Genomic DNA, 54582 nt, shown 5'->3' with positions numbered 1-54582 from the left:
AAGGCCGCCGCGCGCATCGGCGACGTGGTCGAGCTGATCAATACGATCGCAGGCCAGACCAACCTGTTGGCGCTGAACGCGACCATTGAGGCGGCCCGTGCCGGCGACGCCGGACGCGGCTTCGCGGTCGTCGCGTCCGAGGTGAAGGCGCTGGCGGAGCAGACCGCCAAGGCCACGGACGAAATCGGCCAGCAGGTGTCCGGCATCCAGGCCGCGACGCAGGAATCGGTCGGCGCGATCAAGGCGATCTCGACGACGATCGAAAAGCTGTCCGAGATCTCGTCGGCGATCGCCGCCGCGGTGGAAGAGCAGGGCGCCGCCACCCAGGAGATCTCGCGCAACGTCCAGCAGGCGTCACAGGGCACCCAGCAGGTGTCGTCGAACGTGGTCGACGTGCAGCGCGGCGCCACCGAGACGGGAACGGCGTCGTCGCATGTGCTGTCCGCAGCGCAATCGCTGGCCTCCGACAGTGACCGCTTGAAGCGGGAGGTCGCCTCATTCTTGCAATCAGTCCGCGTAGCCTGATCTGCTGCGGGGTTCGGCGCTGCCGAGACCGTATTAGTACGAAGTTCAGCATTAACGGAACTTTGCGGACAAGGCGGCAGGCTGACGTTCGGCAGCTGCCGACCTTTTTCGTTTCGCTGCGGCGCACCGGCGCCGTAACAATGCTGTCGGCCGTGAAGATGCGACCGGTTGTGCGAGACATTTTTTCTCGGAGGATCAACGGACGTGTCCAAGCTTTCCATTCGCATCAAGATCATCAGCGTCATCGCCTTCATGCTGGTGGTGATGGCCGGGCTGGGCTTGCTTTCGCTGCGCAGCATGCGCGACATCAACGCGCGAACGGTCGACATTTCCACCAACTGGCTGCCGAGCGTGCGGGTGCTTGGCAACCTGCGCGCCGACATCAACGTCTACCGGCTCACGCTTCGCGCCCATGTGATGGCGCTGACCCCGGAGGCGAAAGCCAACAACGACAAGCGCATGGCCGATGTGTTCGACAAGGTGAAGAAGGACATCAAGGCCTATCAGCCGCTGATCTCGACGCCCGAGGAGCGCAGCATCTACGAGTCCTGGACGCGCGCCTGGGACAAATACACCGCCGAGGCCGAGAAGGTGCTGGAGGTCTCGCGCAAGAGCATCGGCAAGCTGCCCGACGACGTCGATGCCCTGTTCAAGCCTGCAAGCGCCGCAGCCTCCGCGCAGGAAGAGATTCTCAACAAGGCGATCGACTACAACGACAAGGGCGCGGAGAGCGCTACGCGCGATGCGGCCGACGGCTACAACAGCACCTTCTGGATCGTGACGACGATTATTCTCGGCGCCGTCGCTGCCGGCGTCGGCGTCGGCTTCTATCTCGTGCACGACGTCTCCTCCGGGATCGCCTCGATCATCAAGCCGATGCAGGCGCTCGGCGAGGGCGATCTCTCGGCCGAGGTGCCGCACCGCGGCGAGCCGACCGAGATGGGCGCGATGGCCGATACGCTGCAGGTGTTCAAGGAGGCACTGATCGCGAAGCGAGAGGCCGACGCGCTCGCCGCCCGCGATGCCGAGGCCAAGATCGAGCGCGGCCGTCGCGTCGACAACATCACCCGCCAGTTCGAGAATACGATCGGTGAGATCGTGCAGACAGTGTCCTCGGCGTCCACCGAGCTCGAGCATTCCGCCGGCGCGCTGTCGTCGACGGCGACACGCTCGCAGCAGATCTCGACCCAGGTCGCGGCTGCCTCGGAGGAAGCCTCGACCAATGTGCAGTCGGTCGCCTCGGCCACCGAGGAGCTGTCTTCATCGATCACCGAGATCAGCCGCAGGAATCGGCGCGCATGGCGTAGGAGGCCGTCTCGCAGGCACGCCAGACCAACGATCGCGTCGGCGAACTGTCGAAGGCCGCAGCCCGCATCGGCGATGTCGTCGAGCTGATCAACTCCATCGCCGGGCAGACCAACCTGCTGGCGCTGAACGCCACGATCGAGGCGGCACGCGCCGGCGAGGCCGGCCGCGGCTTCGCGGTGGTTGCCTCCGAAGTGAAGGCGCTGGCCGAGCAGACCGCGAAGGCGACCGACGAGATCGGCCAGCAGATTGGCAGCATCCAGGCGGCGACGCAGGAATCCGTCGGCGCCATCCGCGACATCTCCGGCACCATCGAGCGCCTGTCGGAAATCTCCTCGGCGATCGCCGCTGCCGTGGAAGAGCAGGGCGCGGCGACGCAGGAGATCGCGCGCAACGTCCAGCAGGCCTCGCACGGCACCCAGCAGGTGTCGTCCAACGTGGTCGACGTGCAGCGCGGCGCGGCGGAGACCGGCCAGGCGTCGACGCATGTGCTCGATGCCGCGAAGTCGCTGGCCTCCGACAGCGATCGTCTGAAGCGTGAGGTGGCGAGCTTCCTGGAGTCGGTGCGGGCAGCCTGATGTCTACGCCACCGGCGCAGCAGGCGGAGCCTGCTGCTGCCGGCGGAACAGCACCTTCTGGTACAGCCAGCCGATGGCGACCAGCACGAGGCCGAGGCCGATGAAGGACAGCGCGCGCCAGACCCCGGTGAGCGCTGACATGTCGACCAGGAAGGCCTTCAGGATCGTCAGCGCGATCACGATCGCGGACGCGAGGCGGGCGCGCTGCGACTGCACGATGACGCCGATCCCGAGCAGCGCCACGCCGAGGATGAGCCAGGCGATCGAGTAGGTGTACTGCTCGGCCGCGCTGGTCGGGCCGCTGGTCAGGTCGGGACCGTGATAGATCCGGCGGATCTCGAGGCTCACATAGGACAGCGCCAGGATCAGCGCGCCGGCTGCGAGCGTATTGCCGTAGGCCGGGGGGCGGCGCCCCGCCACCGCATAGGACAGCAGCAGCATCAGCACCGCCGGGAATGCATAGGCCAGGATCAGGATGTTGAGCAGGCCGCCTTTGATCGTGACGTCCGAGATCATTGGATTCTCGAGCAGCAACAATCCGAGGAGGGTGGCGCCGCCGGCAAAGCCGGTCAGGATCACGGCGCTGACATTGTGAACCACGCTGCCGCTGCGCGCGCGCAGCCGCTCCAGTCCGATCGCCAGCGCCAGCGCGACGCAGACATCCAGCCCGATCTCGGCGAGCGAGGGCACCGCCAGCATGTCGCCGTCATTGACCGCGTGGCGGATTTCCAGGAAGGCGAGCAGGGTGGTGAACAGGATCGCGGCGGCCTCGACGGCGCGCAGCGGCGCATCGTCGCCATGGCGGCGCATCAGATAGCTCGCGCCCCAGAACGACGCCGCTGGCACGCCATAGCCCCAGAGCAGCCAGTTCAGGATCGGCGTGGTGCCGACATCGGCGCCGACGATCCGCGGGTCGTAGCCGATGCGGAGCACCACGAGCCCGGCAAAGGCCGCAGCCAGGATGCGCAGGAACGGGATCGGCCGGTGTTCGAAGATCCAGGCGGTGCCGAGCGACATCAGGGCGAGCGCGATCGTCAGCCAGCCCTTCTCCAGCGCAAAGGTCAGCGCCAGCGCCAGTGCGCCGAGCGTGCCGGTCGCGAACAAGGCGATCGAGAAACTGAGGCCGGGCCGCTCCTCCCGCCGGGTCAGCGTCTCGGTCGCCACGGCCAGAGTTGCCGCGAGCACCACCGCCAGAATCGCGAACGGAATGGAGCGATCGAGATGGGCAATGCGCGCGTACAGGGCGACCAGCAGCGCGAGCGGCGTGAACACGCCGGCCGCCGACCACACCACCGGCACCACGGCATTCTCCGAGCGTCCCTGCGCCAGGAAGCCGGCGGCGCCGAAGCCGATCGCGAAGATCGCTGCCGTGACCAGATGCCACGACACCGAGGCGCCGAGCGGGTTCGGTCCCATCGAGGGCAGCGCGCCGCCGGGCAGCACCAGAAGGTCGGGATTGTCGCGCAGCGCCCATTCGGCGAACACCAGGAACACCGTGGCGGCCGCCGCGCCGACCGCGCCGCTCGCGCTCGGTGCGCGCCAGGCCACGGCGAGCGTCGCCGCCACAACAGCCGTGAAGCCGATCAGCGCCAGGCCATCATGGAAGCTCGCCAGCACGACCAGCATCGCGCCGAGCAGGTAGACGGCCAGCGCGGCTGATGAAATCGGCTCGGCGTCGTCGCTCTCGGCGGCCGGTCCGAACACGAAGCCGCAGACGACGATCAGCGCCGCCAGCGCAAAGCCGGCGATGACGTGGAACACGTGCGGCGCGACGGTCTCGATGCCCATGTCGAGCCCGGGCAGCGTCCACAGGAACGACAGCCCGATGGTGGTCATCGCGAGCCAGCGCCACAGCCGCACGCGGGCCAGCGCGAAGGCGGCGGCCGTGACGATGGCGAGATAGATATACAGCGCCCAATAGTTCGGCTCGCCGGTCGACACCAGCACCGGTGTCGTGAACGCCGCGACGAGGCCGAGCCCGGCCAGTGCCGGACCGTGCAGGAGCCCGGCCGCCAGCGTGCCCAGCGCCACCAGGCCGAGCAGCACGAAGGCGAAGGCGGGCGGCAGGAACCCGTACAGCGCATAGGCGGCGTAGACGGTGGCGAAGGCCACCGCGGTGCCGGCGGCGGTCAGGATCGCCGGAATATTGGCGATCGGCAGCGCGGCGATCTGCGAGATGCTTTCCTTGCGCCTGGTCCACTCGCCGGCGGCGAGCAGCGCGGCGGCGAACAGCGCGCCCAACGCGACGCGCACTTCGGGGCCGACCAGGCCGGCCTCGATCGAATAGCGCACCATGAAGAAGCCGCCGAGCGCGAGCGTCAGCCCGCCGATCCACACCACCCAGCGGGTGCCGATGCGCTCCTCGAAGCCGGCCACCGGCTGAGGCAGCGGCGGCACGGCCGGGGAGCCCGGATCGGCCGTTTGGTCCGCCGTGACGGCTGCGGGCTGCAAAGCGGGCTCCGTCACCTCCGGCAGTGGCGGCGGCACCGCCGGGGCTGTGGTGGGCTCCTGCAGCGGGCTCAGCGGCGGTGCGCCGGGGACCGCCGGTGCGACCGCAATCGGGCGCGCAGCCTCCAGCTTGGCCAGCCGGGCCTGCACCTCGGCCAAGCGATCGGAGGTCTTGCGGGCGAAGGCGAGCGCCGCGAACGCGACCAGCAGTGCAATCCAGTCCAGGGGCCAATCGAACATCACGCCGAGGAGTCCTTATGATCAGTGGCGCCCGCCGGCGTCGTGGAGAGGCAACAGGGCCAGGTCGGCCCGTGATTGCGCAGCTGGTCGCCAGGCGGCACGCGCGTGCCGCCACGATGGCTGCAGTTCCTTGAGTGTCAAACCGCGGAGCTGAAGTTCAAGCGAGGTGGCAGGCTACCCGGTACGCCGTCGCGACTGGCTCACTCCAGATCGATCCGAAACGGCACGCTGTCGACCATCATGGCGCCGGGGCCGATCGCATCCAGCGCCCGGACCATGCGGCCGTCGCGGCCCAGCGCCTTGTCGGCCAGGCTGACGATCAGGCGATTGGGCGAGGCGATCGGGGAGGCGGCCCGGATCGCCTGGGCGATCTGCAGTTCGTCGCGATGCGGATTGAGCGCGCAGGCGGCCGCGAAGGCGCTCGCGGTGGAGCGGCTGATGCCGGCATAGCAGTGGATGACCAGCGGCGCGGCCCGGTCCCAGCCGCGGACGAAATCCAGCACCTGCGTGACATGCTCGTCGCTAGGCGCCACGAAGCCCGCGAGATGCTCGGTAATGTCGTCGACCGAAACCCTGAGGTGGTTCTCGGGCCGGACCGTCTCCGGCCGTTGCACCTGCTCGACATTGGCCATGATCGTCAGCACATGGCTGGCGCCGGTGAGGCGCACCGTTTCGGGCAAAGCGGCAAGCGAGCAGACGTGGATCATATCGGGCCTTTGAAAACCCGATTATACGATCGCGGGCCCGCACACAAAAGCGGCTTTCGGGGGTCTGCGGCGTCGATCGTGCCAAGCGCGGGTTGGACCGCGGCCGGCACTTCGGAGGTGCAGAGATGGCGGCTCAGCGGGTGTTCTTGAACTGCCGCAGCTCCTGGCGGGCGAGGTGGGCCTTGCCTTCGATCTCGGCATTGATCCGGTCGAGCCGGTCCACCAGACTGTCGCGCAGACCGTCGCGACGGGACGGCGGCGGCACCGGACGCTCGACGGCCGGCTCCGACCAGGGGCGACGCAGGACAATCGCGTAGAGCCACACCATCGCGGCCACCGCGAGCGGCATGCTCAGAGCATAGATCTGACCGGTCGTCATCGGAGCCCTCCAAGGACCCATTGTCCTCCCAAATGTAGGAGCAAACCGGCACCGAAGCAAATCGGGGCGGACACATAGACCAGGGTCGGATCGGTATTTTGCGGCAGGAAGCCGTAGACTTCCTGCCCGATCGGCACGAAAACGCCGACCGAGACGATCGCGGTCGCGAGCGTATTGGCCCAGTTGGCCAGCAGTTTCAGCCGCTCGTTGTGGCGCTCATCCGGCGTCAACGGCATGGCTCAATTCCCCGAATGGGTTGCGTCCCCGAGCACCAGGTTGAAGCGGGTCAGGAACCGCTTCTCGGCCTTGGCCGCGCTCCACGGCGTCAGATAGTCCGTGACCGTGGCGTCGGAGAGGCCGGGATCGCGGCCGAACAGCTTCTTGGCCTCGGTCTCGGCGAAACCGGCGAGCCTCGTCGCCTCCAGGAAGGCTGCGCCGCGATCGGCGGCCTTGATCTGGCGCTCGATCTCGGGCGCGAGCTCCGGCGGCAGGCCGAAGCGGATGTGGATCGCGCCGAGCAGCCGCTTCTCGACGCTCTTGTAGCCGTCGCCCAGCACCGCCTTGAACGGCGAGATCATGTCGCCGATGACGTATTCCGGCGCGTCGTGCAGCAGCGCCGCGAGCCGCAGCCTCGCATCGATGTTGGGTTTTCGCGCGCGCATCACCGTCTCGACCAGCAGCGTGTGCTGCGCGACCGAGAAGATGTGCGCGCCCGAGGTCTGGCCGTTCCAGCGCGCCACGCGCGCCAGCCCATGGGCGATGTCGGTGATCTCGACGTCGAGGGGCGAGGGATCGATGAGGTTGAGCCGCCGGCCGGACAGCATGCGCTGCCAGACGCGGTCCTGCCCGTTCGGGGCGGTCTTGGTGGTCATTTGATCTTGAGGCGCGGGGCGCGGCGCTTGCCGCTGCAGGTCTCGTGGCAGAAGCAGGTGACGAGATGGTCGTTGACCATGCCGGTCGCCTGCATGAAGGCATAGACGATCGTGGGTCCGACGAATTTGAAGCCGCGCGAGGCGAGCTCCTTCGACATCTTGACCGACAGCGGCGTGGAGGCCGGCACGCTCGCGGTGGTCTTGAACGCATTGACCTTCGGCGCGCCGTCCATGAAGTCCCACAGGAACTTCGAGAAGCCGTCGCTCTCCTCCTGGATCTTCAGCCAGGATTTCGCGCTGAGAATGGCGCCCTCGATCTTGGCGCGATTGCGCACGATGCCGGCATCGTTCATCAGCGCGTGGATCTTCTTGTCGGAATAGCGCGCGATCTTCTCCGGCTGGAAGTCGTCGAACGCGCGGCGGAAATTGTCGCGCTTGCGCAGGATCGTGATCCACGACAGCCCGGCCTGGAAGCCGTCGAGGATCAGCTTCTCATACAGCGCGCGGTCGTCATATTCCGGCACGCCCCACTCCGTATCGTGATAGGCGACATAGAGCGGATCGCTGCCCGGCCAGGGGCAGCGCGTCAGACCATCCGGATGGACGACAGCGGCGCGACCCATCTCGCTACGCTCAGGCGACCGTCTGCTTGGGCGCGCCCTGCAGGGCCTCGAGATCCGCAACGCGCAAGGTGAGCCCGCCCGCCGTCAGCGGCGTGCCGGCCTCCATCGCCTCGGTGGCGCGGTCGATGCGCAGCAGCGCCATGCCTTTTTGCGCGGCGGCCGAGCCCATGGTGCCGACACTCTTCTCGCCGGCGGTGATCGGCGTGCCCGGCTCGGGGCTCGGGCCGTCGAGCAGCACTTGCGCGGTCCGCGTGCGGGTCGTGCCGCGATGATGCATCCGGCTCACGACCTCCTGGCCGACATAGCAGCCCTTGCCGATGTCGACGCCGTGCAGCCGGTCCATGTTGGTCTCATGCGGGAAGGCATCGCCATACATGAAGTCGAGCCCGCCGCGCGGCACCGCGCAGTCGATGCGATGCGCCTCGTAGGCGTCGGCATCGACGATCTCGGCGCCAAGCTTTGCCGCGATCTCCGCGAGCCTGTCCTGCGACGCGATGACGCGCAGGCCGAGGCTGTCGTGACGCGGATCAGTGAAGCCCAGCTCCGGCACCGTGCCGCTGGTACCGTCCCAGACCGCGATCACGCCGGCCTTGTCGGACAGGTTGCTGACCGCGACCTTGGCCCTGAGCTTGTAGACATTGAGCTTGTCGGTCAGCGCCTGCGCCAGCGCGCGCGGGCAGTCGAGCAGAAAGCGCTCGCCGCCGTCGTTCGCCGGCACCTGCGTGACCAGGAAATCGACGATGATCTTGCCCTGCGGCGTCAGCAGCGCGCCGAATCGGGCCTCGCCCGGATGCAGCTTGCCGACGTCGGTGGTGAAGAGCCCGTTGAGGAACCTGCGTGCATCGTCGCCGCTGACCTGGACTACGCCCCGGTCGTCGAGAAACGTCGCTTTCATTCGAAAAACCTCTTGCGACAGGCCGCACTGAAACGTAAGCCGCCCTGGCATAAACCACAAGGCTGAAACGCCCCCTGCGCGGTGGCTTCATTCTAAAGATCGAGACTTGCGTGCCGCCGGAGGCCAGCAAATGGGCAGGCGTGCAGCATGATCGATCTGCCTTGGGAGTGTGAGGAGAATGAAATCCTATGAGGGCTTCATGAGCGCGCGCTTCGACGTCATTCTGAAATCCGGCACCGTAGTCAATCAGGACGGCGAGGGCGTCCGCGACATCGGCATTTCAGGCGGACGTATTGTCGAGATCGGCGATCTCGGTGCCGCCTCGGCCGCCGAGATCATCGACTGCAAAGGCCTGCACGTGCTGCCCGGTGTGATCGACACCCAGGTGCATTTCCGCGAGCCTGGCCTCACCCACAAGGAGGATCTCGAGACCGGCTCGCGCAGCGCCGTCATGGGCGGCGTCACTGCCGTGTTCGAGATGCCCAACACCAATCCGCTGACGGTGACCGAGGAGGCGTTCACGGCCAAGGTCGAAGCGGGCCGGCATCGCATGCATTGCGACTTCGCCTTCTTCATCGGCGGCACCCGCGAGAACGTCGACCAGCTTCCCGTGCTCGAGCGCGCCGAAGGCTGCGCCGGCGTCAAGGTGTTCGTCGGCTCGTCCACCGGCTCGCTGCTGGTCGAGGACGACGATTCGCTCCGCCGCATCTTCCAGGTGATCCGCCGCCGCGCCGCGTTCCATGCCGAGGACGAATACCGCCTCAACGAGCGCAAGGGTTTGCGCGTCGAGAACGATCCGCGCTCGCACCCGGTGTGGCGTGACGAGGAGGCGGCGCTGCGCGCCACGCAGCGCCTCGTCAATCTCGCGCACGAGACCGGCAAGCGCATCCACGTGCTGCATATCTCGACCAAGGAAGAGATCGTGTATTTGCGCGACCACAAGGACGTCGCCACCGTCGAGGCGACGCCGCATCACCTCACCTTGGCGGCGCCCGAGTGCTACGAGCGGCTCGGCACCTATGCGCAGATGAATCCGCCGGTGCGCTCGGCCGATCATCGCGACGTGATCTGGTGGGGCGTGCATCAAGGCATCGTCGACATCCTGGGCTCCGACCACGCCCCGCACACGGCCGAGGAAAAGGACAAGACCTATCCCGCTTCGCCGTCCGGCATGACCGGCGTGCAGACGCTGGTGCCGATCATGCTCGACCACGTCAACGCCGGCCGGCTGTCGCTGCAGCGCTTCGTCGACCTCACCAGCGCCGGCCCGGCCCGCATCTACAACATCGCCCGCAAGGGCCGCATCGCCGCTGGCTATGACGCCGATCTGACGATCGTCGATCTCAAGCGCAGCGAAACCATCACCAACAAGTGGGTCGCCTCGAAAGCCGGCTGGACGCCCTATGACGGCGTGCGCGTGACGGGCTGGCCGGTCGGCACGTTCGTGCGCGGCCAGCGCGTGATGTGGCAGGGCGAGCTGCTGACGCCGGCGACGGGCGAACCGGTGCGGTTCATGGAGACGTTGCGGCCGTAACAGCGCTGCATATTCGTTTGCTCCGTCATTGCGAGCGCAGCGAAGCAATCCAGGGTGATGTGCGGGACTCTGGATTGCTTCGCTGCGCTCGTAATGACGCAGAGCGGGCATCACGCTTCGCGATTATCAGCTCGTAGTCCGGATGAGCGATAGCGACATCCGGGTTCACTGATACAGAACGTGAAACTGCGTCCGTAACGGAGCTGCGTGTTAGTTTGCTCGGCGTCATTGCGAGCGCAATGACGTGGAGCAGACATCAAGCTTCGTCACTATCACCGTCTGATTGTTGGCCGCGATGTCCGAGACCGTTCACGCGAACAGCTTGTCGATATCGTCCTGCGAAATCGCCACGCCCACGCGCTTCGGGCCCTCCAGCAAATCCGGCTCGGTGCTTGGGGCAGCGACCTCGGCGGCCAGCCGTGCCAGCTCCTCTTTTCCCCACATGCGGACCAGCCGGTTGATGTGGTCCTCCATGAACTGCAGCGACTTGACCACGCGCGTGATCCGCTGCCCTGTGAGGTCCTGGAACGCGCAGGCCTCGAACACCTTGTTCGAGCTATCGAGGATCTCGTCGGATACCGCCGCGGCCGTCGGGTCTTTGACGCTCTGCAACTTCGCGACGCTGGTGCCGATCGCCTCCATGCTTTCGAGGATCGCGTTCCCGGCTGTCTCCGTATTCTCGACGATCGCATCGAGGGTGTCGGCCATCGTCGCGAAATTGTTCTTGCTGTCGCCTTGAAGAGCGGCGAATTCCCGTCGCATGCTGCTGATGTGGCCGAACATCTCGACCAAGAGCGTTTTCAGCATCCTCTCTTCTTCTGGCGCGATCATCAGCAATCCTCAGCTTTTCTTTAACGTTTTCCTTACCAGATTCTTCACGCGACGGTTCCCAAACCCCGGCCTGCTCGTCTGCGATGGCAGTTCGGATTTCGGTTCGGCGGTGACCAGGTCGCGACACGGCTATCGAGATTTCGCGTCAGCTCGAAACGGTACTGTGGTCAGGTAGGTGAAGACTAGCTACCTATTTTTCCCTGTTTTCGTTAAGGGCGCATGTTCATTCCCGTCAAAAACCTCAAATTGTGAAGGGTTTCGGACGCGAAAGGTCCACCGCTCGGCAGCCGGCGGACGCCGCGTGACGGGCTGGCCGGCCGGAACCTTCGTTCGCGGCCAGCGCGTGATGTGGCAGGACGAGCGGCTGATCTCAACTTCATCGCGCCTGCTGCGTAACCTGCGCCCAAGATTCCGATTTTGCCTTTTCAGAATTCGCGCCGTTTCTCCCGCATCCCGCCCCAACGAGAGGGGCATTCGCGTGGTCGTCACGAGACGCGCGGCGGGGAGGCGGTGGACGTGTTGGGGTACAGCGCGGCTTTGCCGGCGCGGACGAACAACATCGATGCGGACGCGAAGTCGTGTGGTCCTGGCCTCCTGATGCCGGGGTCAAGCCTGCGGTTGACGCGAGAGCGCCGGCGCGGGCGACGGGGGCAAGACAGCCGGTCCCCGGAGAGCAAGCCCAGCCTTTCCTGCACCCTCGATTGTCGAGAGGGGAACGTCAGCCCATCGCTCGGACGCGAAACGCGCCGCGAGGACGATGAGGCGTGTCTATCGTTCTTTGACAGGTGTAGATGGACGCTGGGCTCGCAAGATAAAGCCCCGCGTTGACCAGCAATGGTCCGGTGTCCCGCGGGACTTTCTGCATCCACAACTGTCATCCCCGCGAAAGCGGGGATCCAGTACGCCGCGGCGTATCGAGGAAACACTGGCGTCTCTGGAATACTGGGTCGTCCGGTCAAGCCGGACGACGACAGCCGGTGTGCAACTACTGCGTCGCGCGTGACAGCGAGAATTCGCCGTTGCGGACGCGCTCCGGCATGCCTTCGACGAAGGTCGCGACGGCGTCCTCGCCATAGGTGCTGACGAGCTCGGCGAGCGCGGCAAACAGGCTGGCCTGCGCCAGGCAGTCGCCATCGACGCCGTCATGGCGCGCTTCCGCCCAGGCTTCGTTGAGGTAGCTGAGCGCGGCCTGCTTCTGCTCATGGTCGGGCAAGGCGGCGGGAAGGACGCTGAAGGTGACGGGATAGCTCATTGAATTCAGTCTGGCGGGGCCGCAAGGCGCGTGGAATTCCGAACGCGGGCGCGCCGGACGAATGAGGTTTACCACGCAGGGCGCGGACGCCTAGGCCAGTTCTTTAGGAAAGGTTAACAAGGTTAACACAATCGTGGATAACGCGATCGGCTCAGTTGGCGTAGCGCGCCGTGAGATCGCGCGAAATCTTCGAGCCTTCGTCGATATAGCGCCGGATCGCGACCATCGCCGCCGGCGTGCAGGTCCGGTAGGTCTGCTGGAAGCCGTTATAGCCGCGGTTGAAGCCGGCGATCATGCGGGCGCGGCGGTCCCCCGCCGGCGTCTCCGCGTCGATCAGAGCCTGCATCTGGTTGCGCCATTTGGCGCCTTCATTGCTGCCGCAGATGCCACGAAGGTAATGCAAGGTGCCGAGGATCTCGGCCAGGCGTTGCAGATCGCCATCGAACGGCGCAGCCGCGTCCTGCGCCCGCGCCGGGACGGCGGCGCAAGCTGCGGCGAGCATCAGAAGGGCGAACAGGCGCTTGGCGAAGATCGGGAACACCGGGGTGATATGCCTTTGTGCGGTGGCGGACGCAAGGCGGGCCTGGAGCATGATCCGGAAAAGTGGAAACCGGTTTCCCGAAAGGATCATGCTCAAACAAAGAGGAAAGATCATGATGCGTTTCCGTGGAAACGCATCATGATCTAGAGCAGCACCCGGGCGGCGGCAATGATCTCGGGCAGCCCGTCGGTGAGCTGCAGGCCGTCCAGCGCCGTGGGAACGCGCCACTGGGCGTCGTCCAGCTCATGGTTGAGCCGGGGCTCGCCTTCCTCCCAGTGCGCGGCGAATGGCAGGATGACGTAGTGGCCGCCGCTCCCCGCAGGGGGCAGCACCTCGCGCCAGCCGGCAAGGCCGATGACGGCGATCCTGAGCCCTGTCTCCTCCAGGACCTCGCGTGCGACAGCCTCGTGCAGGCTTTCGCCAAATTCCACCCGGCCCCCCGGCAAGGTATAGACGCCCCGGGCGGGGGACCGCGCCCGGCGCACCAGCAGGATCTTGCCCTCTCGAAAGATTGCGGCGCTGACGGCGAGCTGGGGATGGCGCGGAGGTGCTGGGTCGTTCATCGCAAGGTGGCTCCAGGAGGGGGCACCGTAACGCGAAGACCGTCACTCCGCAGCTCCGTTCTGCGGATCAGAAGCTCGCCATGATGGCGTCCACGGCATCGACCTCATCGACTTCCGCCACCGGTTCCGGATCGAACTCGATGTCGCCATTGATGATGCCGCCGGCCTGCGACACCAGCGGCTTGACCCAGCCTGCAGCCTGCTCGGCGAGCTTGGCCTTGGTGGCGTCCTGCTTGGCCTCGCGCATCGCGCTGCCCACCGCCAGCAGGATGTCGGTCATGGTCTTCGTGATATGGTCGAATTTGTCGCGAATTGACGGATCGGCCTGCTCATAGGCCTCGATGACGAGATCTCGGGCCTTGAAATTGGTGTGCGTGAAGTGTTCTGGATAGGTCAGCGGCGACCACGCCAGAAAATCCTCGGCGCATTCCGGAATATCGGGAATCATTTCGAGCAGCATCACGGCTTCGTTGAAATGATTCAGATAGTCGGTGGCGAGGCCGGTGCGTGGATTAATGTTGGCTGCGCGCAGGATCGCGGCGCGCGCCGGATCAATGGCGCTGCCCGCCGGTCGTTGGGTCGTGCGATCGGAAGGCACGGATTGGGTCGCCGCTGCAGTCATCGGCTGCAGTGTTCGCAACCGGAGTTAAAAGGTACTGAACACACGACGATTTGAGTGAGATTATGTGTGGACGTTTCGTGATCACTTCACCTCCGGCAGCGCTCCGGCAAATCTTCGGCTACGAGGAGCAACCGAACTTTCCGCCGCGCCACAATATCGCGCCCACGCAGCCGATTCCCGTAGTTTTGCTGGATCAGGACATCAGGCATTTTCGCCTGATGCGCTGGGGCTTCATGCCGGCGTGGGTCAAGGATCCCCGTAGTTTCACGCTCCTGATCAATGCGCGTTCGGAGACCGTACGCGAGAAGCCCGCGTTCAAGAACGCGATTCGGCGGCGGCGCGTTCTTGTGCCCGCTGATGGATATTACGAATGGCAACTGATCGACGGTCGCAAGCGGCCGTTCTTCATCCATCGTCGTGATCGCGCGCCGCTGGGCTTTGCGGCGCTCGCGGAAACCTGGATGGGACCCAATGGCGAGGAGGTCGATACGGTCGCGATCGTCACCGCGGCGGCGAGTTCCGATCTCGCGGCCTTGCACCACCGTGTTCCCGTGACGATCAGGCCGAACGATTTCTCGCTCTGGCTCGATTGCCGCGCGGATGATGCCGACGACGTGATGCATCTGATGGTCGCGCCGGAAGTGGGCGAGTTTGCGTGGTATGAGGTGTCGACGCGCGTCAACGCGGTCGCCAATGATGACGAGCAATTGTTGCTGCCGATGACCGACGAGATGCGCGGCGCTGAAGACGCGCAGCGCAAGCCGGCAAAGAGAGTTGCGTCTAAAAAAAATACAACCGCTATTGCCGATGATGGGCAGGGGAGCCTGTTTTGAGACAGGATGCACCGTGGAAGACTGGGCCCTTTGCCTTCGCGAAAAGAGCACAGCAGAGACCGTCACGTTCAGGTCGGATGCGGCCTATTTGAAAATCCTCAGCGCCGCGTGCTGCAGCAGCATGATGGTTTTGGCGTCCTGGATGCGGCCATCGCTGATCATCGCCAGCGCTTCATCGAGGGCAAGCTCGAGCACCTCGATCTCCTCGCCCTCATGCGCCAGCCCGCCGCCGGCGCTCACGCGCATCTGCGGCTCGTAGGCGGCGACGAAGAAGTGGATCTTCTCGGTGACGACGCCCGGACTCATGAACGCCTCGAACACGAAATGCACGTCGTGCAGCCGGAACCCGGTTTCCTCCTCGGCCTCGAGGCGGATGCGCTCCTCCGGCGCGGCGTCATCGAGCAGCCCCGCGGCGGCCTCGATGAGGAGATCGTCGTAGCCGTTGACGAAGGCCGGGTAGCGGAACTGCTTGACCAGGATCACGCTGCGCTGGGCGAGGTTGTAGGGCAGGATCGCCGCCGCGTTGCCGCGGTCGAACACGTCGCGGCTCTGCATCTGCCAGCTGCCGTCGTCGCGCCGCCACTCGAACCGGGTCGACGTCAGCGTGCCGTAATGGTCTGAGAGCACGCGCCGCTCATGCACGCGAATGCGGTCGGAGATGCTCATGCTGGGCCTCTATTTCATTCCGGGCGTCGGCGGGCGGCCGTCGAGCCATTTCGAGAACACCACGCTGTCCTGCACCGCATAATCGAGCGTCTGGTAGAACGCCTGCACTTTGGTGTTGTCGCCGCGCACCATCAGCATCAGCTTGGCGATGCCGCGGGCACGCAGCCAGTCCTCCGCGGCTTCCATGATGGAGCGGCCAAGATTGCGGCCGCGATGATCGGGATCGACGCTGACGTAATAGACCCAGCCGCGATGGCCGTCATGGCCGACCATCGCGGACGCCGCGATGGTGCCGCCGACGCGGCCGACCAGGACGGTGGCATTGTCGCCGCGGCGGGCGAGCGCGATGTCGGCAGCCGGATCGTTCCACGGCCGCGTCAGCTCGCAGCGCTGCCACAGCGCGATGATCGCGGGCACGTCGGTATCGGTGATGTCGGAGATCGCGAGAGCAGGGAGCGTATCCATAAGTGCACTGAGACCCTAGAGAACCTTGCCGGGGTTCATGATCCCCAGCGGATCGAACTGCGCCTTGATGGCGCGCATCAGCGCGATCGCAGTTGGATCCTTCACGTCCGGCAACTCGTCGCGCTTGAGCACGCCGATGCCGTGCTCGGCGGAGATCGAGCCGCCCATCCGCAGCACGATCTCGAACACGACCGCATTCACCTCGTGCCACCGCGCGAGATAATCGGCGGTGTCGGCTCCGATCGGCTGGCTGACATTGTAGTGGATGTTGCCGTCGCCGAGATGGCCGAACGGCACCGGGCGCGCGCCGGGCACCTTCTTGACGACGGCCTCATTGGCCTCGGCGATGAAGGCCGGCACCGCCGCGACGGGGACCGAGATGTCGTGCTTGATCGAGCCGCCCTCCGGCTTCTGCGCCCACGAGATGTCCTCGCGCAGCTTCCAGAACGCCATGCGCTGGGCGAGGTTGTCGGCGATGACGGCGTCGTCGACGATGCCGGATTCGAAGCCCTGCTCGAGGATGCTCTCGAGCGTCGCCCTGGCATCGTCACGCGACGACGACAGTTCCATCAGGACGAACCATGGATGCGGACCGGACAGCGGCGCGCGGTTGCCCGCGACATGGCGGATCGAAAAGTCGAGCGCGATATGCGCGATCAGCTCGAAGCTGGTCAGGCTGCCCGCGGCCTCGGCTTGCGCGATCGCGAGCAGCTTGAGCGCATCCTCCGGCGACTTCAGCCCGACGAACGCGGTCTCGATCGCGCGCGGCTTCGGAAACAGCTTCAGGCTCGCCGCGGTGATGATGCCGAGCGTGCCCTCGGCGCCGATGAAGAGGTTGCGCAGGTCGTAGCCGGTGTTGTCCTTCTTGAGCTTGGAGAGCGCGTTGAGCACGCGCCCGTCCGCCAGCACGACCTCCAGTCCGAGCGCCATCTCGCGCGCCACGCCATAGGCAAGCGCGGCGGTGCCGCCGGCATTGGTGGAGAGATTGCCGCCGATGGTGCAGCTGCCCTCGGCGCCGAGCGAGAGCGGGAACAGGCGATCGACCTCGGCGGCCTTCTGCTGCGCCACCTGCAGCACGACGCCGGCCTCGGCGATCATCGTGTTGGAGGCGGTATCGACGTCGCGGATCTTGTCCATGCGCTTCAAGGACACCACGACCTCGCCATTGTGCGGCGTCTGGCCGCCGACGAGGCCGGTGTTGCCGCCCTGCGGCACCAGCGCGATGCGATGCGCACTCGCGAGCTTGCAGATCTCCACGACCTCGGCGGTCGAGCCGGGGCGCAGCACCAGCGGCGAGCGGCCGTGGAACAGGTTGCGCTCCTCGGTCACGTAAGGCGCGACGTCGGTCTCCGCGGTCAGCGCCTGGCGCTCGCCGACGATGGCGGCGAATTGCGCGATCAGTTCGGGGGACAGCGGCGGCAAAGCAGGCTGGCTGATGTTCATCGTGGGTCGTTTCCAGTGTTATCGCGGCGCGGCAGCGCGGCGCAGCCGGTCGTTGATGGCCTCGCCCAGCCCGTCATCCGGGATCGGCATCACGGCGATGCTGCGCGCGCCCCTGGCGTCGAGGCTGCGAAGATAGCCGAAAAGATGCGTCGCCGCCTCCGCCGGATCGCCGGACGGCGACAGGTTCAGCATGGCCGCGGCGTTGGCCGCGCCGGGGATCGCCACCGGGCCGAAGGCGAGCAGCGCTTCGCCCGGCGCAACCTCGGTCGCGGCGAGGCGCACCGCGGCGCGCGGGGCGTAATGCGAGGCGAGCATGCCCGGCGCCAGCGGCTGCTCGGAGGCGGGCGTCTCCGCGGCGGCAGCCCGGGCCAAAGGGCGCCCGAGCACGGCCTCGATCGCCTCGCGCGGGACGCCGCCCGGGCGCAGCAGGACGGGTTCGTCAAAGCAGCCGATGATGGTCGATTCGACGCCGACCTCGACCGCGCCGCCGTCCAGGATCAGGTCGATCCGGCCGTCCAGGTCCGCCGCGACATGCGCCGCCGTGGTCGGCGAGACGTGGCCGGAGATGTTGGCCGAGGGCGCCACCACGGCGCCGCCGAAGGCCGCGAGCAGCGCGCGCGCAACCGGATGCGCGGGTACACGAATCGCAACCGTATCGAGCCCGGCCGTGGCGAGATCGGCCACCTTGCACCCCTCCGCCTGCGGCAGCACCAGGGTCAGCGGTCCGGGCCAGAACGCCTGGGCGAGGCGTTCCGCGACGGCATCGAAGCGGCCGATCCGGCGCGCCGCGGCGCTGTCGGCCACGTGGGCGATCAGGGGATTGAAGGCCGGCCGGCCCTTGGCCTGGTAGAGCCGGGCGATCGCCGCGGCATTGCTCGCATCGGCGCCGAGCCCATAGACGGTCTCGGTCGGGAACGCCACCAGCCCGCCGTGCGCGAACACCGCCGCGGCGGCGGCGATCCCGGTCGTGTCGGCGGGCAGGATCTTGGTGTCGATCGCGATGGTCTCGGGCGCGGGCATCAATGGTGCGGGATGATGGTGGTTGTCCTGTCCGGCTATAGCCGTCGGAGCGGTTCGAATGAAGCGCGCAAATGCGGCGCTGGGCTGCGCCCGCGCCATGTCCTTCCCTCAAAGTCTCGATGCCTCAAGCAGTTAACCGATCGTCCTGACATCGGCAATTTCGATGCGATTTCCTGCCTCGTGTGCCTTGCGGAGATGGAAACCCGACGCTATAAGCCGGCTTCCCAAGTCGGAGCGTGGCTCAGCCCGGTAGAGCACTGCGTTCGGGACGCAGGGGTCGCAGGTTCGAATCCTGCCGCTCCGACCATTGGTCTCATTGGCTTTTCCAGCCTCTATGAGATTTCCCGAAAATCACCCGGATGACAGGTTCGATCACAGATGGTCGCGTGTGCCGTCGTCCGTCGTTTCGACACGCCTTCCACTGCACTGGTCAGACATAATTTCGGATGTTGCCGATGCGTTGCGCGACCGTGTTGGTGCAGTCACGTCGCAGCTGGAACGTCGAGCGGGGGATCAGACGCGTGGAGCGGAGCCGAATACGATTCCAGCACCGGCAGCTGGCGGAGCATGAGATAATCGGCGTTGAAGCCCGCCAGCCGCACGAGGCCCGGCCAGTCGGTCACCGCGATCGTGCGTGAATGCCAATGCAGCAGCTCTCGGCGCCGGAGCTCCTGAATGGTGCGATTGGCATGAACCGGTGAGATGCCGCAGATCGCGGCCAGATCGGGTTGGGTGAAGGGAGATGGAAAGCGCAGATCGCGGCCGAGGCCGACGGCGCGCAGCCGCACTGTGATCTCGCAGACCAGATGGGCGACGCGGCTAAGGGAATCCCGACTCCCGAGATTGGTGAGCCATGTCCGCAGCGATCCGGTCTCCGCAAGCGTCATCAGCGTCAGGGCATGGGCGAGGCGCGCCGACTGTGCTGTGGCCAAGCGAAAGAACGCATGCGGCACGAACGCGGCCACGACAGGGCTCAGCGTGCAGAGCGTGCCAGTCACCGCAGGCGAGACCATGGTGTAGAGGTCCGGCACGTCACCGGCAACGTAGATGGCGGTAATCTGGCCGGCGTCGGTGTCCTTCCAGCACAAATAGCCCTGCAGGAGAACACAGCAGACGGAGGGTTCTTCGTTCTTGCGCCAAATGACCTGATGCGAGGCGAAGCTCCGGATCGAGCTGGGCATTCGCGCCAGCAATTCCAGATCGTCGCTCGACAGTTCCATCAGGCTCGTCAGCCGGTCGGCCAGCTTGGTAAACGCAAAACCTGCCTGCATCCCCCGCCCATCCTCAGCCCATCGGTTGCGGTGAATCTTGCGCCCGGAATTGATCTCAACATTCGCAAGTTCATATTGTTCCTCTTCGCGGGACGGGCAGGACGTTCCTTCACAGGAAACCTTCGCGCGGCCGCGCTTGCGTCGGACGCTGCTGTATTTCAGGCCCGGCGAGATCAAGCCGGATCAGGTTCACGCCCCATCATGGGATGGCGGCCGCTGCGTCTGTGGAAGCATTGGGGTGTTGTGACGAGTGCCATGTCAGGTCCCATCCAAGGCAGCTCGTGACCCAGCTTGCCGAGCGCTGCCGCCACCGCGAGGCCGCCGAGGAGGACATGTGCCGGGCCGGCGGACCGCGTTGCCGAGCGGTCTTCAGCTTGCTAACGTCATCTGGTTTGGGCCGAATGAGAGGCGCTGGTGACGGAGACGGAGAAGGCCGAGCAGGTCGTGGCGGCGCTGAGGTCGGCGCAGGCTGCGGCCCCGGATGCCGCATTGCAGATGTTGAATGGGTTGATGGGGCTGGTCCGGAGCCCGGGCGACGAGCAGCCGTTCGAGACCGAAGAGGCCCGCTCCTCGGCATTCCTGTCGATCTGCGAGGTCGGCAAGGCGCTGCACCGAGGATTGCCGACCGATGCGCTTTGGCCGGCGGCGATGTCGGCCAGCGAGCGATGGCTGGCGCTCGCCAGATGAGCGGACCTCAAGCCGGCGTGGCTGGTTCGAACTGGCGTGCCATGACGGTCGACGACCTCGCCAGCGTCGATGTGATCGCAGCCCGTGTGCACCCCTCTTATCCCGAAGATCAGGCCGTGTTCGCTGAGCGTCTGCGTCTGCATGCTGCGGGATGCCGCGTGCTGATGACGGGGGCCGGCGAGATCGCCGGCTATGTGATCAGCCATCCCTGGCATCTGGGCGAGCCGCCGGCGTTGAACGTCCTGCTCGGCGGCCTCCCCGAAGCCGCTGCGACCTATTACATCCACGATCTGGCGCTGCTGCCGGATGCCCGCGGCAGCGGTGCCGCGTCCTGGATCGTTGCGCAACTGGTCCGGCATGCGCGCGATCTCAACCTGCCGTCGCTCGCGCTGGTCGCGGTCAACGGCTCGACGCCGTTCTGGACGAAGCAGGGGTTTGCGGTGACGGCAGCCGAGAGCCGCGACAGCAAGCTCGCGAGCTATGGCGCGGATGCGCATCTGATGCGGCGTCTGCTGAGTTGAGCAGCGCAGGCCTTCCCGGACGCTTCAGGCCATGCGATCCAGTGGTCGTCTGAGGAGCGGCGACCACGCCGCCGCATCCATTCCTATCAATCGTGTCCTACAAGCGGTGCCGGAGGCGGGACGCGACCCGCGTTCAATAGCGAGGATAGTAGCCGCCACGCTGGCGGGCGTAGGCATAGGCCGGATTGATCCCGCAGCCGGCACTGGTGCCGGACGCGGCAGCCTGGCACTGCTGATAGGTGGCGAACTGACAATTGCCGGGATAACCCCAGCTTCGGCCCTGCAGACAATAGCGGTCCTGTGCGGCGGACGCGGGCGAGATCGCGGCGAACCCCGCCAGGACGGCGGCGGCGGACAGCGAAGCAAATAGCAGGCGGCGCATCGATTTATCCTTGCGTTGAAAGGTGCAGCTGCAACGCGGGGCCGTGCAAGCGCGTTCCTCACGCGCAACATTAACTGTTCTCTCCAGGTCACGTCCACACCTAAGGCCAATAAGCGCGCCTGCGCTCTGGCTCCGCTCCGGAACATTCGCGGACTCCCTCGGTTGCTCCACCCGGCAACAGCGGATGCTCCCATGTTCGGTCGATCGAAGAAGTCCCCGAAAGCACATCAGGAGACGCCGAGTGTGTTCGGCATGCGCGGACCGAGCACCGGAGGAATGCTTGCGCTGCTCGGCCTGGCGTTTCTGATCCAGTATTTCGAGCAGCGTTCCGAACAGATCAGGGACCAGAGATCGAGCACCGCATCGGAGGACGGCCGAGGCCGGCTGGCCGAAGCGCTGTCCGAGATCCCGGCGCGGGGGTGGAAGGACGTGCTGTATCGGGTCTATCAGAACATCACCGCGCACAGGATCGTGGCGCTGGCGGCGGGGATGACGTTCTACACGCTGCTCGCCATCTTTCCGGCGCTGGCGGCGCTGGTCGCGATCTATGGCCTGTTTTCCGATCCGGCAAGAATCACCGGACATCTGGAGCAGTTGCAGGGTCTGCTGCCGGGCGGCGCCATCGATATTGCGCGTGATCAGCTCACGCGGGTTTCCGCAAAAGGCAGCCAGGCCCTCGGTCTGACATTCGGGGTCAGCCTGGCGATTTCATTGTGGAGCGCGAATGCCGCCATGAAGTCGCTGTTCGACACGCTCAACGTGGTCTATCGCGAGCCGGAGACGCGCGGCTTCATCAAGCTCAACGCGATCTCGCTGCTGTTCACCGGCGGTGCGATCCTGTTCGCGCTGGCGGCGATCGGCGCGATCGTCGTAGTCCCGGTCGCGCTGCAATATGTCGGCCTGTCGGAGGCGGCCGGTCTGCTGCTGCGCATCGGCCGCTGGCCCGTGATCTTCGTCTGCGTGTCGCTCGGGCTGGCCCTGATCTACCGCTACGGGCCGGATCGCGAGGAGCCGAAATGGCGCTGGATCAGCTGGGGCAGCGCGCTGGCGGCGGCGCTCTGGCTCGGCGGATCGGCGCTGTTCTCCTGGTATGCGGCGCATTTCGGCAGCTTCAACGCCACCTACGGCTCGCTCGGCGCGGCGATCGGCTTCATGACCTGGATCTGGATCTCGGCCATCGTGATCCTGATCGGCGGCGAGCTCGACGCCGAGCTGGAGCATCAGACCCTGCGCGATACCACCACGGGCCTGGAGAAGCCGCTCGGCGCACGCGGCGCCACCATGGCCGATACGGTCGGTCACTCCACCTGAGCCAAGCCCGCGTACGAGCCGGCCGACCCCCGCCAAGTGTCAGGGATGCGCGACCGTCATGGCGGTGCAACGCGGTTCCTCCGGAACCTGAAACGGATCGGCCGTGTTCCTTGTGCGGGGAGCGCGGGGGCGTCGCGCGAAGCGATCTCCGCGGTGGCGACCGATGGCGCGTCTCGTGCTGACGACGGAGTGTTCGAATGACCGAGGAGCTGAGAGGCAGCCAACACGGCGGTGAGGCCAGGATGAGCGCACGCGTCTCCACCGGCAGTGAGGGTCTGGACGACATCCTCGGCGGCGGCTTGGACGCCAATCGGCTCTATCTCTACGAGGGACGGCCGGGCACCGGCAAGACCACCATCGCGCTGCAGTTCCTGCTCAAGGGCAAGAGCCTCGGCGAACGCGTGCTGTACATTACCCTGTCCGAGACCAAGCGTGAGCTGGAGGTCGTGGCCCAGCGTCACGGCTGGTCGCTCGACGGCGTCGACATGTTCGAGCTGGTGCCGCCGGAGACCACGCTCGATCCGGAGCGGGAGCTCACCGTGTTCCATCCCGCCGAGGTCGAGCTCAGCGAGACCACCGGCCTGATGTTCAGGGAGGTCGAGCGCATCAACCCGGCCCGCATCGTGATCGACAGCCTGTCCGAGCTCCGCCTGCTGGCGCAGAGCCCGCTGCGCTATCGTCGCCAGGTGCTGGCGCTGAAACATTTCTTCGCCAAGCGCAACTGCACGGTCATACTGCTCGACGACCTGTCGTCGTCGCAGGACGATCTGCAGCTGCATTCGGTGGCGCATGGCGTCGTTATCCTGGAGCAGCTTGCGATCGAATATGGCGCCGAACGCCGTCGCCTGCGCGTGATCAAGATGCGCGGCATCTCGTTCCGCGGCGGCTTCCACGATTTCACGATCAGCGAAGGCGGCCTGCGGATCTTTCCCCGCTTCGTCGCCTCGGAGCATCACCGCTCGTTCCAGGGCGAATTCACCTCCAGCGGCAATGCAGAGCTCGATCAGCTGCTGGGCGGGGGGCTGGAGCGCGGCACCAATGCGTTGCTGATCGGCGCGGCCGGTGTCGGCAAATCGTCGGTCGCGCTGAGCTACGCGATCGCGGCGGCCGAGCGTGGCGAGCACGCGGTGTTCTTCGCGTTCGACGAGGGCCGCGGCACCGTGGAAGCGCGCGCACGCACGCTCGGCCTGCCGCTGCAGCGGCACCTGGATTCGGGGCTGATCCGTTTCCAGCAGGTCGATCCGGCCGAGCTGTCACCGGGCGAGTTCGGCGCGATCGTCCGGCGCAGCGTCGAGCACGACAATGCGCGTATCATCATCATCGACAGCCTCAACGGCTATCTCAATGCGATGCCGGATGAGCGCTTCCTGATCCTGCAGATGCACGAGCTGCTGAGCTATCTTGCCCAGCAGGGCGTGTTGACCATCCTCGTGCTCGCGCAACACGGCCTGGTCGGGCCGATGGATACGCCGCTGGACATCAGCTATCTCAGCGACGCCGTGCTGATGTTGCGCTATTTCGAGGTGGCGGGGACCGTCCGCCGCGCGCTGTCCGTGGTCAAGAAACGGAGCGGGCATCACGAACATACGATCCGCGAGTTCCGGTTGAGCGGCGCGGGCCTCTCGCTTGGGCCGCCGCTCACCGAGTTCAGCGGGATCTTCACGGGCAACCCGCATTATGCGGGCAGCGTCCTCCCTGAGCGGGGCACGCGAGATGAGCATTGAGCGGGATCAGCGTGTGCTCGTCTTCGCTCCGATCGGGCGCGACGGTCCGGCGTCCGCGGAGCTGCTGCGGAGTACGAAGCTCGCAACCCGGGTCTGCGCCTCGCTCGCCGAGATGGTCGATGAATTGAGCGCCGGGGTCGGTGCGGTCGTGGTGGCGGAAGAGGGGCTGTTTGCCAAGGACACGGCCGGGCTCACGCAATGGGTCGCGCGGCAGGCCGCCTGGTCCGACCTGCCCTTCATCGTCCTGACGAGCCACCGCGAGCAGCCGGCGGTGGTCGCGTGGCGGCGCAGCCTCGTCGCCGAGCTGCGCAACGTTTCGCTGCTCGAACGGCCGATCCAGCCGATCACGCTGATGAGCGCCGTGCAGTCCGCTTTGCGGGCGCGGCGCCGCCAATACGAGATCCGCACGCTGATCGAGGCGCGCGAGCAGACGGCGCAGCAGCTCGAACGGCTGGTGGTGGAGCGGACGCGCGCGCTGGCCGAATCCAACGAGCAGCTCCGCGTCGAGATGGCGGAGCGGGCGCGCGTCGAGGAGACGCTGCGCCAGGCGCAGAAGATCGAGGCGATCGGCCGGCTGACGGGCGGCGTCGCGCATGATTTCAACAATCTCCTGATGGTGATCTCCGGCGGCCTCGACATGCTCGACCGCCAGGCCGATCCCGCGCGGCGGCGGCGTCTCATGGACGGCATGATCCAGGCGGCGCAGCGCGGCGCCAGCCTGACCCGGCAATTGCTCGCCTTCTCGCGCCGGCAGGAGCTGCGGCCCGAACCGGTCGACATCGCCCGCCAGATCGGCGGCATGCGCGAGCTGCTCGATCGCAGCCTGCGCGGCGACGTCCATGTGATGTTCGATTTTCCCGACACGCTCTGGCCGGTCGAGGTCGATCCCGGCGAGCTCGAACTCGTCGTGCTCAATCTCGCCGTCAACGCGCGCGATGCGATGCCGACCGGCGGCACCATCGTGGTCCGCGGCGAGAACCTGCCGAATTGGAAGGATGACGAGGTCGCGGGCGACTATGTCCGCCTGTCGGTGGTCGACACCGGCACCGGCATGACCGACGACGTCCGCCTTCGCGTCTTCGAGCCGTTCTTCACGACCAAGGATATTGGCAAAGGCAGCGGGCTCGGGCTGGCCCAGGTCTATGGCTTTGCCAAGCAGTCGCGCGGCTCGGTGTGCATCGACTCGGAGGTCGGTCGGGGGACCGCGATCGCCCTGTATCTCCCGCGCTCGGAGCACGCCGCATCCGGCCGTCAGCACCATCTCGTCGACCTGCGCCGGCCGAGACTCCGGCATCGCGACGAGGGCCGGATCCTGCTGGTCGAGGACGATGACGAGGTGGCTGCGCTGGTCAGCGAGATGCTGCGCCAGCTGGGCTATGAGGTGACCCGCGCATCCAGCGCTGCCGCCGCGCTCGCCGACGGACGCGCGGTCGACCTGGTGTTCTCCGACGTCATGATGCCCGGCGGCATGAACGGCGTCGAGCTCGCCCGCGAGATCCAGAAGCGGCGCGGTGACGTGCCGATTCTGCTGACCAGCGGTTATTCGGGCGCCGCAGTGCACGCCGCCAAGGAGGCGGGCGTCAGGATCCTGTCGAAGCCCTACCGGATCGACGAGCTGGCTGCGGCCCTCGATGCCGCCAAGGCCGAGACCGTCTGGTCTGGCACGGGCAGCTGAGCCTGCGGCTCACGACGACAGCAGGGGTGGGGCCTCGGCGGCGGCGTGTTCGACCGCGGTGGCGGCATCCAGCACGAGGTCCTCGCGGAAGCGCGGACCGACGATCTGGACGCCGATCGGAATGCCCTCATGCACGCCGGTCGGCACGCTGATCGAGGGCAGCCCGAGATAGGCGGTCGCGAACAGGAACACATGCGAGCGATACAGCCGGTCGACGCTGGCCTCGCTCTCGACGTCGACGCCATAGGGCAGGGCGGTCTCCATCGCCACCGGACACAGCAGCAGCGGATGTTCCTGCATGAACGACTGCCAGCGCCGCAGATAGGTCGCCCGCGCCGCCGACAACTGCATCAGCGAGGGGACGTCGAGCTCCGGCGTGCGATTCATCATCAACGCGAAGGCGCGCCGCGCCAGCGCGTCGCCATGCTGCTCGATCTGCGCCGACAGCGTCAGGCGCGCCTCGCCTTGCGCGAAATCATTCCACGCCTTGGCGGCCGCGGCGACGTCCGGCGGATCGCGCCAGCTCACCTCGTAACCGGCGCGATGCAGGATCGCCGCCGCCTTGCGCACGGCGGCCTCGACCTCCGGCGCGATGCCGACCCCGGCGGGATCGAGACAGACGGCGACCCCGGGATGATCGCGGCGCGGCCCGTCCAGCGGCATCGCCACGTGCCAGGGATCGCGCGGATCGGGTGCGGCCATCGCCGCGAGCGCGAGCCGCGCGTCGGCGACATTGCGCGTGATCGCGCCCTGCACCGAGATCAGCTGCAGCGACAATTGCCGCTCGCTCGGCGCGGTGCCGTTGAAGGCGGGGACGCGGCCGAAGGACGGGCGCAGGCCGACGGTGCCGGTGCAGTAGGCCGGATAGCGGATCGAGCCGCCGCCGTCATTGCCATGGGCGATGGCGCACATGCCGGTGGCCGCGGCCACCGCCGCGCCGCCGCTCGAGCCGCCCGGCGTGCGGTCGGGCCGCCATGGATTGAGCGTGCGCCCATGCAGCTCGTTGTCGGTGAACCAGCGCATCGAGAACGCCGGCGTGTTGGTGCGCCCGATGATGACCGCGCCGGCGCGGCGGAGATTGGCCACCACGGGCGCGTCGTCCTTGGCGATGTTGTCCTTGAACGCGACGACGCCATTGGTGGTCGGCAGCCCCGCCTGGTCGACATTGATCTTGGTCGTCACCGGCAGGCCGTGCAGCGGGCCGAGCGTGGTACCCGCCGCCACCATGCGGTCGGCGAGGTCGGCGGCCGCGAGCGCATCCTCGGCCTGCACCGACACCACGGCATTCAGCTCGGGATTGATCGATGCGATCCGGTCGAGACAGGCCGTCACCGCCTCGCGGCTCGTGATCTCCTTGTTACGGATGGCGGAAGCGAGTTGCGTGGCCGACCAGCGCCACAGCGGCATATCCATGTGAAAACGAACCTCTGCAATCAGACGAAGCGATGCCCCGCGGCATCAGCCGCGGAGCGTCTCACACTAAGTCCGAGTCGTCGTCATGGATAGCGAATCCGCTGGCCACGGCAGCCTGTCGCTGACCGCTGGGGTCTGCTTTGCAGCTGCTCCAACGCTCGCCTTGCGCGCTGCAAATCAGTTCTGCAAGAAACGCGGATCGATTTTGATATGCCGCAACAACAGCGGCTCTCCGTTCTGGAACATTGCCGTCATCAGAAAGGAGATGAGTCATGTGGCTCACCAAGGACGACTTCCGTATCAAGGCGGATAATTTTGATTTAACGAATGGCATGAACATTCTTCGCATCATTTGCGGGCTGTTTTTGTTTCCGCATGTTGCCGGAAAATTCGCCGGCGGTGCGGTGTCGGCGGCGACCGCCGGCTTCTTTGCCAAGGCTGGCTTTCATCCGCCGGAAGTCTGGGTGGTGCTCGCCGCAGCCTCTGAATGCGCCGCGGGGGTGGCATTGGTGCTCGGGATCTGCACGCGCTTTGCTGCGCTGGGGGCCACTGTGCTGCTGTTGTTCGCTGTCTATGCGTTGCAGGTGGTCAAGGGCTTCGGCTGGACCTGGAACACCGGCGGCTACGAATATCCCGTGTTCTGGGCGATCACCTCGTTCGTGGTCGCGATCGAAGCCTGGAAGGTGCATCTGGCACAGGCCAAGCCCCGTGTGCCCGCACTCCAGGCCAGCGCTGCGGCGTGACGGTGCGCTTTGCGATGACGAACTGACGCGGACAACATCTGCGCTGGACAGAACGGCCGCCTCATGGGCGGCCGTTTTGTTTGTCATCGCCGCTTGCTGCATGGCCCGAGCAGGCCGATCGGCGATAAGACCCAAACGCGCGAAATCCGAGGCGCCAACCGGATCGAGATCGCGTTGTCGACCCTCGAAATCGCCGGTTTGCCGCCGCTGTCCATCGAGCGGCACGCGATCATCTCGGAGCGCCGCACCGGCAACAGCAGCGGTGGCGATGGTCCGCGAGCGCGTGGTCCGGAATAATTGACAGCTTGAACTCGGGCCCACTTGCTCGCATTGTCTCCGCCGTCATGGCGGAGGCAACCCGCATGGAACGCTATATTCGCGACGAGAACATTCGTCGTTTCCGTGAGCTGCTCGAGGCTGAAACGGACCAGCAGAAGCGCAGGATCCTACAAGGGTTGCTTGCGGCCGAGGAGGACCGGCAGGTTCCCTCGGTTCCAGGCGGTCCGACCACCTGAGACGATCAGCGACCGGGTGGCAGCCAGTTGAGAGTTCCGCACGCGGAACATTTGAACATGCGCTCCGCCTCCCCGGTGCGGGGATTGAGGATGCTGCGGATGGAGCCCGCAGGACGACCGCAACTGCGGCAAGGCGGCAGATCGGTCTGATTGCCGCGTGAAGCGCTCTGGTTGGTGTTCGACACGTCTGACATCACGATCCCAAAACTGTCGAGATCAATCGACGGATCAGTCCGACAATACAATTCGGGACAATACGGAGCTCATTCGGCCAAACCGTGCCGACACGGCGGCGGTCCTTGGCTTCGTCATTCTTGGCCTCGTCATTGGTATCGCTGCCAGACAAAGCTATCATGGCGACATCCATTGCAGCGATGGTCGGGGGGACATGACAAGCTGTCGTATTCACATCACGGGCGCGTCGGGCTCGGGCACGACCACCCTCGGCCGGGCCGTGGCCTCGGCGCTGGCCGTCCCGCATCACGACACGGACGACTACATCTGGAGGCCGACCGAACCGCCTTATGCCGAATTGCGTCCCGCCGCCGAGCGGCTGCGTCTGATGACGGAGATGTTCCTGCCGCGGGCGCGCTGGGTGCTGAGCGGATCCTTGCAGGGCTGGGGCGATCCGCTGATCGCGCAGTTCGATCTCGTCGTTTTCATCACCATCGCGAAAGAGCTTCGGCTGCAGCGTTTGCGGGTCCGCGAGGTCACCCGCTACGGCGCGGAGGCGGTGGCGCCGGGCGGCGCGCGGCATCGTGAAACCGAAGACTTCGTCGCCTGGGCAGCAGCCTATGACGAGGGCGACACCGCCACCAGCCGCACCCTGGCGAAACATGAGGCGTGGCTGAGCGATCTTCCCTGTCCTGTGCTGCGTCTGGACGGAGCCAGGCCGCTGGACGAGCTGATCGCGCGGGTCTTGTCCTTCTCATCATCTCGCGTCTAGCGGCGTTGCCGCGGACGACATCGGCTGCTGCGGACAGTTCGCCAGCCGAGCCGGCGCGCCCACCGCGGTGCAGCCGGCCGGAACATCGGCGGTGACGAGGGCGCCAGCCCCGATCTTGGCGAAGTCACCGATCGTGACGTTCTGCAGGATGGTCACGTCATCGCCGATGGCGGCGAAGGCGCCGATGACGATGCCGGTGGCATGATCGAGAAACACCGACGTTCCGATCGTCGCCGAGGGATGGATGCTCACCTGCAGCGACGTCGAGGACTCGGCCTGAAGCAGCAGCGCGAGGTCGAACCGTTCGTTGCGCCAGAGCCAGTGTGCGACACGAAACGCCTGCAGCGCGACGTAGCCCTTGTAGTTCAGCAGCGGCGGCAGCAGCGCCGTGGTCGCCGGATCATGGGCCGCGATCGCGCCCAGATCACGGCTCGCGGCCTCGACGAGCGCTGGCGCCGCGGCATGGGCCTCGCGTGCGACCGACGCAAACCGGGCGCGCTCGGCTGCCGTCTTGCCGAGGCGGGTTCCGATCTGATGCGCCACCACGCTGCCGAGATCGGGATGATCGAGGATCGCAGCCGCCAAGGCCTGGCCAAAGGCGGGATCGCGCGCCGCCACCAGCTGCGCCTCGCGCCGGAGCGACGGCCAGAGTTCGGTGGGGATTGCGCGCGTGTTGGCCATGGTCCTGGTGCCCTCGTTGCGGAGCAAGCCGGCAGCATAGCAGATCGGGCCGCGGTTCTGAACCGGAAGTCTCCTGCGCGCTTCAAACCGGCCGCGGGCATGTTCGCCGTTCGCCCGTCATCCCTTGCGTGTCGCCCGATGCGCAGCTTTACTACGATGTGTTGGCAAGCTCGGCAAAGCAGGCAGGCGATGGAGCAGCGCTTCACCTTCGATCAGGTCGCCGATCTCTACACTCGGTCGCGTCCGCATTATCCCGCGGCTCTGGTCGACGACGTCATTGCGCTCGCGGGCGTGAAGCCCGGCGATCCCGTTCTCGAGGTCGGCTGCGGCACTGGCCAGGCAACCCGGAGTTTCGCGGCGCGGGGCCTGCGGATCACGGCGATCGATCCCGGGCCGGACATGATTCGCGCCGCCCGTGAGACACTGGCTGATCTCGACAATGTCGAACTGAGGGAGTCGACGTTCGAGGCCTGGCCGGAGGATGGCGCAAGGATGCGCCTGATCATCGCGGCGCAATCCTGGCACTGGGTGGCGCCGGAGGTGCGCTTCGCGAAGGCGGCACGGATGCTGTCACCGGACGGCTCACTCGCGGTCTTCGGGCATGTTCCGGTCGGACTTCCCGCGCCTTTGCTGGGCAGTTTTCGAGCGATCTCGCTCAGCCATACCGGCCGCTGGGGGCCTCCGCCGGAAGCCTGGTACCTGCCGAGCGGACCGTTCAAGGGCTGGTTCGCCAATTCCGGGCTGTTCGGTCCGGTCGTCCACCGCTGCTACCCCTGGAGGCAGCCGCACTCCGCGGCGAGCTATGTCAGCGTCCTGTCGACCCGCTCAGATATCCGCATGCTGCCCGCCGCGGTTCGCGATGCGTTGCTGGCCGACATCACGGCGGCGATCGTGGACTTCGGAGGCGAATTCGTGATGGATCATGAAACCCATCTCTACCTGGCCCACCAAGTTCAGCGGACCAGCCCGCTTGCTGCCGATCGTGCCGGGGGATTGCGGTGACGGCAAATTCCGGGTGACCGTGCACTCAACTTTGCTGGACAGCAGCCATTGCTCAGTTCTGCGCCGTCCGCGTCGCCACGGCGACGCCTGCGCCGATCAGGAGCGTGCCGCCCGCCTTGTTGAAGATGCTGATGGCCGTCGCGCTCTGCACGAGCGCTCGAGCCCGCGATGCGATCAGCGCGTATCCGATCGCGTTCGCGAAGGCGAGCACCACAAAGGTCGTCTCGAACACGATCAATTGTGGAAGCAGATCACCGACGGGGCTCAGAAACTGCGGCAGGAACGCCACGAAGAATGTGATGCTCTTCGGGTTGAGCGCCGTGACGAGCCAGGCATGACCGAACATCTTGAGCGCGGAGGCCCGATCGGTGCGAGGTGCCGCGTTCAATGTCCCGCCGGCCTGCCAGAGCTTAATGCCGAGCCAAACGAGATAGGCTGCCCCGATCCATTTGAGCGCGGTGAACAGTATCGCCGAGGTTGCCAATAGCGCGCCAACACCGAGCATTGACAGCGTCATGGCCGTGAAGTCACCGAGTGCGACGCCTATCGCGGTCGGCAACGCCGTTCGCCATCCCTGGCCGAGCGCATAGGAGACCACGAGCAGAACGGTTGGTCCTGGGATCACCAGGAGGACGACGGACGTTCCAGTAAATGCGAACCATGTTTCGATCATCCTGCTGACCTTCTCGTCCGCACCGAAGCCCGCTTAACGTCTGCCGTCAGTGCCAAACAGGCCTGCGACAGCAGCGCCAGCGTCTGAAGATCAGACATCCATCTTCCCCTGCGATGCAGCCCATGCGACACCTTGGTCGACTATTAGCATTCTTCACCGACGTCCGCACGCCCCGGGCCTTTCAGTGCGTTCATGAGTTGTGGCGATGGGTGTGAATGGAGATGCCTGGTTGTATGATCTTCATCCAACGACGGAGCGCCGATTCATGGGCCATCGTATCGAGATCGTGAGCGGCGAGCAGGGCAAGCCGCGCGCGCGCCAACTGCTGGACATCGTCTGGTCTGCGGACGTCCTGGCTGCCCTGCCGTGGAAGGAGGTGGTCTGGGCCAAGGCGCATAGCCGCATCCTCGTGTTCGACGGCCGTGACGACATCATCGCCCATGCCGCACTCCATCTGCGCGATGCAACGCTCGACACCAGCCCCGTCAGGATCTGCGGCGTCGGCGACGTGGCGACACGTCCGGACTGCCGGGGGCAGGGCCTCGCCGGTGACATGATGCGCCGTGCCGTGACCGAGATGCGGGACACGCATGGCGTCGATTTCGGCCTGCTGTTCTGCGAGCCACGCCATGCGGCGCTCTACGAAAAGCTCGGCTGGCGGGCGTTTCACGGCGAGGTGCATGCCGAGCAGCCGCGGCAGGGACGCATCCGGTTCAGCGTCATCGACCCCTTCGTGTTCGACCTCACGCTGGCGCCGCGCGCCGGCCTGCTCGATCTGTGCGGCCTGCCGTGGTGATCGCGCCGCCGGTTCGTTGCGATCCGGATCACGGCGGCTGACCATGCCCGGTAACGGGTCAGGTCGAATTGCGCGCTGTCAGCATCTCTCCCTTCTGCTATCAAGGCAGGATCGTCGGGGCCATGCGGGATCTTCCGGTCGTGCCAAATCGTCGTCAGGTCCTGTCAGGATTGGGAGCCTCGGCCGTGTCGTCGCAGATGTTTCCCGTCGCTGGACAGCAGAAATGGGACTTCCCTTCGGCCGCTGATGGCGACGCGTTCGCCGCGGGCGTTGCCCGGCGGCTCGATCAGGCGCTGGCCGAGCGGCGCCTCTGGAACATCCATGGGCTGATCGTGCTCCGGGATGGCAGGCGCATCATCGAGCGCTATTTCGAAGGCCAGGACCGCGCGCGCGGTATCGGCGACCTCGGCACGGTGACGTTCACGGCGGAAACGCCGCACGATCTGCGCTCCTGCTCGAAGAGCATCGTGGCGCTGCTCTATGGGATTGCATGCGCGCAAGGCAAGGTGCCGGCGCCCGAGGCGCCGCTGCTGGCGGCGTTTCCGGAATACGCTGATCTCGAAAGCCCCGAGCGCGCGCGTCTCACTGTTGCGCATGTGCTGACGATGACGATGGGCATCGACTGGGACGAGAGCAGCCTTCCTTACAGCGATCCGCGCAACAGCGAGATCGCCATGGACCAGGCGGCCGATCGCTACCGCTACATCCTGTCGCGCGGGGTCGTCGAGACGCCGGGGACGCACTGGACCTATTGCGGCGGAGCAACGGCGCTGCTCGCCCGTCTGATCGCGAAAGGGTCGGGCCAGTCGCTGCACGATTTCGCCCGCGCGCATCTGTTCGATCCGCTCGGCCTCGGACCGACGCAATGGGCCGGTGGACCAGATGGCGAGCCCTTCGCCGCCTCCGGCGCCCGCATGACGCTACGCGACTTCGCCCGGATCGGCGCGCTGATGCTGTCCGGCGGCCGATGGGATGGCCGGCAGCTCATCCCGGCCGATTGGATCACCCGCTGCACCACGCCGGCCGTCAGCGCCGACGAGTTCCGCCGCTACGGCTATCAATGGTTTCTCCTCGATGTCGCCTTCGGCAAGCCCAAGGGATGGGCCGCCGGCCGTCTGGAACGGATGTGGATGGCGCAAGGCGAGGGCGGCCAGCGCCTGTACATCGTTCCCGCCTTGCAGCTGGTCATCGCCGTGACCGCCGGCAACTACGAGCGCGACGATCAAAGCATCCCGCCGACGCGGATTTTGCGGGAGATCGTATTGGCGAGCGTTGAGTAGGGGCCGGAGAGTTGCCGGACTCTGCTGATCAGTATTTGGCATCAGGAGAGAAGCTTGAGAACGATCGTCGAACTTAAAGCGGCAGACCCGCTGATGTCGGACATCTACGCCTTGCGGCGTCGTGTGTTCGTGGTGGAGCAGGGCGTTGCACTTCAAATTGGAATCCGCCCCTTCGTTACTGAATTTAGTCCACTACAGTTACTCGAATTTGCAGGATCGAGACCTCCATCGTTTGCAGCACAAGTACGACGACTTCGGTCGAGCAAATGCTGATCGGCCTCTGCCTTTAAGGAGTACAGGCCATGAAGGTGAGCCCAAAGCAAATGGAGGCGGTGCTTGCGTTACCGGGCATCAAGCGCTTCGAACACTTCATCAAAGTCATCGCCGACTGGCAAGAAGTCTGGGGCTTGTACCAAGACGGATGGGCTCTTGCGGCGGCGGATGATGGGACGACCGTATTCCCGCTGTGGCCTGCCAAGGAATATGCGCAGGTATGTGCTGCCAACGAGTGGACTGGTTACGAACCACGTTCGATCAGCCTGAGTGACTTCACGGAAGTACTGTTACCCAAGCTGAAGTTGGATGGTGTCTTGCCAGGTGTGTTCTTCACGCCGACGAGCAAAGGGGTCACGCCTTCGGTAGATGAACTGAAGTCTGCTCTCGAGGCGGAGTTGCAGAACTACTGATCGAGGTGACGATCGACCCGACGCCCGCCCCGTGCGGGCGTTTCTACATCGGCGACTACCGCGCCGCCTCAATGAGTTCAAACTACGGTGACAGTGCTGGACTGCACCCCTCAAGTGAGACACGATAATCTCGGTGACAGGCATTCCGAGGATGACCTGTGGCAGCAAGAGGGAAGAACCGTCGGTTTCCGACGGCTTACAAGCTGAAGGCGATCAAGCGTGTCGAGCGAGGCGAAGGCGTTCTGCCTGTAGCCCGCGAGCTTGGGATATCGCGCAAGATCCTGCACGACTGGATCAAGGCCTGGAGGGCCCAAGGGCCCGACGGATTGAACCGCAGACCGGGGCCGAAGCCCGGCCCCCGGAAGCTCAAAGCTACAGCAACCTATGACGATAAAAGGTCTGCGCTGACGCGCGCAAATGCTCGTATCGCCGAGCTCGAACGGCTTGTCGGCCGTCAGCAGATGGATCTCGATTTTTTTCGGCAAGCCTTGCGCGCATTGGAGCGGCCGGCAGCGCAAGGCAAACCCGCACCCGCATCATCGAAGTCATCCAAGCCATGACATCGGAAGCAACGGAGTCCCACGCCGACGTGCAACGGCTCTGCAGTCTGGCCGGCCTGCCACGCGCGACCTACTACCGGCATCTCAACAAACGCAGTCGCGAGACGGCCGATTGCGAGCTGCGCGACCAGATCCAGCGCATTTGCCTCAAGCATCCATTCTACGGCTATCGGCGCGTGACGGCCACGATCCGACGCAAAGGCATGGTCGTCAATGCAAAGAAGGTGCTCAGGCTGATGCGCGAGGACAATCTTCTCGCACAGCGCAAGGCGCCATTCCTGAAGCCGCCGGCAGAGCGGCCAAGGGACATTGTCGTCGTCCCCAATCTCGTACGCGGCCTGGTGCCGTCCGCTCCTGACCAGATCTGGGTGGCGGACATCACCTATGTCCATCTCGCCACGACCTTCGCCTACCTCGCCGTCATCCTCGACGCTTTCTCGCGCAAGGCAGTCGGCTGGGCCTTCGACAACACGCTCGATGCCTCACTCGCGATTGCGGCTTTGGACAGGGCAATCGAGGCCCGCAAGCCGCAGCGCGGCAGCCTGATCCACCACTCCGATCGCGGCGTGCAATACGCCTCGATTGCCTATCGCCAGATCTTGGCGGATCGTGACATCACGATCAGCATGAGCAGGCCGGGCAACCCGTTCGACAACGCCAAAGCTGAAAGCTTCATGAAGACGCTCAAGGCCGAAGAGGTCAACGGCAAGACATTCTCCGACATCAGAGACGCGCGTCGCCGGATCGATAGCTTCATCGCGGACGTCTACAACAAAGAACGCCTGCACTCGGCACTCGGCTATCGATCGCCTCTTGAGTTCGAAGCCGTGTTCGCGCAAAACAACGCACGATAACACGTCGTGGCAACCGCACTGTCACCGAGATTATCGTGTCTCACTTGAGGGGTGCAGTCCAGTCTAGCACTGTCACCGTATTTTCGAGGCCATGAAGGCAGCTGTCGAGATGGTCCTCTTTGATGGTCTAAATTTATCGAACTAGCTTGTGCTTTCTATTAGTTGATTTACGTACTCAGAGAGTTCTTGAAGTGAATCGGGTTTGTTGGTGATCAGCCATTCGGTCAAGAATCTCGAATGATTTGGCTTGTCTAATCGATCGCCTGGGCCAGCAAGGTCCTCCAGAATGCATTTGAGAACTGACGGGGCGTGGACGTTCTTTAGCCAGTGTCGATTTGACCACTCGCCAGACGAGAACATGTTGGGCTTAAATTTCTTGTAGTTATCCTTGAGCCAGCTGTCGATTTGCGCGCGAGAAGGAACATCTCGATCGTGCTTTTCGCTAAGTTCTTCCAAGAGCGCCAAGATTGCGTCAGGGTCGAGGAGGTAATTTTCATACGTAAGTCGAGGCAAAAAATGTGCTCGGCCATTCGATTGACGCTTGAGGTCATCTATATCTGATTCTGTTCGCTCTTCCCGATCAAAGCTAAACGAAACCTTTGAGGGAAGCGACAAGTCCGCAACGATCCGCTTGAGCTTGGCGTTCTCCTCCTCGAGTTGGCGCAGCCGCTTCATCTCCGATGGCATCAGACCGGCATACTTCTTCTTCCAATTGAAATACGTCGCCTGGCTGATCCCGGCCTTGCGGCAAACCTCCGCAACCGCCGTACCGTCCTCAGCCTGCTTCAGAACAAATGCGATCTGAGCCTCCGAAAACTTCGATGCCTTCATGGAACTCTCCTCTGTCCCGGGTGGGATCATAAGTGGAAAATTCCAGTTCAAACTGGCCTAATTTGGCGGGGGCACGTCAACGAAGGGACGTTTAATCTAGTGCACTGTCACCTAAATCCTGCCGGACAATCTGGCTCGCGTTCGAAAACTTGGTGCACTGGCGCCGAAATACTGGAGGGCGACCAGCCAACCTTCTGCTTGGTCGCCTTCGGGTTCTCTCATCACGATCTCGCTCCGGCCCACGCCCTGGGCTATCGCATATGACGAATTGTTGTTTTTCTCCCGCGCTGCCCCGCGTCGTCATGCCCGGGCTTCGTCCCGCCTGCGCGGCCGAAGCCGCTTCGGTGCGGCGAAGGCCCAGGCATCCACGTCCGTCCCAGGATGCCGAACGGCGTGGATGGCCGGGACGGAGCCCGGCCATGACGATGTGGACGGAAGCCGAACTCAACTCTGATCATCATCTGATCATCATATGCGATAGGCTTGGGCCCACGCCGGAGCAGTCCGTCGGTCGTGGTCTCTTGTAAGCGGAATCTGCTCAATCGGCCAAATGGAGCGTCATCAACTGATTGTGCGGGCTTGCTTGGTAGCTTGCGAACGGCTCACTGGAAACGAAGCCAGCGCTGCGGTCGAGCGCGACGGCAGGAGCATGCAGCTCTGTAGTGCCGGTGTCCTGGCTGAGCCGTGTATACTTCCGTTTACGAGCTTCAGCGACGACGTGCTTTAGAATGGCGCTGTCGACGCCGGTGAACGTTGCATACGATTGGCTTGGCTGCGGCCGATGAGCCGGAGTCACGGCGTTTTCCGTTCGAAAATTTCTCTTTCGCTTTTCCAGAAACTATGCTCTACTCCCGCCATCCTGCTTCGCCACGAGGGGCGTATCGCGATCGTCACGACACGTGAGGCGGGAAGGCGATGGCCGCCTGTTGCCGCAGCGTGCTTGCACGCGGACGAACGGCAATCGGCGGGACAGGAAATCGTGTGGTCCTGGCGCCGCGACGCTGGCGTCAAGTCCGGGGGGGATGATGACCTCCTGGACGACGGTGGCTAGATGTGGTCTTCCAGGAGGTTGTCCATCCGGTCTGAACCGAGGAAGCTGAGGTTGCGAAGCTTCAGTGTTCCAAGGAGAGACCAGATGGACGTCCACAAGAATGCGCCTATGACACCGAAAGGTCGAGAGGCGATGGTGCGCAGTGTCGTAGACGGTGGGCTGAGCTATGCTGAAGCTGCTTACCAGTACAATACGACGCCGAAGACCGTAGCCAAATGGGTGATGCGGTTCCGCGAGGAAGGTGTCGAGGGATTGCTCGATCGCTCCTCCAGACCGCACTCATCGCCAGGCCAAACCACTGCTGCCACATGTACCGCTATCGAGGCTTTGCGCCGTCAGCGCCACACCGGCAAGCAGATTGCGGCTGAGGTTAAGGTGTCGCCGGCCACGGTCAGCCGCGTTCTGCGACGGCTGGGGCTGAACCGAATCCGTGATCTGGAGCCGATCGAACCGGTGCGTCGCTATGAGCACGCTGCGCCCGGCGAGATGATCCATATCGATATCAAAAAGCTCGGCCGTTTCGCGCAAAGCGGCCATCGCGTCACCGGTAATCGGAACGGTTATAGTCATTGTCGCGGTCTTGGCTGGGAGTACATGCATGTCTGCATCGATGACCACTCCCGTGTCGCTTTTTCACAGCTCAAGCCGGATCAGACCGCCGAGAGTGCTGTTGCGTTTCTCAAGGCCGCTGTCGCTCACTACAAGAGCTTGGGCGTTACCGTCACCCGCGTCATGACTGACAACGGAGGCTGCTATATCGGCTTCGATTTCGATAAGGCCTGCCGCGATATTGGTCTCAAGCATATCCGCACCAAGCCCTACACGCCCAGAACCAATGGCAAGGCTGAACGCTTTATCCAGACAGCGCTCCGGGAGTGGGCTTATGCACACACCTATCCCACTTCCGATCAGCGCGCCGCGCAACTGCCCATCTGGCTGCACCAGTATAATTGGCACCGGCCTCACGGCGGCATAAACTCCCAGCCGCCTATCAGCAGACTCGGTTTAACCGAGGACAACCTCCTGAGGCTCCACAGCTAGACAGCCGTACACCGGGGAGAGCACGTCATAACTGTGAAAACCATCGCGCAGGGAATGCCGGAGTTGGGCTGAACCTGTGGTGACTGCCGCCTGCTTTTTTTGCTGCAGGCGGGCCATGGGTTGCGGCCAGCGCCCGGCATTCCCTGCGCCCTCGTGATGTTGCGAGGGATCATCGATCTCACCAGCCCGGACGCATCGGCGTTGCGGGACTGCTCCGATGCGCGCCAGATCAGCAAACGCCAGATCAGCAGGCGAGCGAAGCTGGGCAACTCGGTAGACCAAGTCAGGTTTTCGCGCGAGAGGTCCGGTCGGACGCAGGGACGCCGCCCGCGGGGACGGCCGGGTGGCCGATTCGCCAGCCGCCTTGTGCTCGCGCTGCGGTGGAATTTGATCTACAGGGGTGGCGTTCCCGACGGACCATGACTAATCCTTACGCGCACCGGCGCGGCAGGCAAATTCGGAGTTGTAAATGTCCACCAGTCCAGCATCCTCCCTCTCGCTCGCTGTGGAAACCGCCGACATCCTGAGCGCGCTGGGCGTGGCGCCGGAGCGGCTGCGCGGCGGAGCGCGCGCGGCGCGCTCGCCGATCACCGGCGAGGTGCTGGCGCAGGTGCATGACGAGACCCAGGCCGGTGCGACCGAGGTGATCGCGCAGGCGCATGCCGCATTCTTGCAGTGGCGGCTGGTCCCCGCGCCGAAGCGCGGCGAGCTGGTGCGCCTGCTCGGCGAGGAGCTCCGCGCCAACAAGGCGGCGCTCGGTCGCCTGGTCTCGATCGAGGCCGGCAAGATCGTCTCCGAGGGTCTCGGCGAGGTCCAGGAGATGATCGACATCTGCGACTTCGCGGTCGGCCTGTCGCGCCAGCTCTATGGCCTGACCATTGCGACCGAGCGGGCCGAGCACCGCATGATGGAGACGTGGCATCCCCTGGGTGTCACCGGCATCATTTCGGCGTTCAACTTCCCCGTGGCGGTATGGGCGTGGAACGCGGCCATCGCGCTGGTGTGCGGCAACAGCGTGGTCTGGAAGCCCTCCGAAAAGACGCCGCTGACGGCGCTGGCGACCGACGCGCTGCTGGCGCGCGCGTTGGCTCGTTTCCGGCGCGAGGGCGGGGAGGCTCCGGAGGGGCTTGCTGGCCTGCTGATCGGCGGCCGCGCGGTTGGCGAGATGCTGGTCGACGATGTCAGGGTGCCGCTGGTGTCGGCAACCGGCTCGACGGCGATGGGCCGCGTCGTCGGGGCCTGTCTGGCCAGCCGCTTTGCGCGGGCCATTCTCGAGCTCGGCGGCAACAATGCCGCGATCGTCGCGCCCTCCGCCGATCTCGATCTCACGCTGCGCGCGGTGGCCTTCGCGGCGATGGGCACCGCCGGCCAACGCTGCACCAGCCTGCGCCGGCTGTTCGTGCATGCCGATGTCTATGAGCAGCTGGTGCCGCGGCTGACGCAGGCCTATGCCTCGGTTGCGATCGGCAATCCGCTGCAGCCGGGCACCTTGATCGGCCCGCTGATCGACCGCGGCGCCTATGACGCCATGCAGGATGCCCTGAGCGCGGCCCGGGATCAGGGCGGCCGCGTGTTCGGCGGCGAGCGCGTTGCGGTCGGGGGCTGCGAGGGCGCCTATTATGTGCGGCCCGCGCTGGTCGAAATCAGCTCGCAGGCCGGCCCGGTCGAGCGTGAGACCTTCGCGCCGATCCTCTACGTCATGCCGTATCGCGACCTCGACGCTGCGATCGCGTTGCATAATGCAGTGCCGCAGGGGCTGTCATCGTCGATCTTCACCAATGACCTGCGCGAGGCGGAATTGTTCGTGTCGTCGCGCGGCTCGGATTGCGGCATCGCCAACGTCAATATCGGCCCGTCCGGCGCCGAGATCGGCGGCGCGTTCGGCGGCGAGAAGGAGACCGGCGGCGGCCGCGAGTCCGGTTCGGATTCGTGGAAGGCCTATATGCGCCGCGCCACCAACACCGTGAACTACGGTCGCAGCCTGCCGCTGGCGCAGGGCGTCAAGTTCGACATCGGGTGATCGGCATGACGCATCTCTTCGGCCAGGCGAGACCCTGATGGTGAGGAGCCCGCCGCTGCCGCTCCGCGGAACTGCCCTGCGGGGTCGTGCGTTGCGCGCTGGCAAGGAGATGCATCATGGCAGCCAAGAAGAAGACCTCGACGGCAACATCCAGCCGCGGACGCAAGCAGGACCGTGCCCTCGTTGCGGGCGGCCAGGACTACGAAGTGCGCTACGAAGCCAAGAAGAGCGGACGCTCGGCCTCCGCCGTGAAGAAGGCAGTCAAGAAGGTGGGCAACAGCCGCAAAAAGGTCGAGCGCAAGCTCGCGCGCTAGGTCTCCTGCGGCCGCTTCGGCGGCCGCAGCGATCCCTTGGCCCAGCCGAGCGCTTTCGGCGAACGCAGCGGGTCGGGGCCGTCGCAGGCGGGACAGATCAGCTTGCAGCGCTCGCCGCTGCCCTCCCGCACGGCCAACGGGCGCCCGCAGGTCGGGCACGGCTTGCGCAGCGGGAGAGCGGGACGCCTCGACACGGTGATGTCTCCCGGTGGAGGCTTCAAGCTAGAGCACGCGCGAGTGAAGGGGAATCACTTATTTTAGTTGCGGCAAGTCCTGTCGCGGCAATTCTTCCAGTTCGCTCGGCTGCGCACAATCAGGGCAGGTATCGCCGATCCCGCCGAGAACATCCTCGATCGCCGCAACTGCTTCCGAGCCGCAAATGCCGGGCGGCGGATCGTCGCGTGCCGCGCCGAGCGCGCAGGCGAGCGCATGCGGGTCGCCGCGCTCGCGCATCCGGCCATGCGCCTCGCATGCGACGATCGCCCCGGCCTCGCGCAGGGTTGCGATGGCCCAGCGTTCGAGGCTGGCGCTGGCGGAGCGGCGTGTCATGGTCGTGGGCATCGGAAAAACTCTCCAACCGGGAGAATCCACGATTGGCCCGGCGTTTCCAGCTCCGCCGTGCAGGGCAGGGATTCCGAAATGGTGGGGCTGCCCCTCGGCTGCCGCCGCAGAATCTTGGGCTGGTCGGCTTGAGATCGCCGCGGGCCGAGGCCATCCTCGTGAGAGTCTGGTGAAACGGGTGCAGGATGCAGATCAAGACCAACGAGGATTTGCTGCTCATCATCGATGTGCAGAACGATTTTTGTCCCGGCGGCGCGCTCGCCGTGAGCGATGGCGATGCGGTCGTCCCGGTGATCAACCGGCTCAGCGGGCTGTTTGATCACGTCGTTCTCACCCAGGATTGGCACCCCGCCGGCCACAGCTCGTTCGCCGCCAGTCACCCGGGCAAGGCGCCGTTCGAGAGCGTGCCGATGGCTTACGGCCCGCAGACGCTGTGGCCGGATCACTGCATCCAGGGCACGTCGGGCGCGGCCTTTCATGCCGGTCTGGCGACCGACAAGGCGCAACTGATCATTCGCAAGGGCTTCCGTCCGGCGATCGACTCCTATTCGGCGTTTTTCGAGAACGACAAGACGACGCCGACCGGCCTTGCCGGCTATCTGCGCGAACGCGGCTTGCGCCGGGTATTTATGGTCGGGCTCGCGACCGATTTCTGCGTGCATTACTCCGCGGTCGACGCGCGCCGGCTCGGCTTCGACGCCGTCGTGATCGACAGCGCCTGCCGCGGGATCGATCTCGGCGGCTCGATGGCGGCCGCGAAGGCGCAGGGCGCCGAGGCGGGCGTGACCAGGATCGCCGAACTGGCTTGAGACGAAGCTACGCCGCCGCGCCGATGTTCGGCTCGGCAATCGCGCCGGCGACGCGGACGCGGACGCGGAGCGCGTTGCCGGGGAGGTAGGCGATCGGCATGTCCTCGACGTCGACCATTTTGAGCGCGTCGCGGTCGGCACCGGCCTGGATGGCGCGCGCTTCGGCAATGCCGCGCGCCGCCGCGATGGCCTCGTCGCGGGTCATGTCGCGGAACACCTGGTCGGCCTCGCCGGAGACCTGGGCGATGGCTGCGCCGACGGCGTTGGCGCAGTCGCCATGGTCGACGCGGACGATCTCCGAGATGCCGGCGAGGCGCTCCGGCACCAGGAAGGCGCCGCCGCCGACCGCGAGCAGCGGCACGTCGCCGGCCTCGGTCTTCATCCGGTCGATGTCGCTTTCGAGCTTGCGATGGGCATCCGCAAGTGCAGCCTCGATCAGGCGCCGCGGCAGATGCGCGACGCGGGCGCCGTCGCCGAGATCGATCAGTCCGGCCGCGACCGCGATATCGGTCGCCGTCAGGCGGTCGCCGCCGAACACCAGGGCCTCGGATGTCAGCCGGTACCCGACGCTGAGTGGGCCGACGCGGACGGGATCCTGTTCGACATGGCTGCCGCCGCCCAATCCGATCGAGAGCAGATCGGGCATGCGGAAGAGGGTGCGGACGCCGCCGACTTCGACGACCGCGTTGGCCTCGCGCGGAAAGCCGTGGCGCAACTGGCCGATGTCGCTGGTGGTGCCGCCGACATCGACGACCATCGCGTCGTCGAGGCCGGACAGATAGGCGGCGCCGCGCATGGAATTGGTGGCGCCCGAGGCGAAGCTCATGACCGGGAAGGCGGTCGCGGTCTCCGCCTGCATCACGGTGCCGTCGTTCTGGGTCAGGAACAGCGGCGCATCCAGGCCGGCCTCGGCGATCGCTTTGCGGAAGGCGGTGACGGTGGTGACGGCAAGGTCATGCAGGGCGGCGTTGAGGAGGGCGGCGTTCTCGCGCTCCAACAGGCCGATGCGGCCGAGGTCGTGCGACAGCGTGACCGCCACGTCAGGGCAGATCTCGGCGAAGATCTCCCGCGCGGTGATCTCGCAACTCGGGTCGAGCGGCGAGAACGACGAGGCGATCGCGACCGCGCGCAGGCCCTTGGCCTTGATTGCGCGCGCGGCGGCCTTCAGGCCGCCGGTGTCGAGCGGCATGAACGGGCGGCCGTCATAGTCATGGCCGCCCTCAAGCATGAAGATCTCGCCGCTGACCAGCGCGGCGAGATCGGCTGGCCAGTCGCAGAACGGCGGCAGCGAGGCGGAGGCCGGCATGCCGATCCTGACCGCACCGATCTGCTGCAGGTGCCGCCGCTGCACCACCGCATTGATGAAATGCGTGGTGCCGATGACGACCGCATCGACCGGCACGGCCGCTGCGGGATTGGCCCGCAGCGCTTTCAGCGCGGCGAGAATGCCGGAGGTGACGTCGGCGGTGGTGGCGCTTTTGACCGAGTGAATGACCCTGTCGTCGGCAATCAGAACCGCGTCGGTATTGGTGCCGCCGACGTCAATGCCAATGCGCTTCATTCATGGAGCTCCAGCGGTCGCGAACAGCGACCGGAAATCGAGGTCGTAGCCGAAGGCGCGGGGGCCGACGAAGTCGAGGCCGCGCGGACTGGTCAGCACGGCGGGGGCGGGCAGCGCGATCACGGTCACGCGCTGGCCGTAGCGCGCTGTCTCGGTGCCGATGCCATGGCCGTTGACGCTGTCGAGCACGCAGATCAGGTCGGGCGACATCGCGATCGCCTCGCCATCGCGCCAGGCGACGATCCATTCGTTCTGGAACGACAGCTTGAGCCGCGTGCCGCGATCGTCATCGCTGCCCTCCACGACGGCAGAGCCGCGCAAAAAGCCTTCGGTGGTGCGGCGTTCGACATCGACGATCTTGCCGGTGAACAGGCGCTGTCCGCCCTCGCAGGCGAGGATCGCCGCGATCGGGTCCTGGTGGCTCCTGTTGGCGGCCTCGACTGCACGGCCGATCTCAATCGCCTTGGTGGTGGTGAAATGGATGCCCCAGTCCTTGACCTCGCGTCCCGTGCGCGGCGCCTTGCTGGTCGAGGCGATCGAGCCCATCTCGACGCAGATCTTGCGGCTGGCGCGCTCCATCCACTTCCAGGAGGGCACCTTGGTCACGACAGCCTCGATGCCGCGCGGATCATACAGCGTGCAGGGATAGGGCTTGAGGTCGCCGATCGCTACCGACGTCATCTGTGCCTCCGGGAAGGCGCGGCCCATGCAGTCGGCGTCGACGACGGGAATGCCGAGATGCGCCGCCGCCATCAGCGCCTGCATGCCATTGCCGCCGCCGATCTCGACCGACATCACGGCGCGGAAGCTAATGCCGTTGATCTCTTCCTGCATACGCACCGCGCGCGCGATGCTGCGGCTGTCGGCGAGGCGCTCCTGGCCCACCAAGGGGGCGCCCATGTTGGACACCACGGCGACCCAGTCGTCGTCGGCGAGATCGAGCGGCGACATCAGCTGCACACGATGTCCCTCGGCATAGAGCCGGCGCAGATTGAGCAGCCCGAGATAGGGGCTGCCGCCGCCGCCGGTGCCGAGGATCCAGGCGCCGACCGCGAGCGCCTCGATGTCGTCGAGGCTGATCGTCGTCATCGCGCCCCCGGTCATGACAAGGGCTCCGCGATCGGAGAATGTGGTCTTGGTTCGCGGATGGACGGATCGGGCGCTGACGCGCGGATGACGTTCACAATATCAATCCTCGAGAATGACGAGATCGCCGGGCTGCCAGCTGAGCGTGACCGCCTGACCGGGCGCATGAAAAGGACTGGTCCCCGAATTGGGTTGCTGCGCGAGCACGCGCTGGCCGTCTTCGAGCACGATGCGGTACAGCACGGCGCCGCCGAGGAAGTTGGTGCTTTCGACCGTGCCGCGCGCCGAGCGGCCCGCGCTCCCGCCGTCGGCGCCGCTGCGCGGCGACACCACGATTTTCTCGGGCCTCAGCGCCACCGACAGGCCAGCTGCATGGTCGGCCGTCGCGACCGCCTTTGGCAGCGCCAGTATGAGGCCGCGGCCGACCGCGAGCCCGGCGCCGTGATCCATCATTACGTGCTGGCCACGAAAGATGTTGGTGTCGCCGATGAAGTCAGCCACGAAACGGGTCCGCGGCTGGTCGTAGATCTCGGTGGGCGTGCCGATCTGCTCGACGCGGCCGGCGTTCATCACGGCGATGCGATCGGACATCGCCAGTGCCTCTTCCTGGTCGTGGGTGACGAAGACGAGGGTCACGCCCAGGTTCTTCTGCAGTTGCTTCAACTCGAATTGCATCTGCTGGCGCAGCTTTTTGTCGAGCGCGCCGAGTGGCTCGTCGCACAGCAGCACGCGTGGCGAGATGACGATGGCGCGGGCGAGCGCGACGCGCTGCTGCTGGCCGCCGGACAGCTGTGCCGGCCGGCGATCCTCGAAGCCGGACAGCTCGACCATCGCGAGCGCGGCCTTCACCTTGGCGGCGATGGTCGCCTTGTCGATCTTGCGCATGCGCAGGCCGAAGGCGACATTCTCGGCGACCGTGCGATGCGGAAACAGCGCGTAGTTCTGGAACACCATCGCCATGTCACGCTTATGCGCCGGCACATGGGTGATGTCGGTCCCGTCAAGCCGGATCTCGCCGGCGCTCGGGCTGTCGAAGCCTGCGATCATGCGCAGCGTCGTGGTCTTGCCGCAGCCGGACGGGCCGAGCAGCGAAAAGAACTCGCCCGGCCGGATGTCCATCGCCACAGCATCGACGGCGCGGACGCCGCCGTCATAGACCTTGCTGACGCCGGCAATCTCGATGGCAGCGCTCATGCGCGGAAGATCCGGTTGACCCGGCTGTCGATCTCGTCCTTCTGCGCGTTGTACCACTTCCAATCGACCTGGATCAGCTTGCCGACTTTCTCCGGCGTGGTCAGCAGCTTCGCGTCGTACTTGGCATCGAGCTTGACCGTCTTGTTGGCGGGGGAATACCACACCGTCTCGGCGAGGCGCTTTTGAACTGCGGGGCGCAGCATGTAGTTGACATAGGCGTTGGCGAGCTCCTTCACCTTGCTGCCGGGGGTGATGCTGAGCACCTGCTCCAGCGACAGCACGCCTTCGCTCGGCGTCACGAAGTCGATCGGCTGGTTCTGGCCGTCATAGCGATAGATACCGGAATCGTGGATGATTCCGAGCCCGACCTCGCCGGACAGGATCTGCTTCTCCATGGCGCCGGTGAAGTCGACGAGCTTGATCGGCTTGAGCTTCTCCAGCGCCGCATAAGCGGCATCGAGATCGGTCTGCCCCTTGCCGTACAGGGTCCCGCACATCATCACGAATGCCTGTCCGAGGCTGTTGACCGGGATGACGTAGCCGCCGCGGGCGCCGTTATATTTGGCGTCCCAAAACTCCTTCCAGGAGGAGATGCTGGAATAGCCCTTGTCGGTGCGCATGCCGAGCCCGATGGCGCTTGTGAAGATGCAGACGCCGACAATCTTGTCGCTGACGGCATAGGGGTAGACGTCGGCGATGTTCGGCACCAGCCTGGGATCGACCTTGGGCTCGACGAGGCCCATTTCGACGGCCGCCCACTGCTCGTTGGAGTTGGTGTGCAGCACGTCATAGACCGGCGCAGAGCGCGAACTGGCCTGCAGCTTCGGCAGGAAGGGCAGGGCGGTATCGGTCTTGAGTTTGCACTTGAACTCGGTCTCGAAGGCCGGGCCGATCTCCGCCTTCATCACCTCGCCCCATTTGCCGCCCCAGCCCGTCACGTTCAGCACGGCCTCATCGGCCCGCGCGACGTAGGGCGCCGCGATCACGCCGGCGCCGAGCGAGGCCGCCGCAGTCAGCAAGCGCCGGCGGCTCAGGGGAAAGCGACGCGATGAGGCGGTCATCTCAAGGATCTCCGTTAGAGTTTGACGTAGGAGCGCAGGCCCACCGTGCGGTCAAGCGCGATGACCACGAGGAAGGCGAGCAGGATGGAGACGATCGAGGCGGCGCCGATCGTGCCGTCGAGATCGAACTTCAGATAGTTGAACAGCGTGATCGGCAATGTCTCGCGGCCGGGGGCAACGAGAAACAGCGACACGGGAAACTGGTCGAACGACACGATGAAGGCGAAGATCGCGCCGGCAAGCACGCCAGGTTTCACCAGCGGCAGGGTCACTTCGAAGAAGGTCCGGGCCGGGCTGGCGCCGAGATTTTGCGCGGCTTCCTCGAGCCTGACATCGAAATTGTGCAGCACCGCGAGCGTGGTGCGGACGACGTAGGGAATGGTCACCAGCGTGTGGCCGGCGACGAGGCTCCACAATGGACGGCCGACATCGAGCAGGACGTAGGACTGGAACAGTGCAAGTCCGGTCAGGATGGCCGGCAGCATCAGCGGCGACAGCATGGTCGCCATGATCAGCCGCGAGCCCGGCAGATTGCCCCGGGCAACGGCCAGCGCGGCAGATGCGCCGAGTACGGTCGCGGCGATCGTGGTCATCGCCGCGACCTCGAGGCTGAACACGAGCGCCTGCATGAAGTCGCGCGAGGCAAAGAATTTCTCGAACCAGCGCAAGGAGAGTCCGACCGGCGGAAACTGGATGAACGGCGTCGGATTGAGTGCGAAGACGATCACGATCGCGATCGGTGCCAGCAGGAAGACCAGAACCGCGATATTGACCGCCAGATAAAGCCTGCGGCCCCAGCCCCGAGGCGCGGCCCGGCGGCGAAGGCCGGTCGAGGTCGCAAGCTCGATCGAGGCCGTCAGCTGCGATGGTGGTGGGGACGAGAGGCTCGGCATCGCCACCCTTCATTGCAGCTCGCGCTGGCCGGAGACAAGGCCGAGCACATGGTTGTAGGCGATGACGAGCATGAGCGAGATCGCGAGCAGCACCATGCCCAGCGCCGCAGCGAAGCCGACATTGAAGTTCGCGGAGATCTGCTGATAGATCAGGATCGGCAGGGTCATGATCTGAAAGCCGCCGAGCAGGATCGGCGTGACATAGGCGCTGATCGCGAGCGCGAACACCAGCAGCGAGCCGGCGAGGATGCCCGGCAGGCTGAGCGGCAGGGTGACTTCAAGAAAGGCGCGCCACGGGCTGGCACCGAGATTCTCGGCCGCCTGCTCGAGCCGCTCGTCGATGCGGCCGATCACGCCCGTCAGGGTCAGCACCATGAACGGCACATAGATGTGGACCAGGCCGATGATGATGCCGGTCTCATTATACATCAGGTGCAGCGGGGTCGAGATCAGGCCGAGCGCGGCGAGGACCTGGTTGATGACGCCCTTGTCGGACAGCAAGGTCATCCAGGCGAAGGTGCGTACGACGATCCCGGTCAGCATCGGCGCCAGCACGGCCGTCAGCAGCAGCGCATGGCCGCTGCGACTCCTGATCCGTGACATCCAATGCGCGAGCGGATAGCCGATTACGAGCGCGACGATAGTCGTCCAGAGGCCGATCCGGAGCGTAGTCCAGATCACCTCGAGATAGTAGCTGTCGTTGCCGATGCGGGCGTAGTGCTTTGCAGTGAAGCCGACATGCGGCATGACGACCGGATTTCCGGTCAGCATGCTCATGACGGCCATCAGCCCGATGGGCAAAAAGAAGAACAGAGCAAACAGCAGCGCGCTGGGCAGGATCAACAGCGCGAGGCTGTTGACGCGCGGCGCGCCGGTGGCTGGCATCAGGAGGCCAGTCCGGCGAGCTGCTCGATGGTCTGGCCCAGCGGATCGCCGGTGATGCGACGCAGTCGCGCGGCCATCGCGCCGAGCTCGCGGCGGACATTGGCGCGTTCGATCTCGGTCGTGGCCTGCACCGAATAGGAGACGGCGATGCCGATCAGTTCGCCGGTTTCGCCGCTCGCCAGCGCAAAACCCTGCGATCCGACACCTTCGATGGCCTCATCCGCCGCGTCGGAGATGCCGGTGCGGCGGATTTCGTTCAGCCGTGCCATCAACTCGGTGAAGTTCTGCGGTGAATTGGCAGGCACCTTCGGATAGTCGAGCGGGACACGCGCCCGGATCTCCTGGTCTGACAGCCGCGCCAGCATGGCGCGGCCGTTCGAGGTGATGATCGCCGGCGTACGCTGGCCTGGCGGATTGACGACGCGCAGCGGGTTCGATCCCGTCACGATGCGCAACACGACCTGCTGATAGCCGTCGAGCACAGCGATGTAGCCGGTATGGCCGGTCCGCGCGCAGACGTCGCGCAGCTCGCGCTCGGCGGTCGCGATCAGATCGTCATGGGCGCGATGCAGGCGTCCAAGTTCGAAGGTGAGCAGGCCGGGACGGTAGCGGCGGCTGTGCGGATCCTGCTCGAGCAGGCCGCAATCGCGCAGCGAGCGGAGCAGGCGGGAGGTGGAGCTCTTCGGCTTGCCGGTCAGGACTTGCACGTCGGCGAAGGAGAGGTCGGGCCGCGAGGTCGAAAAGCAGCGCAGAATGTCGATAGCGTTGGTCAGGGCGCTCATGATGATACCGTTTGTTCCATTTTTTGGAACGTAGTCCCGAATTCTAGAAGCGGCAGAGTGCCTGCCGCAAGGCGAAATTAGGGGCAAAGCGATGCCCGAATGCGCGTCATGGTGGTGGTCGTGGTGCCCTCGGCAGCTGGAGCATCGCCGGTCCTAATGCGGCGTGGCCGACCGGATGCGGCTGACGGCGGCCTCCACATTCGTCCAGCCGGGCTTGTCCGGCGCGAACTGCCCGCGCAGATAGCTGACGAGCTCCGCAAGCTGCCTGTCGCTGAGATGGTCCCGGAATGCCGGCATGTAGCCGAGATCGGACGAGGCCGGCTTCATGATGCCGTGCAGGATCACCTGGATCAGGTTGTCGGGCGCGGCGCCGTGCAGGTTGCTGTTGAGCGCGAGCGAGGGGCGGCTGCCGAACAGCGGCAGGCCGCCGACCTCGTGGCAGACGGCGCAGGCGCCGAGATAGAGCCGCGCGGCTGGAGACGATGCCGAGGTCACCTTGGTGCGCGCTTCGAGCTCCGAGGCCATCGCCTCCAATGTCGCCGGCTCGGGCGCAGCCTCCTGGAAGGAGGCGAGATAGGTCGCCATGGCCCGGACATCAGCGTCGGCGAGCGTCGCGAGATCCTTGACGATCGGCGCCATAGGACCTGCGGCCACGCCGTGAAAGCGCGACTGGCCGGAGCGCAGATAGGTGTAGAGCTCGTCCTCCGTCCACGGGATCGGCGCTGATGAGAGCGAGGTCAGCGCCGGCGCCTCCCAGCCATCGGCAAATCCGCCTGCGAGATAGGCCTTGCGCTGCTCGGCGCCGAACGCATTGCGCGGCGAGTGGCAGGCGCTGCAATGGCCGAGACTCTCGACCAGATAGAAGCCGCGATTCCACTGCTTCGATTTCGTTGGATCGGGTTTGAACGGCTGGTTGTCGTGGAACAGGGCATTCCAGCCGGCGACCAGTGGCCGCAGGTTGAACGGAAAGCGAAGCTGATTGTCCGTCGCCTGCTGCCGCACCGGAGGCTGCGCCATCAGATAGGCGTAGAGCGCCTGCAGGTCGGCGTCGCTGGTCCGTGCGAAATGCGTGTAAGGGAATGCCGGGTACAGCTGTCGGCCGTCGCGATGTACGCCCTCCCGCATGGCGCGCTCGAAGGCGGGATAGGACCAGGCCCCGATGCCGGTGTCCACGTCGGGGGTGATGTTGGTGCTGAAGAGGGTGCCGAACGGCGTCTCCAATGCGCGGCCGCCCGCATTGATCAGGCCGCCCTCCGCGGTGTGGCAGACCGTGCAATTGCCGAGCGCGGCGAGCGCCCCGCCGCGCGCGATCGTCGCGGCGGAATAGACGGCGGGATCGGGCGGCGCGATCGGCGCGATCGTGCGCCAAGGCATGATCGCGTTGGCCACGCCGATTGCCGCGGCACAGGCTGCGACAGCGGTCGCGATCAGACCGCCGCGCGGGGCGAACGGCTTGAGCCATGTCTTGGCCGGCTTGTCGGGCGTGGGGAGGGGCTGCGGTGAGGGCCTCTCCGTCTGTTCGCCGCGCAGTCCCCTGAGAATGCGCTCCGGCGTGAATGGCGGCTCGCGGAAGCGCACGCCGGTGGCGTGATAGATCGCGTTGGCGATCGCGGCCGCGCTCGGAACCGAAGCGGACTCGCCGACGCCGAGCGGCGGCTGGTCCGGTCGCGGCAGCATCAGGACGTCGATGTCAGGCAAGTCCGGGAAGGTGATGATCGGATAGGCGCCCCATTCCCGCGCCGCGACTTTGCCGCGTGTGAACGGGACCTCCTCCATCAGCGCCCGGCTGGTCGACTGGATGACGTTGCCCTCGATCTGGTGACGCACCCCGTCCGGGTTGATCATCAGTCCGGAATCCTGGCCCGCGATCACGCGCGTGACGCTGACATCACCGGTCGTCGTGTTCACGGCGACGTCGGCGATCCACGCCGACCACGCCGCGCCATAGCCGGGAAACTTGCTGTGGACATAGAGCGCGTAAGCGAAGCCGCGGCCGTGCACGACGCCATCCACCGGCGTCTTCTCTTGCCGCGCCGGCCGCGGCGTCCAGCCGGCACGCTCGGCCACGGCGTTGACGAGGTCCCGCGCGCGTTCGTCCTTCAGGTAGCGCAGCCGGTATTCGATCGGATCGACTTCGGCCTCGGTGGCGAGTTCGTCGATATAGGATTCATGCGCGAAGGTGTTGGGCAGCGCCGAGACGCCGCGAAGCCATGATGCGCGCACGATCGGCGGCATGTCGTGCGCGGTGACGCGCATGTGGTCGTAGTCGTAAGGCGGGATCGCGGTGCGGTCGCCCATCTCGAACACGGCGGGCTCCGGCGCGACCCGGCCGGTGAGCAGCAAGGCCAGGGTCGGCGCGCCATTCGAGGGATAGCGGGTGGCGAACTCATAGGCCGCGACCGAGCCGTCGGTATTGAGTCCGCCATTGACGTCCATCAGTTGCGCCGTGCCCTTGGGCTCCCACAGGTGCTCCTGCTCGCGCGTCAGCTGCACACGCACCGGGCGGCCGACGGCGCGCGACAGCAGCAGGGCATCGGCGGTGACGTCGTCGGCGCAGTTGCGGCCGTAGCAGCCGGCGGCCTCGAGCCGGATCAGCTCGATCTGGTGCTCGGGGCAGTCGATCAGCTTGGCGAGATCGGCGCGCAGGATGTGCGGGTTCTGCGTGCCCGAATAGATGCGGATCTGGCCGTCGCGATAATCGGCCACGGCGCAGGACGGCCCGATCGAGCCGTGCATTTGATACGGCCAGACATAGGTCCGCCGCATCGGTTTGGCCGCGTCCGCGATCGCCGCGTCGACATCGCCTTTTTCGAGCAGCCGGCGTGGGCTCGACGGGTTGGCGCGCAGCGCGTTTGCGACATTATCGAGATCGCGCAAGTCCGGCACCGGTTTCCAGCTGACCTTCAGGCGCTCGGCGGCGAGGATGGCGTGCTCCTCGCGCTCGGCGACGACGCCGATGAAGTCGCCGATGACGACGACGTCGACCAGGCCGGGAACGTCACGCACCGAATCCTTGTCGACGCCGATCAGGCTGGTGCCGATGAACGGGCCGGCATCGATACCGGCGTAGGGCGGACGCACGACGCGGCCGTGCAGCATGCCGGGGACGCGGACATCGTGCACATAAGTGAGCTCGCCGGTGGCCTTCGCGGGCAGATCGACGCGCGGCACCGAGCGGCCGACGACCTGATAATTGTCGACCGGTTTGACGGCCACGTCGTCAGCCAGCGCGAGACGGATGGTCTCGTCGCCGATCAACTCGCCATAGCTGAGCGCGCGATTATTGGCACCACGGACAAGGCCATCCTCGACGGCGAGATCCTCAACGGCGACACCCAGTTGCGCTGCCGCCCGGGTCAGCAGAAAGGCGCGCGCCTGCGCGGCCGCCTTGCGCAGCGGTACCGCGGTGATCTGGATGGTCTCGCTGGCGATCGTCGCGCCCTGGTTGGGCACGATGGCGGTATCGCCGAGCACGACCACGACGCGGGCGAAGGAGACGTCGAGCTCTTCTGCGACGATCTGTCCCAGCGCTGTCCGGATGCCTGTGCCGAGATCGACATGGCCGTTGAAGGCCGAAACCTCGCCGGACGCAGTGATCCGGATGAAGGTCTCGAACTGTCGATCGGCGCCCGCGACGGGGCGTTCGACGACCAGCCAGCCGCGCGGTGCGTCGGTTTCGGGGGGCGTGCCAGCGCTCATCAATCCAACGCCTCGAGCGCGTGTCCTGCGGCGCGCATCGCGGCGCGGAGGATTTCGACATGGGCGCCGCAGCGGCAAAGATTGTAGCGCAGCGCCTGCTTGATCTCGTCGAGCGACGGATCGGGCTTGATCGCCAGCAGAGCCTTGGTGGTCATGATCATGCCGTTCAGGCAATAACCGCATTGCGCAGCCTGCTCGACGATGAAGGCCTTTTGCACCGGATCCGGCGCTTCGCGCGAGCCGAGGCCTTCCAGCGTGGTGACAGCGCGGCCGACGCAGCCTTCGATCGGAATGACGCAGGAGCGTGCGGCGCGGCCGTCGATCAGCACGGTGCACGCGCCGCACTCGCCAAGGCCGCAGCCATATTTCGGGCCGTTCAGAGCGAGATCGTTGCGCAGCACGTGGAGCAGGGGCGTGTCGGGCGCCGCGGCGACGTCATGCGTCTGTCCGTTCACGGTCAGCCGAATCGTTGCTGGCGTCATGCCCTTCTGTCGTCCGCTATGGTATCGTTAACGAGAATGCGATCGGGATCCACCCGGAGCCTATCGTTTGTGTACTAACATGCAAGTACCGCGTTTCGCGGTGCAGCGTATGCACGATTTGTCGTCATTGTGCAGGGCAAACTGATCGTTTATCCGGCAAACCTGCTTTTCGCCCACGGGAGCGCTTGACAGTCGGCGGAGGGGCGCGACATCATTCGTGTACAAACGAATTGCCGCGGCGCGCCGGCGG

General features: G+C 65.7%; 55 protein-coding genes, 1 tRNA gene and 2 pseudogenes (1 of these 58 running past the window's edge). 24 read left to right on the top strand and 34 right to left on the bottom strand.

The window, feature by feature from the left end; all coding sequences use genetic code 11:
• Together ACVIJ6_RS00815 and ACVIJ6_RS00810 are read left to right on the top strand one after the other, a co-directional pair.
• On the top strand, positions 1-525 hold the 3' end of the coding sequence (locus tag ACVIJ6_RS00815) for a methyl-accepting chemotaxis protein (RefSeq protein ID WP_456771064.1). It extends 1164 nt beyond the left edge of the window; 525 of the gene's 1689 nt are visible here — the last part of the coding sequence; the start codon falls outside the window, past its left edge; it ends in the stop codon at positions 523-525.
• 204 nt (positions 526-729) lie between these two features.
• Positions 730-2408: pseudogene (locus tag ACVIJ6_RS00810) on the top strand (methyl-accepting chemotaxis protein).
• Between the two features lie 3 nt (positions 2409-2411).
• Here the strand turns inward: ACVIJ6_RS00810 and ACVIJ6_RS00805 are convergent.
• The 7 genes from ACVIJ6_RS00805 to ygfZ all read right to left on the bottom strand — a co-directional run bounded on the left by ACVIJ6_RS00805 (position 2412) and on the right by ygfZ (position 8572).
• On the bottom strand, positions 2412-5096 hold the full coding sequence (locus tag ACVIJ6_RS00805; protein ID WP_456771063.1) for a DUF2339 domain-containing protein: 2685 nt from the start codon (positions 5094-5096) through the stop codon (positions 2412-2414).
• A 200-nt stretch (positions 5097-5296) separates the two neighbouring features.
• Positions 5297-5803, bottom strand: a complete 507-nt coding sequence (locus ACVIJ6_RS00800) for a tyrosine phosphatase family protein (protein WP_456771062.1) — start codon at positions 5801-5803, stop codon at positions 5297-5299.
• Positions 5804-5936: 133 nt separating this feature from the next.
• Entirely contained in the window at positions 5937-6182 is a 246-nt protein-coding gene (locus ACVIJ6_RS00795) for a hypothetical protein (RefSeq protein ID WP_456771061.1), read from the bottom strand.
• On the bottom strand, positions 6179-6418 hold the full coding sequence (locus ACVIJ6_RS00790) for a hypothetical protein (protein ID WP_012042570.1): 240 nt from the start codon (positions 6416-6418) through the stop codon (positions 6179-6181). The genes ACVIJ6_RS00795 and ACVIJ6_RS00790 overlap by 4 nt, the downstream gene beginning before the upstream one ends.
• Before the next feature lie 3 nt (positions 6419-6421).
• On the bottom strand, positions 6422-7054 hold the full coding sequence (locus ACVIJ6_RS00785; protein ID WP_456771060.1) for a YfbR-like 5'-deoxynucleotidase: 633 nt from the start codon (positions 7052-7054) through the stop codon (positions 6422-6424).
• On the bottom strand, positions 7051-7677 hold the full coding sequence (locus ACVIJ6_RS00780; protein ID WP_456771059.1) for a DNA-3-methyladenine glycosylase I: 627 nt from the start codon (positions 7675-7677) through the stop codon (positions 7051-7053). Before ACVIJ6_RS00780 ends, ACVIJ6_RS00785 begins: the two co-directional genes overlap by 4 nt.
• Positions 7678-7687: 10 nt before the next feature.
• Complete coding sequence (gene ygfZ, locus ACVIJ6_RS00775) at positions 7688-8572, bottom strand: CAF17-like 4Fe-4S cluster assembly/insertion protein YgfZ (protein ID WP_456771058.1); 885 nt, start codon at positions 8570-8572, stop codon at positions 7688-7690.
• Positions 8573-8771: 199 nt separating this feature from the next.
• Between ygfZ and ACVIJ6_RS00770 the strand changes: the two genes are divergently transcribed.
• Positions 8772-10106: a dihydroorotase gene (locus ACVIJ6_RS00770; protein ID WP_456776858.1), complete on the top strand. Its 1335-nt coding sequence runs from the start codon at positions 8772-8774 to the stop codon at positions 10104-10106.
• Between the two features lie 309 nt (positions 10107-10415).
• On the opposite strand, the gene ACVIJ6_RS00765 is transcribed toward ACVIJ6_RS00770, so the two are convergent.
• The 5 genes from ACVIJ6_RS00765 to ACVIJ6_RS00745 form a co-directional block, all read right to left on the bottom strand.
• A complete protein-coding gene (locus tag ACVIJ6_RS00765; protein WP_456776857.1) occupies positions 10416-10937 on the bottom strand; it encodes a protein phosphatase CheZ in 522 nt (173 codons plus the stop codon).
• Positions 10938-11922: 985 nt separating this feature from the next.
• Entirely contained in the window at positions 11923-12189 is a 267-nt protein-coding gene (locus ACVIJ6_RS00760; RefSeq protein ID WP_012042576.1) for a hypothetical protein, read from the bottom strand.
• 151 nt (positions 12190-12340) lie between these two features.
• On the bottom strand, positions 12341-12691 hold the full coding sequence (locus tag ACVIJ6_RS00755) for a TIGR02301 family protein (protein ID WP_456776856.1): 351 nt from the start codon (positions 12689-12691) through the stop codon (positions 12341-12343).
• A 182-nt stretch (positions 12692-12873) separates the two neighbouring features.
• Positions 12874-13293 (bottom strand): NUDIX hydrolase, encoded by a 420-nt coding sequence (locus ACVIJ6_RS00750; RefSeq protein ID WP_456771057.1) that lies wholly within the window; start codon positions 13291-13293, stop codon positions 12874-12876.
• A gap of 67 nt (positions 13294-13360) precedes the next feature.
• Complete coding sequence (locus tag ACVIJ6_RS00745; protein ID WP_041750553.1) at positions 13361-13915, bottom strand: hypothetical protein; 555 nt, start codon at positions 13913-13915, stop codon at positions 13361-13363.
• A gap of 62 nt (positions 13916-13977) precedes the next feature.
• Between ACVIJ6_RS00745 and ACVIJ6_RS00740 the strand changes: the two genes are divergently transcribed.
• Positions 13978-14748 carry an SOS response-associated peptidase gene (locus ACVIJ6_RS00740; protein WP_456771056.1) on the top strand — a complete coding sequence of 257 codons (771 nt, stop codon included), beginning with the start codon at positions 13978-13980 and terminating at the stop codon, positions 14746-14748.
• A gap of 84 nt (positions 14749-14832) precedes the next feature.
• Here ACVIJ6_RS00740 and ACVIJ6_RS00735 read toward each other — a convergent pair whose 3' ends face one another.
• Genes ACVIJ6_RS00735 through ACVIJ6_RS00720 form a run of 4 tightly spaced genes read right to left on the bottom strand, consistent with a single transcriptional unit; the run spans position 14833 to position 18342 of the window.
• Positions 14833-15414: an NUDIX domain-containing protein gene (locus tag ACVIJ6_RS00735; RefSeq protein ID WP_456771055.1), complete on the bottom strand. Its 582-nt coding sequence runs from the start codon at positions 15412-15414 to the stop codon at positions 14833-14835.
• Between the two features lie 9 nt (positions 15415-15423).
• Entirely contained in the window at positions 15424-15879 is a 456-nt protein-coding gene (locus tag ACVIJ6_RS00730) for a GNAT family acetyltransferase (RefSeq protein WP_456771054.1), read from the bottom strand.
• A gap of 15 nt (positions 15880-15894) precedes the next feature.
• Positions 15895-17322 (bottom strand): FAD-binding oxidoreductase, encoded by a 1428-nt coding sequence (locus ACVIJ6_RS00725; protein ID WP_456771053.1) that lies wholly within the window; start codon positions 17320-17322, stop codon positions 15895-15897.
• An 18-nt stretch (positions 17323-17340) separates the two neighbouring features.
• On the bottom strand, positions 17341-18342 hold the full coding sequence (locus ACVIJ6_RS00720) for an L-threonylcarbamoyladenylate synthase (RefSeq protein WP_456771052.1): 1002 nt from the start codon (positions 18340-18342) through the stop codon (positions 17341-17343).
• A 230-nt stretch (positions 18343-18572) separates the two neighbouring features.
• Between ACVIJ6_RS00720 and ACVIJ6_RS00715 the strand changes: the two genes are divergently transcribed.
• Positions 18573-18649, top strand: a tRNA-Pro gene (locus ACVIJ6_RS00715).
• 175 nt (positions 18650-18824) lie between these two features.
• Here the strand turns inward: ACVIJ6_RS00715 and ACVIJ6_RS00710 are convergent.
• Positions 18825-19613, bottom strand: coding sequence for a Crp/Fnr family transcriptional regulator (locus ACVIJ6_RS00710; RefSeq protein ID WP_456776855.1), 789 nt, complete (start codon positions 19611-19613; stop codon positions 18825-18827).
• A 414-nt stretch (positions 19614-20027) separates the two neighbouring features.
• Between ACVIJ6_RS00710 and ACVIJ6_RS00705 the strand changes: the two genes are divergently transcribed.
• Together ACVIJ6_RS00705 and ACVIJ6_RS00700 are read left to right on the top strand one after the other, a co-directional pair.
• Positions 20028-20300, top strand: coding sequence for a hypothetical protein (locus ACVIJ6_RS00705; RefSeq protein WP_456771051.1), 273 nt, complete (start codon positions 20028-20030; stop codon positions 20298-20300).
• On the top strand, positions 20297-20821 hold the full coding sequence (locus ACVIJ6_RS00700) for a GNAT family N-acetyltransferase (protein WP_456771050.1): 525 nt from the start codon (positions 20297-20299) through the stop codon (positions 20819-20821). Before ACVIJ6_RS00705 ends, ACVIJ6_RS00700 begins: the two co-directional genes overlap by 4 nt.
• 133 nt (positions 20822-20954) lie before the next feature.
• On the opposite strand, the gene ACVIJ6_RS00695 is transcribed toward ACVIJ6_RS00700, so the two are convergent.
• Positions 20955-21203, bottom strand: a complete 249-nt coding sequence (locus ACVIJ6_RS00695) for a DUF3551 domain-containing protein (RefSeq protein WP_456771049.1) — start codon at positions 21201-21203, stop codon at positions 20955-20957.
• 252 nt (positions 21204-21455) lie between these two features.
• On the opposite strand from ACVIJ6_RS00695, the gene ACVIJ6_RS00690 reads away from it, so the two are divergent.
• The 3 genes from ACVIJ6_RS00690 to ACVIJ6_RS00680 all read left to right on the top strand — a co-directional run bounded on the left by ACVIJ6_RS00690 (position 21456) and on the right by ACVIJ6_RS00680 (position 25913).
• Complete coding sequence (locus ACVIJ6_RS00690; RefSeq protein WP_456776854.1) at positions 21456-22514, top strand: YihY/virulence factor BrkB family protein; 1059 nt, start codon at positions 21456-21458, stop codon at positions 22512-22514.
• A gap of 197 nt (positions 22515-22711) precedes the next feature.
• The gene (locus tag ACVIJ6_RS00685) at positions 22712-24238 is read left to right on the top strand and encodes an ATPase domain-containing protein (RefSeq protein WP_456771048.1); all 1527 of its coding nucleotides are present in this window, start codon (positions 22712-22714) and stop codon (positions 24236-24238) included.
• On the top strand, positions 24228-25913 hold the full coding sequence (locus ACVIJ6_RS00680) for a response regulator (protein WP_456771047.1): 1686 nt from the start codon (positions 24228-24230) through the stop codon (positions 25911-25913). Before ACVIJ6_RS00685 ends, ACVIJ6_RS00680 begins: the two co-directional genes overlap by 11 nt.
• 9 nt (positions 25914-25922) lie before the next feature.
• On the opposite strand, the gene ACVIJ6_RS00675 is transcribed toward ACVIJ6_RS00680, so the two are convergent.
• Positions 25923-27326, bottom strand: a complete 1404-nt coding sequence (locus tag ACVIJ6_RS00675) for an amidase (RefSeq protein WP_456771046.1) — start codon at positions 27324-27326, stop codon at positions 25923-25925.
• A 272-nt stretch (positions 27327-27598) separates the two neighbouring features.
• On the opposite strand from ACVIJ6_RS00675, the gene ACVIJ6_RS00670 reads away from it, so the two are divergent.
• From ACVIJ6_RS00670 to ACVIJ6_RS00655, 4 genes are all read left to right on the top strand, one after another.
• Complete coding sequence (locus tag ACVIJ6_RS00670; protein WP_456771045.1) at positions 27599-28069, top strand: DoxX family protein; 471 nt, start codon at positions 27599-27601, stop codon at positions 28067-28069.
• 63 nt (positions 28070-28132) lie between these two features.
• Positions 28133-28366, top strand: coding sequence for a hypothetical protein (locus ACVIJ6_RS00665; protein WP_456771044.1), 234 nt, complete (start codon positions 28133-28135; stop codon positions 28364-28366).
• Positions 28367-28431: 65 nt separating this feature from the next.
• The gene (locus tag ACVIJ6_RS00660; RefSeq protein WP_456771043.1) at positions 28432-28584 is read left to right on the top strand and encodes a hypothetical protein; all 153 of its coding nucleotides are present in this window, start codon (positions 28432-28434) and stop codon (positions 28582-28584) included.
• Between the two features lie 157 nt (positions 28585-28741).
• On the top strand, positions 28742-29530 hold the full coding sequence (locus tag ACVIJ6_RS00655) for an ATP-binding protein (protein WP_456771042.1): 789 nt from the start codon (positions 28742-28744) through the stop codon (positions 29528-29530).
• Here ACVIJ6_RS00655 and ACVIJ6_RS00650 read toward each other — a convergent pair.
• Positions 29516-30211 (bottom strand): serine O-acetyltransferase, encoded by a 696-nt coding sequence (locus ACVIJ6_RS00650; protein ID WP_456771041.1) that lies wholly within the window; start codon positions 30209-30211, stop codon positions 29516-29518. The two genes, ACVIJ6_RS00655 and ACVIJ6_RS00650, sit on opposite strands and share 15 nt — an antisense overlap.
• Before the next feature lie 189 nt (positions 30212-30400).
• On the opposite strand from ACVIJ6_RS00650, the gene ACVIJ6_RS00645 reads away from it, so the two are divergent.
• Positions 30401-31213 (top strand): class I SAM-dependent methyltransferase, encoded by an 813-nt coding sequence (locus ACVIJ6_RS00645; protein WP_456771040.1) that lies wholly within the window; start codon positions 30401-30403, stop codon positions 31211-31213.
• A 52-nt stretch (positions 31214-31265) separates the two neighbouring features.
• On the opposite strand, the gene ACVIJ6_RS00640 is transcribed toward ACVIJ6_RS00645, so the two are convergent.
• Entirely contained in the window at positions 31266-31886 is a 621-nt protein-coding gene (locus ACVIJ6_RS00640) for a LysE family translocator (protein ID WP_456771039.1), read from the bottom strand.
• A 265-nt stretch (positions 31887-32151) separates the two neighbouring features.
• Here ACVIJ6_RS00640 and ACVIJ6_RS00635 point away from each other — a divergent pair, with 265 nt between their 5' ends.
• The 5 genes from ACVIJ6_RS00635 to ACVIJ6_RS00615 all read left to right on the top strand — a co-directional run bounded on the left by ACVIJ6_RS00635 (position 32152) and on the right by ACVIJ6_RS00615 (position 36062).
• On the top strand, positions 32152-32682 hold the full coding sequence (locus tag ACVIJ6_RS00635) for a GNAT family N-acetyltransferase (RefSeq protein WP_456771038.1): 531 nt from the start codon (positions 32152-32154) through the stop codon (positions 32680-32682).
• 122 nt (positions 32683-32804) lie between these two features.
• Positions 32805-33962 (top strand): serine hydrolase domain-containing protein, encoded by a 1158-nt coding sequence (locus ACVIJ6_RS00630; protein WP_456771037.1) that lies wholly within the window; start codon positions 32805-32807, stop codon positions 33960-33962.
• Between the two features lie 302 nt (positions 33963-34264).
• The gene (locus tag ACVIJ6_RS00625; RefSeq protein ID WP_456771036.1) at positions 34265-34648 is read left to right on the top strand and encodes a DUF2750 domain-containing protein; all 384 of its coding nucleotides are present in this window, start codon (positions 34265-34267) and stop codon (positions 34646-34648) included.
• 158 nt (positions 34649-34806) lie between these two features.
• Entirely contained in the window at positions 34807-35208 is a 402-nt protein-coding gene (locus ACVIJ6_RS00620) for a transposase (RefSeq protein WP_456771035.1), read from the top strand.
• Positions 35205-36062 carry an IS3 family transposase gene (locus ACVIJ6_RS00615; protein WP_456771034.1) on the top strand — a complete coding sequence of 286 codons (858 nt, stop codon included), beginning with the start codon at positions 35205-35207 and terminating at the stop codon, positions 36060-36062. Before ACVIJ6_RS00620 ends, ACVIJ6_RS00615 begins: the two co-directional genes overlap by 4 nt.
• A gap of 606 nt (positions 36063-36668) precedes the next feature.
• On the opposite strand, the pseudogene ACVIJ6_RS00610 reads toward ACVIJ6_RS00615, so the two are convergent.
• A pseudogene (locus tag ACVIJ6_RS00610) lies at positions 36669-36893 on the bottom strand (transposase); the annotation flags it as partial.
• Positions 36894-37431: 538 nt separating this feature from the next.
• Complete coding sequence (locus ACVIJ6_RS00605) at positions 37432-37689, bottom strand: hypothetical protein (protein WP_456771033.1); 258 nt, start codon at positions 37687-37689, stop codon at positions 37432-37434.
• A 339-nt stretch (positions 37690-38028) separates the two neighbouring features.
• Here ACVIJ6_RS00605 and ACVIJ6_RS00600 point away from each other — a divergent pair, with 339 nt between their 5' ends.
• The 3 genes from ACVIJ6_RS00600 (at position 38029) to ACVIJ6_RS00590 (ending at position 41319) form a co-directional block, all read left to right on the top strand.
• Positions 38029-38985, top strand: a complete 957-nt coding sequence (locus ACVIJ6_RS00600) for an IS481 family transposase (RefSeq protein ID WP_456771032.1) — start codon at positions 38029-38031, stop codon at positions 38983-38985.
• A 469-nt stretch (positions 38986-39454) separates the two neighbouring features.
• Positions 39455-41005 carry an L-piperidine-6-carboxylate dehydrogenase gene (amaB, locus tag ACVIJ6_RS00595; RefSeq protein ID WP_456771031.1) on the top strand — a complete coding sequence of 517 codons (1551 nt, stop codon included), beginning with the start codon at positions 39455-39457 and terminating at the stop codon, positions 41003-41005.
• A gap of 116 nt (positions 41006-41121) precedes the next feature.
• Entirely contained in the window at positions 41122-41319 is a 198-nt protein-coding gene (locus ACVIJ6_RS00590; RefSeq protein ID WP_456771030.1) for a DUF3606 domain-containing protein, read from the top strand.
• Here the strand turns inward: ACVIJ6_RS00590 and ACVIJ6_RS00585 are convergent.
• Positions 41316-41513, bottom strand: a complete 198-nt coding sequence (locus tag ACVIJ6_RS00585; RefSeq protein ID WP_456771029.1) for a hypothetical protein — start codon at positions 41511-41513, stop codon at positions 41316-41318. The genes ACVIJ6_RS00590 and ACVIJ6_RS00585 overlap by 4 nt on opposite strands.
• 58 nt (positions 41514-41571) lie before the next feature.
• Positions 41572-41880 (bottom strand): hypothetical protein, encoded by a 309-nt coding sequence (locus ACVIJ6_RS00580; RefSeq protein WP_456771028.1) that lies wholly within the window; start codon positions 41878-41880, stop codon positions 41572-41574.
• Between the two features lie 185 nt (positions 41881-42065).
• On the opposite strand from ACVIJ6_RS00580, the gene pncA reads away from it, so the two are divergent.
• Positions 42066-42689, top strand: a complete 624-nt coding sequence (pncA, locus tag ACVIJ6_RS00575) for a bifunctional nicotinamidase/pyrazinamidase (protein ID WP_456771027.1) — start codon at positions 42066-42068, stop codon at positions 42687-42689.
• Between the two features lie 7 nt (positions 42690-42696).
• Here pncA and ACVIJ6_RS00570 read toward each other — a convergent pair whose 3' ends face one another.
• From ACVIJ6_RS00570 to ACVIJ6_RS00530, 9 genes are all read right to left on the bottom strand, one after another.
• Positions 42697-44250: a hydantoinase/oxoprolinase N-terminal domain-containing protein gene (locus tag ACVIJ6_RS00570; RefSeq protein ID WP_456771026.1), complete on the bottom strand. Its 1554-nt coding sequence runs from the start codon at positions 44248-44250 to the stop codon at positions 42697-42699.
• Positions 44251-45354 carry a DUF917 domain-containing protein gene (locus tag ACVIJ6_RS00565; RefSeq protein WP_456771025.1) on the bottom strand — a complete coding sequence of 368 codons (1104 nt, stop codon included), beginning with the start codon at positions 45352-45354 and terminating at the stop codon, positions 44251-44253.
• Between the two features lie 84 nt (positions 45355-45438).
• Positions 45439-46530, bottom strand: a complete 1092-nt coding sequence (locus ACVIJ6_RS00560) for an ABC transporter ATP-binding protein (protein ID WP_456771024.1) — start codon at positions 46528-46530, stop codon at positions 45439-45441.
• The gene (locus tag ACVIJ6_RS00555; RefSeq protein ID WP_456771023.1) at positions 46527-47591 is read right to left on the bottom strand and encodes an extracellular solute-binding protein; all 1065 of its coding nucleotides are present in this window, start codon (positions 47589-47591) and stop codon (positions 46527-46529) included. Before ACVIJ6_RS00555 ends, ACVIJ6_RS00560 begins: the two co-directional genes overlap by 4 nt.
• A gap of 14 nt (positions 47592-47605) precedes the next feature.
• Positions 47606-48484 (bottom strand): ABC transporter permease, encoded by an 879-nt coding sequence (locus ACVIJ6_RS00550; RefSeq protein ID WP_456771022.1) that lies wholly within the window; start codon positions 48482-48484, stop codon positions 47606-47608.
• A 9-nt stretch (positions 48485-48493) separates the two neighbouring features.
• On the bottom strand, positions 48494-49369 hold the full coding sequence (locus ACVIJ6_RS00545) for an ABC transporter permease (RefSeq protein ID WP_456771021.1): 876 nt from the start codon (positions 49367-49369) through the stop codon (positions 48494-48496).
• Positions 49369-50151 (bottom strand): IclR family transcriptional regulator, encoded by a 783-nt coding sequence (locus tag ACVIJ6_RS00540; protein ID WP_456771020.1) that lies wholly within the window; start codon positions 50149-50151, stop codon positions 49369-49371. Before ACVIJ6_RS00540 ends, ACVIJ6_RS00545 begins: the two co-directional genes overlap by 1 nt.
• Positions 50152-50304: 153 nt before the next feature.
• Positions 50305-53850, bottom strand: coding sequence for a molybdopterin cofactor-binding domain-containing protein (locus ACVIJ6_RS00535; protein ID WP_456771019.1), 3546 nt, complete (start codon positions 53848-53850; stop codon positions 50305-50307).
• Positions 53850-54332, bottom strand: coding sequence for a (2Fe-2S)-binding protein (locus ACVIJ6_RS00530; protein WP_456771018.1), 483 nt, complete (start codon positions 54330-54332; stop codon positions 53850-53852). Before ACVIJ6_RS00530 ends, ACVIJ6_RS00535 begins: the two co-directional genes overlap by 1 nt.
• Between the last annotated feature and the right edge of the window lie 250 nt (positions 54333-54582).

It is taken from the genome of Bradyrhizobium sp. USDA 4369 (genome assembly GCF_054056435.1).
The sequence above is the reverse complement of the archived record's forward strand: the minus strand, read 5'-3'. Positions and strand labels throughout refer to the sequence as shown.

Bases quoted from the DNA above. Each gene is read 5' to 3' on its own strand.
- ACVIJ6_RS00710 (WP_456776855.1), bottom strand. From the start codon at position 19,613: ATGCAGGCAGGTTTTGCGTTTACCAAGCTGGCCGACCGGCTGACGAGC.
- ACVIJ6_RS00635 (WP_456771038.1), top strand. From the start codon at position 32,152: ATGGGCCATCGTATCGAGATCGTGAGCGGCGAGCAGGGCAAGCCGCGC.
- ACVIJ6_RS00570 (WP_456771026.1), bottom strand. From the start codon at position 44,250: ATGAAGCGCATTGGCATTGACGTCGGCGGCACCAATACCGACGCGGTT.
- ACVIJ6_RS00700 (WP_456771050.1), top strand. From the start codon at position 20,297: ATGAGCGGACCTCAAGCCGGCGTGGCTGGTTCGAACTGGCGTGCCATG.
- ACVIJ6_RS00725 (WP_456771053.1), bottom strand. From the start codon at position 17,322: ATGAACATCAGCCAGCCTGCTTTGCCGCCGCTGTCCCCCGAACTGATC.
- ACVIJ6_RS00540 (WP_456771020.1), bottom strand. From the start codon at position 50,151: ATGAGCGCCCTGACCAACGCTATCGACATTCTGCGCTGCTTTTCGACC.
- ACVIJ6_RS00565 (WP_456771025.1), bottom strand. From the start codon at position 45,354: ATGACCGGGGGCGCGATGACGACGATCAGCCTCGACGACATCGAGGCG.
- ACVIJ6_RS00560 (WP_456771024.1), bottom strand. From the start codon at position 46,530: ATGAGCGCTGCCATCGAGATTGCCGGCGTCAGCAAGGTCTATGACGGC.
- ACVIJ6_RS00765 (WP_456776857.1), bottom strand. From the start codon at position 10,937: ATGATCGCGCCAGAAGAAGAGAGGATGCTGAAAACGCTCTTGGTCGAG.
- ACVIJ6_RS00670 (WP_456771045.1), top strand. From the start codon at position 27,599: ATGTGGCTCACCAAGGACGACTTCCGTATCAAGGCGGATAATTTTGAT.
- ACVIJ6_RS00660 (WP_456771043.1), top strand. From the start codon at position 28,432: ATGGAACGCTATATTCGCGACGAGAACATTCGTCGTTTCCGTGAGCTG.
- ACVIJ6_RS00690 (WP_456776854.1), top strand. From the start codon at position 21,456: ATGCGCGGACCGAGCACCGGAGGAATGCTTGCGCTGCTCGGCCTGGCG.
- ACVIJ6_RS00745 (WP_041750553.1), bottom strand. From the start codon at position 13,915: ATGACTGCAGCGGCGACCCAATCCGTGCCTTCCGATCGCACGACCCAA.
- ACVIJ6_RS00550 (WP_456771022.1), bottom strand. From the start codon at position 48,484: ATGCCGAGCCTCTCGTCCCCACCACCATCGCAGCTGACGGCCTCGATC.
- ACVIJ6_RS00675 (WP_456771046.1), bottom strand. From the start codon at position 27,326: ATGGATATGCCGCTGTGGCGCTGGTCGGCCACGCAACTCGCTTCCGCC.
- ACVIJ6_RS00685 (WP_456771048.1), top strand. From the start codon at position 22,712: ATGACCGAGGAGCTGAGAGGCAGCCAACACGGCGGTGAGGCCAGGATG.
- ACVIJ6_RS00800 (WP_456771062.1), bottom strand. From the start codon at position 5,803: ATGATCCACGTCTGCTCGCTTGCCGCTTTGCCCGAAACGGTGCGCCTC.
- amaB (WP_456771031.1), top strand. From the start codon at position 39,455: ATGTCCACCAGTCCAGCATCCTCCCTCTCGCTCGCTGTGGAAACCGCC.
- ACVIJ6_RS00695 (WP_456771049.1), bottom strand. From the start codon at position 21,203: ATGCGCCGCCTGCTATTTGCTTCGCTGTCCGCCGCCGCCGTCCTGGCG.
- ACVIJ6_RS00790 (WP_012042570.1), bottom strand. From the start codon at position 6,418: ATGCCGTTGACGCCGGATGAGCGCCACAACGAGCGGCTGAAACTGCTG.
- ACVIJ6_RS00665 (WP_456771044.1), top strand. From the start codon at position 28,133: ATGGGCGGCCGTTTTGTTTGTCATCGCCGCTTGCTGCATGGCCCGAGC.
- ACVIJ6_RS00580 (WP_456771028.1), bottom strand. From the start codon at position 41,880: ATGCCCACGACCATGACACGCCGCTCCGCCAGCGCCAGCCTCGAACGC.
- ACVIJ6_RS00530 (WP_456771018.1), bottom strand. From the start codon at position 54,332: ATGACGCCAGCAACGATTCGGCTGACCGTGAACGGACAGACGCATGAC.
- ygfZ (WP_456771058.1), bottom strand. From the start codon at position 8,572: ATGAAAGCGACGTTTCTCGACGACCGGGGCGTAGTCCAGGTCAGCGGC.
- ACVIJ6_RS00770 (WP_456776858.1), top strand. From the start codon at position 8,772: ATGAGCGCGCGCTTCGACGTCATTCTGAAATCCGGCACCGTAGTCAAT.
- ACVIJ6_RS00795 (WP_456771061.1), bottom strand. From the start codon at position 6,182: ATGACGACCGGTCAGATCTATGCTCTGAGCATGCCGCTCGCGGTGGCC.
- pncA (WP_456771027.1), top strand. From the start codon at position 42,066: ATGCAGATCAAGACCAACGAGGATTTGCTGCTCATCATCGATGTGCAG.
- ACVIJ6_RS00545 (WP_456771021.1), bottom strand. From the start codon at position 49,369: ATGCCAGCCACCGGCGCGCCGCGCGTCAACAGCCTCGCGCTGTTGATC.
- ACVIJ6_RS00645 (WP_456771040.1), top strand. From the start codon at position 30,401: ATGGAGCAGCGCTTCACCTTCGATCAGGTCGCCGATCTCTACACTCGG.
- ACVIJ6_RS00535 (WP_456771019.1), bottom strand. From the start codon at position 53,850: ATGAGCGCTGGCACGCCCCCCGAAACCGACGCACCGCGCGGCTGGCTG.
- ACVIJ6_RS00600 (WP_456771032.1), top strand. From the start codon at position 38,029: ATGGACGTCCACAAGAATGCGCCTATGACACCGAAAGGTCGAGAGGCG.
- ACVIJ6_RS00555 (WP_456771023.1), bottom strand. From the start codon at position 47,591: ATGACCGCCTCATCGCGTCGCTTTCCCCTGAGCCGCCGGCGCTTGCTG.
- ACVIJ6_RS00630 (WP_456771037.1), top strand. From the start codon at position 32,805: ATGCGGGATCTTCCGGTCGTGCCAAATCGTCGTCAGGTCCTGTCAGGA.
- ACVIJ6_RS00780 (WP_456771059.1), bottom strand. From the start codon at position 7,677: ATGGGTCGCGCCGCTGTCGTCCATCCGGATGGTCTGACGCGCTGCCCC.
- ACVIJ6_RS00730 (WP_456771054.1), bottom strand. From the start codon at position 15,879: ATGGATACGCTCCCTGCTCTCGCGATCTCCGACATCACCGATACCGAC.
- ACVIJ6_RS00740 (WP_456771056.1), top strand. From the start codon at position 13,978: ATGTGTGGACGTTTCGTGATCACTTCACCTCCGGCAGCGCTCCGGCAA.
- ACVIJ6_RS00640 (WP_456771039.1), bottom strand. From the start codon at position 31,886: ATGATCGAAACATGGTTCGCATTTACTGGAACGTCCGTCGTCCTCCTG.
- ACVIJ6_RS00755 (WP_456776856.1), bottom strand. From the start codon at position 12,691: ATGCTCGCCGCAGCTTGCGCCGCCGTCCCGGCGCGGGCGCAGGACGCG.
- ACVIJ6_RS00615 (WP_456771034.1), top strand. From the start codon at position 35,205: ATGACATCGGAAGCAACGGAGTCCCACGCCGACGTGCAACGGCTCTGC.
- ACVIJ6_RS00750 (WP_456771057.1), bottom strand. From the start codon at position 13,293: ATGAACGACCCAGCACCTCCGCGCCATCCCCAGCTCGCCGTCAGCGCC.
- ACVIJ6_RS00785 (WP_456771060.1), bottom strand. From the start codon at position 7,054: ATGACCACCAAGACCGCCCCGAACGGGCAGGACCGCGTCTGGCAGCGC.
- ACVIJ6_RS00650 (WP_456771041.1), bottom strand. From the start codon at position 30,211: ATGGCCAACACGCGCGCAATCCCCACCGAACTCTGGCCGTCGCTCCGG.
- ACVIJ6_RS00720 (WP_456771052.1), bottom strand. From the start codon at position 18,342: ATGCCCGCGCCCGAGACCATCGCGATCGACACCAAGATCCTGCCCGCC.
- ACVIJ6_RS00760 (WP_012042576.1), bottom strand. From the start codon at position 12,189: ATGAGCTATCCCGTCACCTTCAGCGTCCTTCCCGCCGCCTTGCCCGAC.
- ACVIJ6_RS00805 (WP_456771063.1), bottom strand. From the start codon at position 5,096: ATGTTCGATTGGCCCCTGGACTGGATTGCACTGCTGGTCGCGTTCGCG.
- ACVIJ6_RS00735 (WP_456771055.1), bottom strand. From the start codon at position 15,414: ATGAGCATCTCCGACCGCATTCGCGTGCATGAGCGGCGCGTGCTCTCA.
- ACVIJ6_RS00590 (WP_456771030.1), top strand. From the start codon at position 41,122: ATGGCAGCCAAGAAGAAGACCTCGACGGCAACATCCAGCCGCGGACGC.
- ACVIJ6_RS00680 (WP_456771047.1), top strand. From the start codon at position 24,228: ATGAGCATTGAGCGGGATCAGCGTGTGCTCGTCTTCGCTCCGATCGGG.
- ACVIJ6_RS00625 (WP_456771036.1), top strand. From the start codon at position 34,265: ATGAAGGTGAGCCCAAAGCAAATGGAGGCGGTGCTTGCGTTACCGGGC.